We start from the raw sequence: 56,706 nt of genomic DNA on the forward strand, positions 1-56,706 counted from the left end.
GTGCTGGCGGACCGGAACCAGGACCCGCTCACGATCCGGCGTCCGACACTGGGTGCGAGACATCATGCGCCTCCCCGTAGACGCCCCCGCACCCTCAACGCTCAAACAGCCAATTCTGCCGTCCTAGTTTTTTTGTTCGCCGGCCGCCGTTCCGGCCGTCGCCGCGGCCGCAGGCCCTTGCAGCGGGAGCCGTCGCCCCGACATGTGGCGCCATGGATGCTTCCCCCGATCTGCCGCGCCAGGGCCGCGTGCCCGTCTTCAACATGCCGGGGGTGGTCACCGTCTCGATCGGCCTGCTGCTCGCGATCCATGCGGTCCGCGAGATCCTGCTGCCGGACGCCTGGGACATCCGCCTGGTGCTCGACCTGGCGCTGGTGCCGTCCCGCTGGACGACATGGTTCGACCCGGCCCAGGCCGACGCGGTGCTGCGGGCGGCGAGCGAGGCCGGGGACGCGCAGTTCGCCGCCGCGCGCGAGGGCTTCGCCCGCTACGTGCTCAGCGAGCCCGGCGCCTACCCGTGGAGCTTCGCCACCTACGGCCTGCTGCACGGCTCGTGGATGCACGTGATCTTCAACAGCGTCTGGCTCGCGGCCTTCGGCTCACCGGTGGCGCGGCGCTGCGGCGCCTGGCGCTTCGGGCTGATCGCGCTGGCCGGGACGGTCGCGGGCGGGGCACTGCATGTCGCGATCGACCCGCTGAGCTCTTCGCCGCTGATCGGCGCCTCCGCCGGGGTGTCGGCGCTGATGGCGGCCGCCGCGCGCTTCGTGTTCCAGCCGCCGGCGGCGGGCTACGGGACGCAGGCCTGGCAGCTGCCGCCGCACCGGCCGGCCGAGACCGTCCCGGAGCTTTTGCGCAACCGCACCGCGGTGACCTTCCTGGTGATCTGGCTGGCGACGAACCTGCTGTTCGGCCTGATCAGCCTGCCGCTCGGCGCCGAGAACGCGGCGGTCGCGTGGGACGCCCACCTCGGCGGCTTCGTCGTCGGCTTCCTGATGTTCCCGTTCGTGGACCCGCAGGCACGACCGCCGCGGTAGCCGGCCCGAGCCGCTTGGATGACCGGCCGCATGACGGCGGCCGACATTCCCGTTCGACGATGTGGACGCCCTCGGCAGGCGCCGCGCGCCCGGTCTTGCCATGGCGCGGCATCCGCCACACACTCGCATCGATCGCACGGCGCGATCCGGGATCAACCCGGGCACGCCTCCGGTCCCTATGCGCGCCGCGGCTGACGGCGCGGGCGGCGTCACCTCCTGGGAGGGATCTTCATGACCATCGCACGCATCCTCGCCGAGAAAGGCGCGGACATCGTCACCATCACCCCCGAACGGACCCTCGACGAGGCGATCCATCTCCTCGCGGAGAAGCGCATCGGCGCCCTCGTGGTCACCCACGGCGACGGGTCGGTCGCCGGCATCCTGTCCGAGCGCGACATCATGCGAGCGCTGGCCAAGCTCGGCGGCGGCGCCTTCGATGCCCCGGTCTCCGCGCACATGACCGCCGAGGTCGTCACCTGCAAGCGCGCCACGACGGTGGAGGACGTGATGCAGCTGATGACCGAAGGGCGCTTCCGCCACGTTCCGGTCTGCGAGGACGGCCGGCTCGTCGGCCTCATCTCCATCGGCGACGTGGTCAAGCGCCGGATCGCGGCGGTCGAGGCCGAGCACAAGGCGATGCGCGACTACATCACGATGGCCTGACGCCTCCGCTCAAGCCGGAACGGGATCGAGGGTGACGTGCCATAGGTCGGCGTCGGCCGCGTCCTTCAGCGTCACCGTCATCTGCTCCGTCCGCCCGTCGACGGCGACGTGCCCGAAGAACTGGTAGCCTGCCGCCGGCGACAGGTTCACCTGGCCTTCCGGCGGCGCCTTCACGAAACGCAGCTGCGGCCCGAACGTGTCGTCGAGCGTGTTCGGGCCGAAGGTGCCGGCGTGCAGCGGGCCTGAGACGAACTCCCAGAACGGCTCGAACTCCTGGAAGCGGGCCTTGTTGGGGTCGTAGTAGTGCGCGGCGGTGTAGTGCACGTCGGCCGTGAACCACACCGTGTTGCGGATGTTCGCAGCCTTGATGAAGCGCAGCAGGTCGGCGATCTCCAGCTCGCGCCCCAGGGGCGGGCCGTCGCCCTGCGCAACCGCTTCGGAGCCGAAGTTCCGGTCGCCGTCGTAGGTGACGACGAGGCCGAGCGGCATGTCGGCGGCGATCACCTTCCAGGTCGCGCGCGACTCCATCAGCGCCCGCTTGAGCCAGGCGAGCTGCACCGGCCCGAGGAAGTACGCGTCCGGGCCGTAGGCGGTCTGGCGGTTCTCGCCGTTCGGCCCGCGATACGAGCGCATGTCGAGCATGAACACGTCGACGAGGGGGCCGTAGGCGATCTTGCGGTAGACGCGGCCGGGCTCGGCCGGGTCGAAGCGCATCGGCATGTATTCGTGGAAGGCGCGGGACGCCCGCACCTCGAGCGCCCGCACGTTCGGGTCGGCGTACGTCTTCCTTAGGTGCTCGGCCCGGGTCAGCGGCTCGCCGGGCCACCAGTTGTTGGTGACCTCGTGGTCGTCCCATTGCGCCAGGATCGGCACGGCGGCGTTCATCGCCAGCACGTTCGCGTCCGTCAGGTTGTATTGGTAGCGGCCGCGGAACTCGGCGAGCGTCTCGGCGGGCTTCGACACCGCCTCGGTGACGCGGTTGCGCCAGAGCGTGCCGTCAGGCAGTCGTACCTCGGCCGTGATCGGCCCGTCGGCGTAGATCGTGTCGCCGGAATGCAGGAAGAAGTCCGGGCGGTTGGCCAGCATCGCCTTGTAGATGGTCATGCCGCCGCGGGCCTCGTCGATGCCCCAGCCCTGGCCCGCCGTGTCGCCCGACCAGCAGAACGAGACCGAACGGCGGTCGGCCGGCGCGGTGCGGAAGCGCCCGACCTGCGCCGGGCCGCGGATCGTCGGCGCCGCGAGGTCTTCGAGCCGGATCCGGTAGACGATGTCCTGCCCCGGCGGCAGGCCGGTGAGCGCAACCTTCACGGTGCCGTCCGCCTCCGGCAGGGCGTCGGCGAAGGTGCCGCCGCGGATCTCGGCGAAGCTGTCGGTGGTGGACCATTCGACGATCGCGCGGCACGGGCGGTCGGCGCGCGCCCAGACGATCGCGGAGTCGGTGCCGACGTCGCCCGATTGCAGGCCGTGCGTGAGGATCGGCCGGTCGGCGGCGCGGCTGAGGCCCGGCCGGGCGATGCCGGACGCGAACCCGACGAGGCCGGCCCCGCCGGCGAACAGGATCTGGCGGCGGCTGGACACCATCGGGGCGGCTCCTCGCGGCGGTCGGGCCGGTCCCGATCCCGCACGAGGGCCGCATCGCAGGCCGATGCGACAGTCGCGTGACGCGGCGCGTCAGGCGCGCGCGGCCGCGGCCTGCACCATCGCCCGGATGCGGGGGACGGCGGCGCGCGTCGCCGCGTGGCCGGCGGCGATCGCCTCGGCCGCCCGGTGGAACTCGAACTGTCCCATCGTGGCGAGGTCCGGCCCGATCGCGCAATCGGGCGGGTCCCGCTCGAGGCGCGCGCGCGAGATTCGGTCCTGCGTGATGTTGAAGGCGTCGAACATCACCCGGCCGATCCCGGGTCCGGACGGCGCGACCCTGCGATTGCGGAGGCCCGCGAGCAGGCTCCAGCGCCGGGCGCCGACCGCGGTGACGACCTGCTCGACGGGATCGGCCGCGCCGGGCTCGATCACGCCGCCCCGCATCCGCGGGTCGCAGGCGAGGTTCACGCCGACGACGAGGTCGGCGCCCATCGCGCGGGCCAGCGTCACCGGCACCGGGTTGACCAGCGTGCCGTCCATCAGGAGACGCCCGTCGCGCTCGACCGGCGCGAACAGGCCGGGCAGGGCGTAGGAGGCGCGCAGAGCCTCGATCAGCGATCCACGCGTGAGCCAGACCTCGTGCCCGGTTCCGAGCTCGGTGGCGACCGAGCCGAAGCCGACCGGCAGGTCGTCGACCAGGCGGTCGCCGAGGTCGCGCACCAGCCGCCGGCGTAGGCGGTCGCCGCCGATCAGCCCCGAGCCCGACAGGCGCGGGTCGAGGAGGCCCAGCACCCGGCGGCGTGTGAGCGAAAGCGCGAACTCGGCGAGGGCGTCGAGCTTGCCCGCGGCGAAGCAGCCGCCGACCACGGCGCCGATCGAGCAGCCGGCGACGACCGAGGGGTGTATGCCGGCCTCGTCGAGGGCGCGGATCACGCCGATATGCGCCCACCCGCGCGCGGCGCCGCCGCCGAGGGCCAGGCCGATCCGCGGCTGCCACGGCGCCGTCTCGCGCGTCGGCTCGACGGTTCCGGGAGCGATCGACGGCGCGGCGTGCCGCAGCAGGGCGTGCGCGCCGCTCATGGGCCGGCGGGGTTCAGCACCGCGCGGCCGTCCGGGTCGAGGGCGACGCTGCGGTAGAAGCAGGCGCGCCGCCCGGTGTGGCAACAGCCGCCGTCGCCGCCGACCGCGACGGTGATCAGCAGCGCGTCCTGGTCGCAATCGGTGCGCATCTCGACGACGCGCTGGACCTGGCCCGAGGTCGCACCCTTGTGCCAGAGTTCCCGGCGCGAGCGCGACCAGTACCAGGCCTCGCCGGTCTCCAGCGTCCGTCGCAGCGATTCGGCGTTCATGTGCGCGAGCATCAGCACGCGGCCGTCCTGCGCGTCGACGGCGATGCAGGCCACGAGCCCGTCGCGGTCGAAGCGGGGCGTGAAGGCCACGCCTTCCTCGACCTCGGTACGGCTACCGGGCGGATCGAATGGGGGGACGGTCATCGAATGACGGTTCCTGCGCAGAGCACTCGGTCCGCGAGCATCCCTCCCCCCTCTGCGGGGGAGGGAAGGGGCGGCGACGCCACATGAATGCGGCTACGCCTTAATGCGGCTACGCCTTGCCGCCGCGGACCAGCGTCAGGAACCGCACCTGCTCGCTGGCGTCCTCGCGGAAGGCGCCGCGGAACTGGGTGGTGATGGTGGAAACGCCGGCCTTCTGGACGCCGCGCATCGCCATGCAGAGATGCTCCGCCTCGACGAGGACGGCGACGCCGCGGGGCTTGAGGATGCTCTCGATCACGTCGGCGATCTGGGCGGTCATCGTCTCCTGCGTCTGCAGCCGGCGGGCGAAGGTGTCGACCACGCGGGCGAGCTTCGACAGGCCGACCACGCCCTTGGTCGGGTAGTAGGCGATGTGGGCCAGGCCCATGAACGGCACCATGTGGTGCTCGCAGTGGGAGTAGAACGGGATGTCGCGCACCAGCACGATGTCGGAATAGCCCTCGACCTCCTCGAACACCCGCTCGAGCAGGGCGTCCGCGTCGACCTCGTAGCCGCCGAAGAGCTGGCCGTAGGCCTTGACCACGCGGGCCGGGGTGTCGAGCAGGCCTTCGCGGTTCGGGTCGTCGCCGGCCCAGCGCAGCAGGGTGCGCACGGCGGCCTCGGCCTCCTCGCGGCTCGGGCGGGCGAGGGCGATGCCGTCGGGCACCCGCGTCGCGGATTCGGGCTTCTTCGCGATGTCCTTGGCGCCGTCCGGCGCGGCCGTCTCGGCACGGCGCTCGGCGAGGCTCGCCACCACGCGGTCGTTGTCGTTGCGCATGACGCTCAAGCTCGGCTCGGCCTCGGGAAGGGGACGGGCGGCGCCGTAGGACAGGGATTTGAGCGCGGCATCCATGGCATCTCCGGCCCGCGCCACACGGGCCTTCATCGTCGTACTGTCCGGCTTGGCGTACATGTCGGTCGAACCGTCTCGGAGCCCGGATGGCTCCGGGCCGGCGCCCCGGTGGTTGCGGTGTCCGTGGCCGTGGGCGCGACCCTGGTCGACGAGCCGCCTCCTCGCGAAACGGCCTGAAGCGGCCTATATCGTCGTTCTTGCACGATCGCGCAATGCACGGCGCGCGGGGCGCAAGGGCGGCCCGCACGGGGCCGACCACGCAGCGACCGACCACGCAGCGACACGGAGCGGAAGGCGCCCATGCTCGACGACATCTACAACCGGCGCATCCTCGAACTCGCCGCCGACATCCCCCGGCTCGGCCGGCTCTCGGCGCCGGACGCCAGCGCGACGGCGCATTCGAAGCTCTGCGGCTCGACCGTGACCGTCGACCTCGTGCTCGGGGCCGACGGGACGGTCGCCGACTTCGCCCACGACGTGAAGGCCTGCGCACTAGGCCAGGCCTCGTCCTCGCTGATGGGGCGGCACGTGGTCGGCTCCAGCCCCGAGGAGCTTCGGAGCTTGCGCGAGACCATGCGCGCGATGCTCAAGGCGAACGGCCCGGCGCCCGAGGGCCGCTGGGCGGACCTTTCCGTGCTCGCGCCGGTGCGCGACTTCAAGGCGCGCCACGCCTCGACCCTGCTCACCTTCGACGCGGTGGTGGAGGCCCTCGAACGGATCGAGGCCGCCAGGCGCGCCGCCGCCTGACGCGATGCTGCGGCGTGCCGCGCGGATCGCGATCCGCGGCTATCAACTCACGCTGTCCGGCCTCGTCGGCCGTCAGTGCCGGCACTGGCCGAGCTGCTCCGACTACGCGGACGCGGCGATCGCCCGGCACGGGCTCTGGCCCGGCGCCTGGATGGGGTTTTCGCGGATCTGCCGCTGCGGGCCCTTCGGCACCCACGGCATCGACCTCGTGCCCGACGCCCTGCCGCCGCGGGCGCGCTGGTTCCTGCCCTGGCGCTACGCGCGCTGGCGGGGGGTCAACGCGCCGCCCAATCCGTTCGTCTGTGAGGCCGTCGGGACGAGGTCCGACGGCTGATCGGGCATATCTCGGCAAACGCTCCTTGGTCGGAGCCGTGCCGTCCGCCGACAGGTCGGGCTCTATCGCTTCAGCAGGTCGTCGACGACGGTGACCGAACGAACGATCCGAGCGAACTCGCCCTCGAGGTTCGCGAGCGTCATCGCGTGGACATCCTCGGCAAGGTGCAGGTCGCCATCCGGTCCGACACGGTCGTAAGCCCATGTCGCGTCTCGAACGAGATAGGTCTCAAAGCCGAGGTTCCCCGCCATCCGGGCCGTCGTCTCGACGCAATGGTTGGTCGTCGCTCCGCAGATGATCAGCGTACCGATCCCTCCCGAACGAAGTCGCGCCTCCAGATCGGTTCCGATGAAGGAGCTATTGACGCGCTTGACGATGACCGGTTCGTCGTCCCGCTCCCGCGCTTCGTCCTTGACTTCGTAGCCGGTCGTGCCGGGCAGGAAAAACGAGTCTTCCTCGGTTCCCTGGTGTCGCACGTGGAAGATCGGCCGGCCCTCGGCTCGAAATGCGGAGAGCAGCGCCGCAATCGATCGAAGCGCCTCGGGATTGTTGCGGCGGCGTCCCGCAGCCTCCCACGCATCGAAGGCCTTTTGAACGTCGATCACGATCAAGGCGATGTCGGCGGATTCGCTCATGACGAAGCCATAGCCGCGGCCGCTCGCTGATCCAATGCGCGTGGCAGGTGTATTCTTGCGTCGTGCTTGCCCTTTCGCCACCCGCCAAACCCTGCGGCGATGCCGGCCTTGCCAGCCGGTCACGAACCGCCGCACACTCCGCGCCCAGAACGACGCCAGCGTCGCCCCCGGCCGCAAGGCCCGACGATCAAGACGGAAACCCCATCGGCATGAGTCAGGGCTCGTCCGCCACCACCCTCGACGACGGCATCGTCGCTACCGCCGAAGCCTGCCTCGCCTCCGTCGGCCAGGCGCGCGAAGCGATCCACGGGGTGATCTTCGGACAGGAGAAGGTCGTCGACCTCGCCCTCGTCACGATCCTGGCCGGCGGCCACGGCCTCCTCGTCGGATTGCCGGGTTTGGCCAAGACCAAGCTCGTCGAGACGCTGGGCACCGTGCTCGGGCTCGACGCCCGGCGGGTGCAGTTCACGCCCGACCTGATGCCCTCCGACATCCTCGGCACCGAAATCCTGGACGAGGATGCCGACCGCCGCCGCTCGTTCCGCTTCGTCAAGGGCCCGGTCTTCACCCAGCTCCTGATGGCCGACGAGATCAACCGCGCGAGCCCGCGCACGCAGTCCGCTCTGCTGCAGGCGATGCAGGAAAACTTCGTCTCGGTCGCCGGCGAGCGCCACGACCTGCCACGCCCGTTCCACGTGCTCGCCACCCAGAACCCGATCGAGCAGGAGGGCACCTATCCGCTGCCCGAGGCGCAGCTCGACCGCTTCCTGCTGGAGATCGACGTCGGCTATCCCGATCGCGCCGCCGAGCGCCGCATCCTGATCGAGACCACCGGCGTCGCCGACCAGGGCGTGAAGGCCGTGATGTCGACCGACGCGCTGCTGACCGCGCAGCGCCTCGTGCGCCGCCTGCCGGTGGGCGAGACCGTGGTCGACGCGATCCTCGACCTCGTCCGCTCGGCCCGCCCCGACGGCGGCGACCCGCTGGTGAAGGGCAAGCTGATGTGGGGCCCCGGCCCCCGCGCCAGCCAGGCGCTGAGCCTGGCGGCTCGCGCCCGCGCGCTGATCGAAGGCCGCGTCGCGCCGTCGGTCGCCGACGTGAAGGCGCTCGCCGAGCCGGTGCTGAAGCACCGCATGGCGCTGAGCTACGCGGCGCGGGCCGACGGCGACACCATCGAAGGGCTGATCGCCAAGCTCGCCGAGAAGCTTTAGCGCGTGGCGGCCGTGCGCGCCCACGACGCGATCCCGCGCGCGCCCGGCCGGCGGGAGAGCGAGGGCGCGGTGGCGCTCGCGTCCCGCATGCCCCGGCTCGTGCTGGAGGCCCGCCGCGTCTCGTCGATGCTGGCGCACGGCCTGCACGGCCGCCGCCGCGCCGGCCCCGGCGAGAGCTTCTGGCAGTTCCGGCCGTTCGTGAACGGCGAGGCGGCCGCGCGGATCGACTGGCGCCGCTCCGCCCGCGACGACCGGCTCTACGTCCGCGAGCGCGAGTGGGAGGCCGCCCACAACATCTGGATCTGGATCGACCGCTCCGCCTCCATGGGCTTCGCCTCCGACCTCGCGCAGGCCGCGAAGGTCGAGCGTGCCCTCGTCCTCGGGCTGGCGCTCGCCGACGCCTTCGTCGACGGCGGCGAGCGGGTCGGTCTGCTCGGGCTGACCCGCGCGACCGCGTCGCGCAAGATCGTCGAGGCCATGGCGCAGGCAATCGTCGCCGACGCCGCCGGCCTGACCCAGGACCTGCCGCCCCGCGCGGCCCCGGCCCGCTTCGACGAGGTGATCCTGATCAGCGACTTCCTCACCCCCCTCGACCGCGTCGCGTCGGCCGTCCAGGAGATCGCCGGGCGCGGCAGCCGTGGGCACCTCGTGGCCGTCGCCGACCCGATCGAGGAGACGTTCCCCTTCTCGGGCCAGGCCGTGCTGCACGACCTCGAATCCGGCCTCTCGCTCGACGTCGGCGACGCCGGCGCCTGGGGCGACGCCTACCGCACCCGCATCCAGGCGCACCGGGCCGGCCTCTCCGAGATCGCCCGCGGCGTCGGCTGGACGCTGACCCTGCACCGCACCGACCGCCCCGCGAGCGAGGCGGCGCTTCGCCTCGCGACCCTGGTCGCCGCCGCGCGCGGAACGGGCTAGGAGGGCGTCGTGCTCGGATTGACCTTCGCCGCGCCCTTCGCGCTCGCCGCCCTGATCGGCCTGCCCGCCCTGTGGCTGCTGCTGCGGGTGACGCCGCCGCGCCCGCGCCGGATCGACTTCCCGCCGCTCAAGCTGGTGGCGGACCTGGTGGCGCGGCGCCAGACGCCGGCGCGGACCCCGCCCTGGCTGCTGATCCTGCGGCTGCTCGCCGCCGCCGCCCTCATCCTCGCCGTCTCCGGGCCGGTCTGGAACCCGAGCGGCGTCGGCGCCGGCGGAGGCCGCAAGGCGCTTCTGGTGATGATCGACAACGGCGTCTCCGCCGCCCACGACTGGCGCGACCGGATGCGGGTCGCCACCGACGCCGTCGAGGGCGCCGCCCGCGACGGACGGCCCGTCGCGGTGGTCGGGCTGGCGGACGCCCCCGCCGCGGTCGAGGCGCGCACGCCGGCAGCCAGCCTCGAACGGCTGCGCGCCTTGGCGCCGCGCCCGCACCTCGCCGACCGGGGCGCGCACCTGGCAGTGCTCACCAACTTCCTCGACCGCAACGCCGGCGCGGGCCTCGTCTGGATCAGCGACGGCGTCGCCGGCATCGAGCCAGGAGACTTCCCCGCACGCCTCGCCGAGGCCGTGGCGTCGTCGGGCGCCGCGCTGACGGTGCTGCGCGCCGACGCGCCGCCGGCCCTGGCGCTGACCGCGTCCGAGGCCGGGGGCAAGCTCACGGCCCGGGTGCTGCGCGCCGCCCGCAACGGCCGCGACGGCGGCCTCGTGCGCGCGCTCGACCAGAAGGGCCTGCCGCTGGCCGAGCACGACTTCGCCCTCGCGCCCGACGCCACTGAGGCCGAGATCGCCTTCGACATGCCGATCGAGCTGCGCAACGGCGTCAGCCGCATCGAGATCGCCGGCGAGCGCTCGGCCGGCGCCGTGACGCTGGTGGACGAGCGCGGCAAGCGCCGCCGCGTCGGCCTCGTCTTCGGCGGCACCAGCGACCAGGCGCAGCCGCTGCTGGCGCCGACCTACTATCTCTCCCGCGCGCTCCAGCCCTTCGCCGACGTGCAGGAGGCCCGCGGCGCCAAGGGCATCGCCGACCAGGTGGCGCAGCTCCTCGACAACCAGGTGACGGTGCTGGTGCTCGCCGACGTCGGCGCGATGGACGACCGCACCGCCACCCGCGTCCAGGCCTTCGTCGAGGGCGGCGGCCTGCTGCTGCGCTTCGCCGGCCCACGACTCGCGGCCGGCAGCGATCCGCTGGTGCCGGTGCGCCTGCGCCGCGGCGGCCGGACGCTCGGCGGCACGCTCTCCTGGGACAGCCCGAAGACGCTGGCGCCCTTCGCCCCCGAGAGCCCGTTCGCCGGCCTGACGCCGCCCGCCGACATCGGCGTGCGCCGCCAGATCCTGGCCGAGCCCGATGGCGACCTGCCCGGCCGCACCTGGGCCTCGTTGCAGGACGGCACGCCGATCGTCACCGCCGAGCATCGCGGACAGGGGCTCGTGGTGCTGTTCCACGTCACCGCCGACACGACCTGGTCGAACCTGCCGTTGTCGGGCCTGTTCATCGACATGCTGCGCCGGGTGGTGGCGCTGGCCGGTTCCTCCGCCGCCCCCACGGAGGGCGGCCCGCGGCCGGCCGCCGCGATCCTCGCCCCGCGCCTGGCGCTCGACGGCTTCGGGGCGCTCGGCACCCCGCCGGCCTTCGCCACCGCCGTGCCGGCCGACTACGCCGACCGCGCCTCGGCGGAGCATCCGCCGGGCTTCTACGGCCCCGCCGACGGCGGCACCGCCGTGAACGCCCTCCGGCCCGACGACCGCCTCAAGGCGCTCGACCTCGCCGCGCTCTCGGGCGCCCGCACCGGCACGCTCGCCGGGGCCGAGACCCTCGACCTGCGCCCGAGCCTGTTCACCCTGGCGCTTCTGCTGCTGGTCCTCGACACGCTGGCGGGCCTCTGGCTCGGCGGCTTCCTCAACCGCGGCTCAGGGAGCCTCGTCGGCCGCCTCCGCGGCCGCCCGGCGATGCTCGCGATGGCGGGCGTGCTCATTCTCGGAGCTTTTGGCGGGCCACCGGCGCGGGCCGAGGAGCCGCCGGCCAACCGCCCGAACGGCATCGAGTCGGCGCTGGTCACGCGCCTCGCCTACGTCGTCACCGGCGACGCGGCGATCGACGAGGCGAGCCGGGCCGGCCTGACCGGTCTGACCCAGATGCTCGCCGCCCGCACCGCCCTGGAGCCGGGAGAGCCCGCCGGCCTCGACCCGGCCAAGGACGAGCTGGCGTTCTATCCGCTGATCTACTGGCCGATCGCGCCGGGCCGGCCGCAGCCCTCGGAGGCCACGATCCGCCGGGTCGACGCGTTCATGCGCAACGGCGGCACCGTCCTGTTCGACACCCGCGACGCGCTCACGGCCCGGGCCGGCGGCCCGCCGACCCCGGAGGCGGCGTACCTGCGCAAGATGCTGGCGACCCTCGAGATCCCGGAGCTGGAGCCGGTGCCCTCCGACCACGTGCTGACCAAGGCGTTCTACCTCGTCGACACCTTTCCCGGGCGCTACGCCACCGGCCAGACCTGGGTGGAGGCGCTGCCGCCGGCCGCCGAGGGCACCGAGCGTCGCCCGGCACGTGCCGGCGACGGCGTCAGCCCGATCGTCATCACCGGCAACGACCTCGCCGCGGCCTGGGCGATCGACCGCCGCGGCGACCCGCTCTACCCGGTGGTCGGCGGCGACCAGCGCCAGCGCGAGATGGCCTTCCGCGGCGGCGTCAACATCGTGATCTACACGCTGACCGGCAACTACAAGGCGGACCAGGTCCACGTGCCGGCCCTGCTGGAGCGGCTGGGGCAGTGACGATCCCGACACATACCGACGCATTGGACGTGGTCGCGGGTCACTTCTCCCAGTGGGAGAAGGACAGGATGAGGGGCGTGACCTCTCCGGTCAGGTCACGCCCCTCACCCCAGCCCTCTCCCCATGGGAGAGGGGGTCACGCGGCGCTTCCCGCGCGCAACCGGATCACGAAGGCTCTCCCGTCATGCTGAGCCTCAGCTTTACGCCGCTGCTGCCCTGGCCGGTGCTGGCGGTCTTCGCCGTGATCGTGGCGCTGTTTTCCGTGCTCGCCTTCCTGGCGCGGGGACGCACCGCCGTCCTGCGGGCGCTGGCGCTCGGGCTGGTGCTTGCGGCGCTCGCGAACCCCGCCCTGGTGCGCGAGGATCGCGAGCCGGTGAAGGACATCGCCGCGGTGATCGTCGATCGATCCGGGTCGCAGGCGCTCGGCGACCGGCCGGCGGCGACCGACCAGGTCAGGGCCGAATTGCAGCGTCGCTTCGGTGCGCTGACGAACATCGAGCCGCGCTTCATCGACGTGCCGGACGCCGCCGGCGACGACGGCACCAAGCTTTTCGCCGCCCTGGGCCAGGCGCTCGCCGACGTGCCGCCGGAGCGTCTGGCCGGCGTGGTGATGCTCACCGACGGCGTCGTGCACGACATCCCGGCCTCGCTCGCGGCCCTCGGGATCAAGGCGCCGCTGCACGTGCTCATCACCGGGCACCCGGACGAGCGCGACCGGCAGATCAAGCTCCTGGAGGCGCCCCGCTTCGGCATCGTCGGCAAGGACCTCACGATCCGCGCCGAGGTGATGGAGCGCGGCGGCACCGGCTCGGCCGTCGTCGCCCTGCGCCGCGACGGCGAGGAGATCGGGCGCCGCACCGTGCCGACGGACAAGCCGTTCGACCTCGCGCTGAAGATCGAGCATGGTGGCCCGAACGTCGTCGAGATCGAGGTCGAGCCGTTGCCGGGCGAGCTGACCACGGTCAACAACCGCGCCGTGCTCCCCATCGAGGGCATCCGCGAGAAGCTGCGGGTGCTGCTGGTCTCCGGCGAGCCGCACCAGGGCGAGCGCACCTGGCGCAACCTGCTGAAATCGGACGCCAACGTCGACCTCGTGCACTTCACCATCCTGCGGCCGCCGGAGAAGCAGGACGGAACGCCGATCTCCGAGCTGTCGCTGATCGCCTTCCCGACGCGCGAGCTGTTCGTCCAGAAGATCAAGGACTTCGACCTGATCATCTTCGACCGCTACGCCAACCAGAGCGTGCTGCCCTCGGCCTATTTCGACAACATCACGCGCTACGTCCGCGAGGGCGGCGCGCTCCTGATCGCCGCCGGCCCGGAATTTGCCGGCCCGGCGAGCCTCGCGCGCACGCGGCTTTCCGGCATCCTGCCGGGCGACCCGAACGGGCGCGTGGTCGAGCAGCCCTACAAGCCGACGGCGACGGCGACAGGCAACCGCCATCCGGTGACGCGGGCGCTGCCCGGCGGAGACGCGACGCCGCCGGCCTGGGGCGACTGGCTCCGCATCGTCGCGGCGCAGACGCGGGCCGGGAACCAGCCGCTGCTGTCGGGCGCCGAGAACCTGCCGCTGCTCGCCCTCTCCCGCGAGGAGAAGGGCCGCGTGGCACTCATGCTGTCCGACCACACCTGGCTGTGGGCGCGTGGCTACCAGGACGGCGGCCCCTATCTCGACCTGCTGCGCCGCCTCGCGCATTGGCTGATGAAGGAGCCGGCGCTGGAAGAGGAGGCTTTGCGCGCGCAGATGACCGGCCGCGGTCGCGAGGTCCGCGTCGAGCGCCAGACCATGGCGGAGGCGACCGATCCGGTCGTCGTCACGAGCCCGACCGGCAAGACCAGCACGCTCGCCCTGAAGCCGTCCGAGCCCGGGCTGTTCGGCGCGACCTTCGAGGCGACCGAGCTCGGCCTGCATACGCTGCGCTCGGGCACGCTCGCCGCCTTCGTCAGCGTCGGCCCGCCGAACCCGCGCGAGCTCGCCGACGTGTTCAGCGACACCGATCGCCTGAAGCCGGTCGCCGACGCCTCCGGCGGCTCGATCCGCCGCGTCGCGGACGCCTCCGGCGCCGTCCAGGTGCCGCGCCTCCAGAGCGTGCGCGGCGGCCGCCTCTCGGGCGCCGACTGGATCGGCTTCCGCCCGAGCGACAGCGCCGTCATCCGCGGCGTCGAGGTCTACCCCCTGGCGCTGGGGCTCGCGGCCCTGGCGCTGCTGGCCGCGGCCGTGCTGGCGATGTGGCTGGTGGAGGGACGCCGCGGGCGGGCGGCGTGACGCTCAGGCCGATTTCCCGGACGCCCGGAGCGCGAGCGGAGGGTGATCCGGGATCCAGCGGAAGAACCGGCCGCGTCGGCGGCTCGTGATCGTCGGCGTCGACGATTCGGCCGCTTCGCGTATCCTTGTGCTGGGGCCCGGATCGGGTTCCGCTGACGCTCCACCCGTCCGGGAAATCGGTGCGTGCGTTTCGGTCAGCGAGAGAAGAACCGCGCGATCTCGGCAGCCGCGGCATCCGGGTTCTCGCGGTGCGGGAAGTGCGCCGCGCCTGGAAACGGCGCAAGGTCGAGGTTGGAAAAGTATTCCGGCAGGCGGTCGGTCCAGGCGTAGGGAAAGAGCGGCGAGGAATCGCCCCAGCGGATGCAGGTCGGCACCGCGATGGGTTTCGGCACAGGCGCCTCGCCGCGGATCATCGCGATCCGGCCCGCGTTCTGGCTGAGATACCAGTCGAACCCGCCCTGCAGGTTGCCGGGCCGGAGGAAGTTGTCGACGAAATCCTCGATCACGTCGTCGAAGGCGTGCGGGTTCGGACCCGACCAGTGCCGCAGGATGCCGCCGACATAGGTCTTGCACGCCTCGCGCGACGAGCCGACGAGGTCGGCCGCGTAGGGCATCAGGTGGAAGGATTGGTACCAGATCTCGCGCAGGTTCTCGGGCGCGCCCAGGCGCGGACCGATGCCGCCATACGGGCAGTCGAAGAAGAACAGGCCCTCCAGCCGCTCGGGCGCGGCGTGCGCCAGCCCCTGCGCGACGTAGGCGCCGACGTCGTGCGAGACCACGCCGACGCGATCGAGTCCGAGGGCGTCGAGGAGGGCGAGCATGTCCTGCACGTGGGCCTTGGGGCCGACCTTGTCGTTGGGGCCGGCATCGGGCTTGCCGGTCCGGCCGAAGCCGCGGAGGTCCGGCGCGATGCAGGTGAAGCGCTCGGAAAGCCGCGTCATCACCGGCTCCCAGGTCAGCCAGAATTCCGGCCAACCGTGAAGCAGCAGCAGCGGCGGCCCGCTGCCCACCTGCGCGACGTGCAGGTCGAGGCCGTTCAACGGGAGGGTGTCGTGGCGGATCGTCGGCATCGGTCTTCCTGTGCTGTCGGCCCCAACGCGCGGCGGGCTGCAGGGTTGTCGCCGGTACGGCGGGGTCTGCGCGGACGCGCCGGGTTGGCGTAGCGGCGCGGTCCGTCCTAAGCAGGCGGGGATGGCCCGGCGACGGGCCGACGGACCGGAGACCGCCCCCTCGTGACAGCGCATCCCGTGATCGGACGTTTCTTCGCCGCCACCTTGGCCGCCGCCCTGACGCTCTCGTGCATCGCAGGCCCCGCGGCCGCCCAGTCCGAGCCGGCGCCTCCGGCGGCCGGCGCCGGCTGGGTCCACGCGGTGACGCTGATGGGCCAGCCGAAATACGGCCCGGACTTCAAGCATTTCGACTACGCCGACCCAGGCGCCCCCAAGGGCGGCCTCGTGCGCCTCGGGGCGCAGGGCGGGTTCGACAACTTCAACCTCGTGGTCTCGGGCCTGAAGGGCGACCTCGAAGGCGGGATCGCGCTGCTCTACGACACGCTCACCACCGAATCGCTCGACGAGCCCTTCACCTCCTACGGCCTGCTGGCCGAGGCGCTTCGGGTCGCGCCCGACCTCGGCTCGGTGACCTACCGCCTGCGCGAGAACGCGAAGTGGCACGACGGCGTCGCGATCACCCCCGAGGACGTGGTCTGGTCGTTCGAGACCTTCAAGGCGAACAGCCCGCGCTACGCCGCCTACTACCAGACCGTGGCGAAGGCGGAAGCCGCCGGCCCGCGCGAGGTGACCTTCACCTTCACCGAGACCGGCAACCGCGAGCTGCCGCAGGTGATCGGGCAGCTCCCCGTGCTGCCCAAGCACTGGTGGACGGGCAAGGACCCACAAGGGCGCCAGCGCAACGTCGCCGAGACGACGCTGGAGCCGCCGCTGGGATCGGGCCCGTACAAGCTGGATAAATTCGATCCCGGCCGCTCGGCGACCTATGTCCGCGTCGCCGACTACTGGGGCAAGGACCTGGCGGTGAATGCCGGGCGCAACAACTTCGGCACCCAGCGCTACGAGTATTTTCGCGACGGGACGGTGCTGGTCGAGGCGCTGAAGGGCGACCTCTACGACTTCCGCGCCGAGAACATCGCCCGCAACTGGGCCACCGCCTACGACGACTTCCCCGCGGTGAAGGACGGCCGCCTGATCAAGGAGGCCTTCCGCGACCGCGGCAACGGCAACATGCAGGCGTTCATCTTCAACACCCGCAAGGACAAGTTCAAGGACCCGCGCGTGCGGCGCGCCTTCAACCTTGCGATGAACTTCGAGGAGATGAACCGGGCGCTGTTCTACGGCTTGTATAAGCGCATCGACTCGTACTTCTACGGCTCCGAGCTCGCCGCCTCCGGCCTGCCCGAGGGCGAGGAGAAGGCGCTGCTCGACACGGTGAAGGACAAGGTGCCGCCGTCCGTCTTCACCACGCCCTACAAGAACCCCGTGAGCGAGACGCCGGAGGCCGTGCGCACGAACCTGCGCGAGGCCGTGCGCCTGCTGCGCGAGGCCGGCTACGAGCAGCGCGACGGGCGCATGGTGAACAAGGCGACGGGCGAGCCGCTCACCGTCGAATTCCTGGAGTTCCAGAACACCTTCGAGCGGGTGATCCTGCCGTTCTCGGCGCAGCTCAAGCTCATCGGCGTCGGCACCTCGCTGCGGGTGATCGACCAGGCGCAGTACCAGAACCGGCTGCGCAACTTCGACTACGACGTCACCACCGGCTCCTGGCCGGAATCGCTCTCGCCGGGCAACGAGCAGCGCGAGTACTGGGGCTCGGCATCTGCCGACAAGCCCGGCTCGCGCAACCTCATCGGCATCAAGGATCCCGCGATCGACGCGCTGATCGAGAAGGTGATCTTTGCCAAAGACAGGCCCGGCGTGCTGGCGGCGACCCATGCACTGGACCGATTGCTGCTGTCCCACGACTTCGTCGTGCCGCAATGGGCCTCGAACGTCTCGCGGACCCTGCGCTGGAACCGCTTCGCGCACCCGGCCGTCCTGCCGCTCTACGGCTCTTCCGGCTTCCCGACGACGTGGTGGTACGACGAGGCGGCGGCCGCCAAGACCGGTGCGCCGCGTTGAGCCGGGTCTCCCGCCGTTCGCTCGTCCTCGGGGCGGGCGCGCTCGGCGTCGCCGCGGCTCTGCCGCGCGGCGCGGTCGCCCAAACCGCGGCATCGCACGGGATGTCGAGCTTCGGCGAGCTGAAGTACCCGAAGGACTTCCAGCGCTTCGACTACGTGAACCCGATGGCGCCCCGCGGCGGGCGGTTCTCGTCGCAGCTGAGCCAGACCTTCGGCAACCAGGCGGCCGACACCTTCAACACCCTGAACGCCTACGTGCTGCAGGGGGAGGGGGCCGCCGGCATGAACCTCACCTTCGACAGCCTGATGGTGCGGGCGCTGGACGAGCCGGACGCGCTCTACGGCCTCGTCGCGCGGTCGGTGGCGGTGTCCGACGACGGGCTGACCTACACCTTCACCCTGCGGCCGCAGGCGCGCTTCCACGACGGCTCGAAGCTGACGGCGAAGGACGTGGCATTCAGCCTCAAGCTGCTGCGCGAGAAGGGCCACCCCGAGATTTCCGAGGTGATCCGCGACATGCGCGATGCGACGGCGCCCGACGACGCGACGGTGGTGATCACCTTCGCACCCGGCCGCGCCCGCGACCTCCCGCTCACGATCGCGCAACTGCCGATCTTCTCCGCGGCCTACTACGGAAAACGCGACTTCTCGGCCTCCACCCTGGAGCCGCCGCTCGGCTCCGGCCCGTATCAGGTGGGGCGCGTCGACGTCGGGCGATCGATCGAGTTCGAGCGGGTCCGCGACTATTGGGCCGCGGAGCTGCCGGCGATGGTCGGGCAGAACAACTTCGACGCGATCCGCTACGAGTATTTCCGCGACCGCAACGTCGCCTTCGAGGCGTTCAAGGGTGGCGCCTTCACCTTCCGCGAGGAGTTTACCGCGCGGGTCTGGGCCACCGGCTACGACTTCCCGGCAGTGAACGAAGGCCGGGTCGTGCGCACCACCGTGCCGGATGCCCGGCCCTCGGGCACGCAGGGCTGGTGGATGAACACGCGGCGGCCGGCCTTCCGCGATCCGCGGGTGCGCGAGGCGATCGGCCTGTGCTTCGACTTCGAATGGACGAACAAGAACATCATGTTCGGCGCCTACGTGCGCACGGCCTCGTTCTTCGAGAACTCGATCCTGAAGGCCGTCGGCACGCCCTCGCCCGAAGAGCTGGCGTTGCTCGGGTCCCTGCGGAACGACCTGCCGGCGGAGGTGTTCGGCGAGCCGTGGACGCCGCCGACCTCGGACGGGTCGGGGCAGGACCGGGCGCTGCTCAAGCGCGCCGACGCGCTGCTGCGCGAGGCCGGCTGCACCCGCGACGGCGGCCTGCTCACGCTGCCCGGCGGCAAGCCGTTCACGATCGAGTTCCTCGATTCGAGCCCGGCGCTGGAGCCGCACACCCACCCCTTCATCCGCAACCTCGGCCTGCTCGGCATCCGGGCGACGATCCGCACCGTCGACGCCTCGCAGTACCAGTCGCGCCTCAAGGACTTCGACTTCGACATCACCTCGCGGCGCTACGCCAGCGGCATGACCCTGGGCGCGGAGCTGCGCGAGACCTACGGGTCGCGCTCGGCCGCGACGCCCGGCTCCAACAACCTGTCGGGCATCGCCGACCCGGCGATCGACGTGCTGCTCACCGCGATCGCCGACGCGACATCGCGCGAGGCGCTGGACGCCGCCTGCCGGGCGCTCGACCGCGTGTTGCGCGCCGGGCGCTACTGGGTGCCGATGTGGTATGCCGGCACGCACCGGCTCGCGCTATGGGACGTCTACGGCCACCCCGCGGAGGGGCCGAAATACGATCTCGGCGCGCCGGCGGTGTGGTGGTTCGACGCCGACAAGGCCCGGCGCATCGGCCGGGACTGAACCGAGGCGCCAGACCGTCGAGGCCCGGCCTTCGGCGACACAGGAGAACCCTTCCTTGCTCGGCTATGTCCTGCGCCGCATCGGCCTGATGATCCCGACCCTGTTCGGGATCATGCTGATCACCTTCACCATCGTGCAGTTCGCCCCCGGCGGGCCGGTGGAGCGGGTGCTCGCGCAGATGCAGGGGCAGGGCGACGGCACGCTCTCGCGGGTCACCGGCGGCACCGGCGACCTCGGCGGCGCGAGCCGGCCGGCCTCCGGCGGCGAGGCGAGCTCGCGCTACCGCGGCGCGCAGGGGCTGAGCCCCGACTTCATCGCCAAGCTCGAGAAGCAGTTCGGCTTCGACAAGCCGGCGCCCGAGCGCTTCGCCAAGATGCTCTGGGACTACGTCCGCTTCGATTTCGGGCGCAGCTACTTTCGCGACGTCACCGTCATCGAGCTGATCAAGGAGCGGTTGCCGGTCTCGATCTCGCTGGGGCTGTGGATGACGCTGCTGTCCTACGCGATCTCGATCCCGCTCGGCATCCGCAAGGCGGTCTCGGACGGGGCGCGCTTCGACCGCTGGACCTCGTTCGTCGTGATCGTCGGCTACTCGGTGCCCGGGTTCATGTTCGGGCTGATGCTGATCATCCTGTTCTCCGGCGGGTCGTTCTTCCAGTGGTTCCCCTTGCGCGGCCTGACCAGCGAAGGCTGGGAGACGTTCACGACCTGGCACAAGGTGACCGACTACGCCTGGCACATGGTGCTGCCGCTGACCGCGCTGGTGATCGGCGCCTTCGCGACCTCGACCCTGCTCACCAAGAACTCGTTCCTCGACGAGATCCGCAAGCAATACGTGCTGACCGCGCGGATGAAGGGCAATTCCGAGCGACGCGTGCTCTACGGCCACGTCTTCCGCAACGCGATGCTGATCGTGATCGCGGGCTTTCCCGGCGCCTTCATCTCGGCCTTCTTCACCGGCTCGCTGCTGATCGAGACGATCTTTTCGCTCGACGGCCTCGGCGAGCTCTCGTTCCGGGCGATCGTCGGGCGCGACTACCCGGTGGTGTTCGCGACCCTGTACATCTTCTCGCTGCTCGGGCTCGCGGTGAACCTGCTCTCCGACCTGATCTACGTCTGGATCGACCCGCGCATCGACTTTTCCGCCCGCGCCACCTGAGCGGTCCTCACGTCAGCGGCGACCAAGCCTCGGGCAGCCCGATGCTGGAGACGGCCTCGGCGATGTGGTCGGGGCCGCCCTTCGGCGGCCAGTGCCCGGAGCCCTGCGCCGCCCGGCGAAGGGACGCCCGCTCCTCCAGGCTGGGGAAGCCCCAGACGTGGGTGATCCGCGGCGCACCGTCGAGGGCGTACATGTTGATCACGAGGTGGTCCGTGTAGGGCTTGGCCGGCGGGACCGCGGCCTCCCAGGCGTCCAGCGTGGGCGGCAGGCCGCCGGGCTTCAGACGGTAGGTGCGGAACTCGTAGACGGCGCCGCGCGCCCCGGTCCGCACCGGCGGCAGGAACGGGAAGGCCGCATAGCTGTCCATCTCCAAGGCGGTGACGACGGCGCCGGCATGGAACGGGTTCGCGCTCGTCAGGGCGCGGCGGCGCTCGGCGCTCATGTCCTCGGGCGCCTCGAAGCCGCGCAGGATCAGGATCCGGCCGAGCATCCCGATCTCCGTGCGCCAGCTCCCGAGCAGCGTGCCGCCGGCCTCGGGCGCGCCGACCCAGGCGGCCGCCCCCTCGGAGGCTCGATCGAGCGCGTTCAGGGGGCACGAGAGCGCGGCGAGTTCGTAGAGCATCTTCAAGCCTCCGGTCGATCAGACGGAATCATGGGGCCGCGGGCCGTCCGCGCCCAGCACCCGGCCCACCGTCGCGCGCAGGGCGTGGCGGCTGCGATACCCCACCGCCGCCGCCACGTGCCCGGCCGGGCGGCCGTCGGCGGCGAGCGCCAGCGCGCGGATCACCCGCGCCCGCGCCCGCCAGTCGCCGAAACTGAGGCCGGTCTCGCGGCGGAAGCCGCGGGTCAGCGTGCGCCGGCTCGCCCCGGCCCGCTCCGCCCAGGCGTCGAGGTCTTCGGCGCAGGCCGGGTCGGCGATCAGCCCGAGGCAGACCCGGCGCAGGCGCGGGTCGCGCGGGAGCGGCAGGGCCAGCGGCGTCTCGGGCGCGTGGCCGACCTCGTCGAGCACCAGGGCGGCGAGATGCCCGCCGCGGCCCGCCTCGTCGTACAGCACCGGCTCCTCGGCCAGCGCCGCCAAAGCCGCGGCCAGCAGCGGCGAGACCGTGATCACCCGGCAGCGTTCCGGGACGGCGGCGAAGGCGTGCGGATCGAGGTAGGCCGAGCACATCGCCACCGCCCCGTGCATCGCCACCGCATGCGGCAGGCGCGGCGGGATCAGCAGCGCGTGCCCCTCCGGCACGACCCAGGTGCCGTCGTCGGCCGACGCCATCATCAGCCCGGCGGTGGCGTAGAGCAGCTGCGCACGCGGGTGGAAGTGCCGGTCGGTCCGACTCGCCGCGGCGAAGGTTTTCGGCATCACCGCGACCGCGCGAGGCACGGTCTGGTAGTCGGCGGCGTCGATCGATCGCAACGGCACGGCGCACCCTCGCAGAATGGCCCGGTAGCGTACATCTGCGGCCCGACGCCGTCCATCGGGTCAGGCTATCGAGCAACGATCCCGAAGGACATGCCGCGATGAGCCCGGAAGACCTCTCCAGCCGCACCCTGCGCTTCGTCAACGTCGCGCACGCCCTCGACCACTTCGTGCTGCTGATCTACCCGACCGCGGTGATCGCCATCGCGAGCCAGACGGGCCTCGGCTACGGCGAGCTGATCGGGCTCGCCACCGGCGCCTTCGTCGCCTTCGGCCTGTGCTCGCTGCCGATGGGCTCGCTCGCCGACCGCTTCGGCCGGCGCAACATGCTCGCCGTGTTCTTCTTCGCCTACGGCCTGTCATGCCTCGGGGTCGCGAGCGCAACGAGCACCACCGCCTTCGCGGTCTGGCTCTGCGTGCTCGGCCTCGCCTCGGCGATCTACCACCCGGTCGGCTCCAGCATGCTCGTGACCCATGCAAGGCGGCTCGGGCGCGACCTCGGCATCAACGGGGTCTGGGGCAATTTCGGCGCGGCGTCGGCCTCAGGGGCGACCGCGCTGCTCGCGACGACGCTGGGCTGGCAGGCCGCCTTCGTGGTGCCGGGCCTCGTGTGCCTCGCCTGCGGCGCGGCCTTCGTCGCGATGGTGCCGGGCGACGGCGACGGCGAGGCGCGCAAGGCCGGCGCGGCGGGCGTCATCCCGGTGACGCGCCCGATGGCCCTGCTGGCGATGTTCGGCGTGGCGATCTTCGCCGGCGGCATCACCTTCAACGTCACCACGATCTCGCTGCCGAAGGTGATCGACGAGGGCGTCGGGCAGGCCCTGTCGCTCACCTCGATCGGCTCGATCGCCACCGCCGTGTTCGTGTTCGGCGCGATGACCCAGCTGCTGATGGGCCGCCTCGTCGACCGCTTCGGCCTGCCGAGCCTGTTCCTCGGCCTCTCGGTGCTGCAGCCGGTCGGCCTCGGGATCGCTGCGGCGACCACGGGTCCGCTGCTGCTGCTCGGACTGGTGCTGGCGATCGCCGCGATCTACGGGCAGGTCGTCATCAACGACGCGATGATCGCCCGCTACGTCCCGGCGCACCAGCGCGCGAAGGCCTACAGCCTGCGCTACTTCGTGGGCTTCACCGCGAGCGGCTTCGTGGTCCCGGTCATCGCCCTCCTGCACGATCGCGGCGGCTTCCCCCTCGTGCTCGGGATGGCGGCGGCCTTCGGCGCGCTGATCTGGGTCGCCGCCTTCGGCTTCTACCGGCTGGTGCGGGGCGACGCGCGGCCGGTCCTCGCCGCCGCCGAGTAGCGGCTGCGGCGCGGCGCGAAACCTGTTACGGCGGAGACCGTGCAAGCCCTCTCCCTCGTCATCCGCCCCGAGACGCCCGACGATCACCACGCGATCGAGCGGCTGCACGCCCGCGCGTTCGGGCCGGGGCGCTACGCGCGCACCGCCTTCCGGCTCCGCGAGGGCGCGACGCATCGGGCCGACCTCAGCGTCACGGCGTCCGTCGGCAGCTTCCTCGTCGGCTCGGTGCGGATGGCGCCGGTGACGGCCGGCGGCGGCGGCTTCCTGGCGCTCGGGCCGCTGGCCGTCGACCCGAGCTTCTCGGGCCGCGGCGTCGGCACGTCGCTGATGCGGGCGAGCCTGACTGCGGCGGCGGAGGCCGGCGAGGGCCTCGTGATCCTCGTCGGCGACGCGCCGTTCTACGCCCGCTTCGGCTTCCGCCCCGTGCCGGCCGGGCAGCTGGTCCTCCCGGGCCCGGTCGACCCGGCCCGCTTCCTCGCCCTGGAACTGAAGCCCGATTTCCTCGCCACCGCGCAGGGGCCGGTCGCGGCGGACCGTAGGAGCTGACAGGCGGGAAGAGCTGACGGGCCGAGCGCGCCGAAGGTCGGCTCAGAGCCGCGCGATGTAGGCGGCGAGGTCGGCGATCTCGTCGTCCTTCAGCGTCTGCGCGACCTCGTTCATCGCCGGATCGTAGCCGGGTCGTGCGTTCGAGCGATACGCCGCGAGCGCCGCCTTGAGATAGTCCTCGCGCTGGCCGCGGATGCGCGGGAGCGCGTCGCGTCCGGCGAGGTCGGCCCCGTGGCAGGAGTTGCACTGGTGCTTGGACACGAGCGCCTGCGCCCGCGCGGCGAGCGCCGGATCGGGCGGCCCGCCCGCGGCGACCGGTGCGGGCAAAGCGGCCAGGGCATCGGCGAAGGCGCGCAGGTCGTCGTCGGTGAGACCGGCGGCCATCTCGTTCATCGGCGCCGCCTCGCGCTGCCGCTCCCGGAACTGGAACAACTGCGTGACGACGTAGTCGGCCTGCTGGCCCCCGAGGGAGGGCACGCCCTCGGTCTCGGAGGTGCCCTGCGCCCCGTGGCAGGCGAGGCAGGGTGCGAGGCGTTCGCCCAACGGAGCGGACGAGGCCGCCCCGAGGAGGAGCGTCGCGAGGGCGAGCGCGGGGGTGAGCGATCGGATCATTTCGCGGCGCTGACCCGGTAGATCGCGCCGTTGTAGTCGTCCGAGACCAGGAGCGCGCCGTCCTGGGCGACCAGCACGTCGACCGGGCGGCCGACATACGTGTTGTCCTGCAGGAAGCCGGTAAGGAACGGCTCGACGGAGGCGACCTTGCCGTCGGGTCCGAGCCGCGCCACCACCACGTCGCCGCCGAGCTTGCGCGTACGGTTCCACGAGCCGTGCCGGGCGATGAACATCGCGTTCTTGTAGTCCGCCGGGAACATCGCGCCGGTGTAGAAGCGCAGGCCGAGCGAGGCGGTGTGCGGGCCGAGCAGGGCCGCCGGCGCCGTGAACTCGGCGCAGGAATGGCCCCAGCCGTATTCCGGGTCGGTGAAGGTGCCCTGGTGGCAGTACGGGAAGCCGAAATGCTGCTTGCCGGGCTCGGTCAGCACGTTCAGCTCGTCGTTCGGGATGTCCTCCGAGACCCAGTCGCGGCCGTTGTCGGTGAACCAGAGCTGCTTCGTCGTGGGGTTCCAGTCGAAGCCGACGGTGTTGCGCACGCCGCGGGCGACCACCTCGACGTTCTTGCCGTCGAGGTCCATCCGCCGGATCTGGGCATGGGTGTCGGGCGGCATCGTGATGTTGCCGGGCGATCCCACCGGCACGTAGAGCTTGTCGTCGGGGCCGATGGCGATGAACTTCCAGCCGTGCGCTTCGTCCTTGGGCAGGTCGTCGTAGACCAGCACCGGCTTCGGCACGTCGTCGAGGCGGGCCTCGATGCCGTCGTAGCGCCAGATCTTCGAGAGCTCGGCCACGAACAGCGACCCTTCGTGGAACGCGAGCCCGTTCGGCCGGTGCAGGCCGGTGGCGATGGTCTTGACCTCGCGCTTCCCGTCCGGCCCGACCTTCGCCGGGATCGCGTAGACCTTGCCGACCGCGCGGGTGCCGACGAACAGCGTCCCGTCCGGGCTCTGGCGCATCGAGCGGGCGTTGGCGAGGCCGCTGGCGTAGACCTCGACCTTGAAGCCCTCGGGCACGATCAGCTTGTCGAGGGGAAGCTTGGCCAGGGCGGTGGCGAGCGGCGGCGCGGCGATCGGCGCAAGCTTGGCGGCGTCCCCGCCCTCGGGCCGGCCGAAGAGCGCCGAGCCCTTGTCGACGGGGGGCGCGGCGGGGACGGGGCTCGCCGGCTGCTGCGCCGCGGCGCCCTGCAGGGCGAGGCAGGTCATCGCCAGGGCGGCGAGGCTTCGGCTCAGGACGGGTGTCACGCGGCGTCTCCCAGGCTGGGCAGGATGCAGGTTCGGCGGATGCAGGTTCGGCGGATGCAGGTTCGGCAGGATGCAAGCTCGGCGGGATGAAGGCGCGCCGCGCCGGCTCCCGTTCGCAATCGCATACGTTATTCACAACATGCGCCGCCAAAGCGAGGGCCGGCGCCGCGACCGGGAAACAGCAGCCCCGCCCCGTCACCCGCCGGCGCGGATACCCTGACGAACGCACCCGCGCGCGGCAGGCCGGCCCGGCGCAATCTTGCCTTTTCGCATCCGATCCCCGAGAAACCGGCTGATCCGGAAGCGTGAGCGCGGCATCGAGCCGGCGCTCGGCGAAACCGGAACGATCGAACCGCGTCGAGGAACCCGTCTCCATGCTCGATTACGCGCAGGCCCGACGCCTGATGGTCGACTGCCAGCTCCGGACCTTCGACGTGAACGACATCACGGTGCTCGACGCGTTCGACGCGGTGCCGCGCGAGGATTTCGTGCCGCCGGGGGCGGAGCCCTTCGCCTACATCGACCAGAATCTGAAGCTCGGCGGCAGCGAGGGCGACGTCCGCTACATGCCGGCCTCGATGCTGCTCGCCCGGATGATCCAGGCGCTGCGCGTCGGCAACGGCACGCGGGTGCTCGATGTCGGCACCGGATACGGCTACGCCGCCGCCCTGATGGCGCGCCTCGGCGGCCGGGTCACGGCGCTCGAAGCCGATCCCGCCCTGGCCGAGGCGGCGCGGGCGCGGCTCGCCGGGACGCAGGTCGAGGTGGCGGAAGGACCGCTCACCGAGGGCCAGCCCAAGGCCGGCCCCTACGACGCGATCCTAATCAACGGCCGCGTCGAGGTCCGCCCGCAGGCGCTCCTCGACCAGCTCAAGGACGAGGGCCGCCTCGTCTGCGTGCTCGGACGCGACAAGTCGGCGAAGGCGACCCTGTTCGTGCGCGCCGGCGATGCCTTCGGCGCCCGCCCGCTGTTCGACGCCGCCTTGCCGGGCCTCGCGGCGTTCCGCGAAGAGGCCGGCTTCGCGTTCTGAGCGGCGCGTCGGTGCACCCCGGTCGCGCGCCGGGGGTGTCGCTTTTATGCGCCACGTCGGAACGATTTGGGGGCGGGCCGCCCGTTGGCCTGGGCCAGGTCTTAACGAATAGGCTAAGGTTCGCCCCAGGGCGGGCGTGACCGGGCCGGCGTGCAAGCGCGGCATCCGTCGCAAGACGGACGAGATGGTCTTCGAGAAACCGCAAGGGCTGATCGACGTGACACAACGCAAACCTGCGACGCGCCCCGCGCTTCGGCTGGCCGGCTTCGCCGTCGCAGCCGGGCTGGCGGCTGGTCCAGCGGCGTCCGAGACGCTCGAATCGGCGCTCGCGAAGGCCTATGGCGGCAACCCGCAGCTCAATTCCAGCCGCGCGAACGTCCGCGCCACCGACGAAGGCGTCGCGATTGCGAAGTCCGGCTACCGGCCGACCGCGAGCATCAGCGCCGACATCGGCCAGCAGTACCTCGAAGGCCGGGTCTCGGGCCAGACGCTCGCTCAGACCACGACGCCAGGTGGCGCCGGGCTCACGGTCAACCAGACGCTGTTCAACGGGTTCCAGACCGACAACAACACCCGCCGCGCCGAGTCGAACGTCTACAGCCAGCGCGAGAGCCTGCGCTCCACCGAGATGACGGTGCTGTACAGCGGCGTCACCTCCTACATGAACGTGCTCAGCAACACCGCGACCCTGGAGCTGAACCGCAACAACGTCGAGGTGCTCGAGGAGCAGCTCCGCCAGACCCGCGACCGCTTCAACGTCGGCGAGGTGACCCGAACCGACGTCGCCCAGGCCGAGGCGCGCCTCGCCGGCGCCCGCTCGCAGGTCAGCGTCGCGGAATCGAACCTGCGCACCAGCATCGGCACCTATCGCCAGAACATCGGCGTCGAGCCGCGTCAGCTCGCCCCCGGCCGCCCCCTCGACCGCTACGTCCCGGCCAGCCTGGATGCGGCGATCGCCATCGGCCTGCAGGAGCACCCGCAGATCCTGTCGGCGCTGCATGCGGTCGACGCGGCCGAGGCGCAGGTCAAGGTCCTCGAAGGCGCCCTCTACCCGACGGTCGGCCTGCAGGGCAGCGTCCAGCAGCGCTACGACCAGACTTTCCCCGGCGACAACTTCTTGTCCGCGTCGATCGTCGGCCGCGTGACGATCCCGCTCTACCAGGGCGGACAGGAATACGCGCAGATCCGCCAGCAGAAGGAGGTCGTCGGCCAGACCCGCATCCAGGCCGACCTCGTCCGCGACCAGGTCCGCGCCCAGGTTGTGGACTTCTGGGGCCGCCTGGAGGCGGCCAAGGCTCAGGTGATCGCGGCCCAGGCCCAGGTTCAGGCCAACGAGGTCGCCCTCAACGGCGTGCGCGAGGAGGCCCGCGTCGGGCAGCGCACGACCCTCGACGTGTTGAACGCGCAGCAGGAACTGCTCAACGCCCGGGTGAACCTCATCACCGCCCAGCGCGACCGGGTGATCTACTCGTACGGCGTGGTCCAGGCGATCGGCCGCCTGACGGTGCGCTACACCGCGGTGCCGGTGGCCGCCTACAGCGCCAAGGTCCATTACGACCAGGTCAAGGACCTCTGGTACGGCGTGCGCTCGCCGGACGGCCGCTGAGGCGACGCGAACCGCGCGGGTTCCCCTGCGGGGAGCCCGGCAGGCCCGGCCGACCGGAATGCGGCGACCGGGACGTGATTTCCCGAGGACTGTGCTTCCGCTGCGCTTGTCGTGCGAGCGCAGCGTGGAATACTCCATCGGATAGGTGTTTTCCGTTCCTCTCACGTTTTCGAGCGCCGTCCGGATGAGTGCAGCGAGCCCCAAGATCCAGGACAAGGCGACGGAGAAGGCGCACGAGCCTTCCATGGAGGAGATCCTGGCCTCGATCCGCCGGATCATCGCCGACGACCAGGCCGTGAAGCCGCCGGAGCCGGCCGCCGTCCGGCCGCCCACGCACGAGAACGACGACGTGCTCGACCTCGCCGACATGGACGAGCCGGCACCACCGCCGCGCCCGGCCGCGAAGCCCGCTCCGCTCGAGCTCGAGGCCTTGGACTTCGACGCGATCGACTTCGACGCGCTGGAGGTGGAACCCGAGCCCGAGCCGGCCCCCGCGCCGCGTGCAGCCGCGCCCCAGCCCGCACGCCGCCCGGAGCCTGCATATGAACCCGAACCTGAGGCGGAGACCGCGCCGCTGATCTCCTCGGCGGCCGGCGCCAGCGTGAACCAGGCCTTCAACCTGCTCGCCAACACCGTGTCGAGCCAGAACGCGCGCAGCCTGGAGGACCTCGTCCAGGACATGCTGAAGCCGATGCTCAAGGCTTGGCTCGACGACAACCTGCCGGTGATGGTCGAGCGGCTGGTGCGCGTCGAGATCGAGCGGGTCGCCCGCGGCCGTTGACGGCACCTCCGTTACGGGCCGTGTTGACGGGAGGCCCGTGACGGGTTGAAAGCGGGCTCGAAATTCCGAGACGGACCCGCGATCACCCGCCCATGATGGACAAGACCTTCGACCCGGCCGGCGCCGAGGCGCGCGCGAGCGCCGCGTGGACGGACGCCGACGCCTTCCGCGCCGGGCGCCCGGACCGGGCCGGCGCCGAGCCCTACTGCATCGTCATCCCGCCGCCGAACGTGACGGGCTCGCTGCATATCGGCCACGCGCTGAACAACACCCTGCAGGACATCCTCGCCCGCTTCGAGCGGATGCGCGGCCGCGACGTGCTGTGGCAGCCGGGCATGGACCATGCCGGCATCGCCACGCAGATGGTGGTCGAGCGCCGGATGGCGGAGGCGCAGGAGCCCGGCCGCCGCGAGATCGGCCGCGCGGCCTTCCTCGACAAGGTCTGGGCCTGGAAGGCGGAATCGGGCGGCGCCATCGTCTCGCAGCTCAAGCGGCTCGGCGCCTCCTGCGACTGGTCGCGCGAGCGCTTCACCATGGGCGAGCGCGGGGCGCCGGACGAGCAGATGGTCCGCGCAGTCACGAAGGTCTTCGTCGACCTGCATGCCCAGGGGCTGATCTACCGCGACAAGCGCCTCGTGAACTGGGACCCGAAGTTCCAGACCGCGATCTCGGACCTCGAGGTCCAGCAGGTCGAGGTGAAGGGCCACCTCTGGCACTTCGACTATCCGGTGGTGGACGAGGCCGGCGCCGAGACCGGGGCGATCATCACCGTCGCGACGACGCGCCCCGAGACGATGCTCGGCGACACGGCGGTGGCGGTCCACCCGGAGGACGAGCGCTACACCGCGCTCGTCGGCAGCTACGTGCGCCTGCCGCTGGTCGGCCGCCTGATCCCGATCGTCGCCGACGACTACTCGGACCCGGAGAAGGGCACCGGCGCGGTCAAGATCACGCCCGCGCACGACTTCAACGACTTCGAGGTCGGCCGCCGCCACGGCTGCCGCCCGATCAACATCCTGGACAGCGAGGCGCGGATCGCGCTCGACGGCAACGCCGACTTCCTGGCCGACGCGAACCCGGATGCGGAGGCGCTGGCCCTCCACGGCCTCGACCGGTTCGCGGCCCGCAAGGCCGTGGTCGCGCTGATGGAAGCGGCAGGGCGCCTTCGGGAGATCGAGGCCAACACCCATGCCGTCCCACACGGCGACCGCTCGGGGGTGGTGATCGAGCCCTACCTCACCGACCAGTGGTACGTGAACGTGAAGCCGCTGGCCGAGCGCGCGCTGCAGGCGGTGCGCGACGGGCGCACCCGCTTCGTGCCGGAGAATTCGGAGAAGACGTTCTTCCAGTGGCTCGAGAACATCGAGCCGTGGTGCATCTCGCGCCAGCTCTGGTGGGGGCACCAGATCCCGGTCTGGTACGATGCGGATGGCGGCGTCTACGTCGCCGGCACCGAGGCCGAGGCGCAGGCACAGGCCGCGGAGAAGCAGGGCCGCGCGGTCGATCTCGTCCGCGACGAGGACGTCCTCGACACCTGGTTCTCCTCCGCCCTGTGGCCGTTCTCGACGCTCGGCTGGCCGGAGAAGACCGCGGAACTCGCGCGCTACTACCCGACCAACACGCTCGTCACCGGCAAGGACATCCTGTTCTTCTGGGTCGCGCGGATGATGATGCTCGGCCTGCACGTCACCGACGACGTGCCGTTCGACACGGTCTACCTGCACACGCTGGTGCGCGACGCCTCCGGTGCCAAGATGTCGAAGTCGAAGGGTAACGTCGTCGATCCGCTCGGGCTGATCGACCAGTACGGCGCCGACGCCTTGCGGTTCACCCTGACGGCGCTCGCCGCGCAGGGGCGGGACATCAAGCTCAGCCCGGCCCGCGTCGAGGGCTACCGCAACTTCGCGACCAAGCTCTGGAACGCCGCGCGCTTCGCCGAGATGAACGGCTGCGCCCTCGATCCCGCCTTCAACCCGAAAGCGGTGCGGGAGCCGCTGAACCGCTGGGCGCTCGGCGAGGCGGCGCGCGCGGTCGCCGAGGTCACGGCAGCCCTGGAGGCCTACCGCTTCAACGACGCGGCGGCCGCGGCCTACCGCTTCGTCTGGAACATTTTCTGCGACTGGACGATCGAACTCGCCAAGCCCGTGCTTCAGGGCGAGGGCGTCGAGGCCGGGCTGAAGGCGGAGACGCAAGCCACCATCGCCTTCATCATCGACCAGATCGCCAAGCTCCTGCATCCGTTCATGCCGTTCCTCACCGAGGAGCTGTGGGCGATCAAGGGCGAGGCGATCGCCAACCGCGGCCTGCTCACGCTCCAGTCCTGGCCCGACCTGTCGGGGCTGGCGGATGCCGAGGCCGAGGCCGAGATCGGCTTCGTCGTCGACCTCGTCTCCGAGGTGCGCTCGGCCCGCTCCGAGACCGGGGTGCCCGCGGGCGCCCAGGTCCCGCTGGTGATCGTCGGCGCCGACGCAGGCGTGCGGGCGCGCGTCGGCGCCTGGCACGACACGCTGGCGCGGCTCGCCCGCCTGTCCGAGATCGGCTTCGCCGACGCCGCCCCGCGGAACGCGGTGCAGCTCCTCGTGCGCGGCAGCGTGGCGGCACTGCCGCTGGAAGGGATCGTCGACCTCGGCGCCGAGGTGGCGCGCCTGAAGAAGGAGGCCGCCAAGGCCGAGGGCGAGATCCGGAAGCTCGACGGCAAGCTCGGCAACGCCGACTTCGTGGCGCGCGCCCCCGAAGAGGTCATCGAGGAGAGCCGCGAGCGGCGCGAGGCCGAGGCCGAGCGGCTGGCCAAGCTCCAGGAGGCGCTGGCGCGGTTGAGCGACCAAGCCGCTTGATCCTGCGCCGGCTGGCGAAGGGGCTCGCCGGCGCCGTCGGATCGCTCGTCGCCCTGCTCGTCCTCGCCGTGATCCTCACGGCGCGGCCGGGCGACCGAGCGCTGTATCCGCCAAAGGCGGCGGCGCAGGTGATTTACGTGGTCAGCCACGGTTGGCACAGCGGCGTCGCGCTGCCGACCGCGGCGCTGACCGGGCCCGGCGCCGGCCCGGCCTTGCGCGACATCGCCGTGCGGTTCCGCGCCTATCCCACCCTCGAATTCGGCTGGGGCGAGGCCCGGTTCTACGCCGCGACGCCGACGCTCGCGCAGTTCGATTGGCGGCTGGCGCTCGATGCGCTTTTCACGCCCGGCGGCAGCGACGGGGTGATCCAGGTGGTCGGCCTCGATGCGGACCCGCGCATCAGCTTTCCCCGCGCCGACATCCTGGCGGTGCCGGTCTCGGCCGCCGGCCTGGAGCGGCTCGTCGCGCGGCTCGAGGCGAGCTTCGCCCGCGTCGACGGCCATCCGGTCGACGTCGGCCCCGGCCTCTACGGGCCGAGCCTGTTCTACAGGGGCGCGGGCCGCTTCTCCTGGACGAACGTCTGCAACCACTGGACCGCCGGGCTCGTCAACGCCGCCGGGCTGCCGGTGGCGCCGGTGATCGCGACGCTGCCGGGCGGGCTCATCCTCGACCTCGAATGGCGCTCCGGGGCGACGGCGGTTCCGTGATGCCGGCGGCCGCCGAGGGTGGACCGGCGAACCTGTCGAAACGGTAATGCGCCGGTCACGGGCGGGTGAGGCGCCGGTCTCTAGAACGAACGCATCGCCCGCTGACGCCGGCGGCGCAGACGATTTCTCCTGGAGACCTATCGCATGTCCGTTCCCCAGACCCGCACCTCCGCCCGATACAGCCGCCGGGCCCTGGCCTCGGTCGCGACCGCCGCCCTCATCGCCGGCGGCGCCGTCGGCAGCGGCTACCTGCCCGCCGCCACCCCGGCCTTCGCCCAGGCGCTGCCGCAGACGCCGATCGCCGCGCCGGAGCACCCGCCGGGCTCGTTCGCCAACATCGTCGACAAGGTGAAGCCGGGCGTCGTGTCGGTGAAGGTGAAGCTCGACGACGCCGTCTCCAGCGACGACGAGGAAGGCCCGGGCAACCAGCAGGGCCAGAACCTGCAGAACGTCCCGCCGCAGCTGCGCGAGTTCTTCAAGCGCTTCGGCCAGAACGGCCAGAACGGCGGCCTGCCCGGCATGCAGCCGCAGCGCCAGGGCCCGCGCGGGGCGGTCGGCTCCGGCTTCATCATCTCGGCCGACGGGTACGTCGTCACCAACAATCACGTCGTCGACCACGCCAAGACCGTGCAGGTGACCCTCGACGACGGCCGGACGCTCGACGCCAAGGTGATCGGCAAGGATTCCAAGACCGACATCGCGCTCCTGAAGATCAAGGATTCCGGCAGCTACCCCTACGTCCAGTTCGGCAAGGCGGCCCCGCGGGTCGGCGATTGGGTGGTGGCGATCGGCAACCCGTTCGGCCTCGGCGGCACGGTGACCGCGGGCATAGTCTCGGCCCGCGGCCGTGACATCGGCGCCGGCCCCTACGACGACTTCCTGCAGATCGACGCGCCGATCAACAAGGGCAATTCCGGCGGCCCGACCTTCAACGTCAACGGCGAGGTCGTGGGCGTGAACACCGCCATCGCCTCGCCGTCGGGCGGCAGCGTCGGCCTCGCCTTCGCCATCCCGTCCGAGACCGTGCAGGCGGTGGTCGACCAGCTCAAGACCGACGGCAAGGTCGCCCGCGGCTATCTCGGCGTGCAGGTCCAGCCGGTGACGCAGGACATCGCCGAGGGTCTCGGCATGGCCAAGCCGAAGGGCGCCCTGATCGACCACGCCGAGGACGGGACCCCTGCGGCCAAGGCCGGCCTCAAGTCCGGCGACGTGATCGAGTCGGTCAACGGCAACCCGATCAACGACGCGAAGGAGCTGTCCCGCAAGATCGCCGGCCTGAAGCCCGGCGCGAAGGTCGAGATCGCCTACCTGCGCGGCGGCAAGTCGGACAACGCGACGATCACGCTCGGCGCGCTCCCGACCGACGGGTCGAAGGTGGCCTCGTTGGACACCGGGATGTCCGGCGGCCAGCCGCGGCTCGGCCTCGGCTTGGCGCCGGCCTCCGAGGTCGGCCTGTCCGACAGCGGCGTCGCGGTGGTGCAGGTCGACCCGGACGGGCCGGCGGCCGCCAAGGGCATCGAGCAGGGCGACGTCATCCTCGACGTCGCGGGCAAGAGCGTGACGCGCCCCTCCGACGTCGCCGAGCAGATCCGCACGGCCGAGGCGAGCGGACGCAAGGCGGTGCTGATGCGGGTGAAGAGCAGCAAGGGCGTGACCCGCTTCGTGGCGATCTCGCTCACCAAGAACGACGGCTGATCAGCCCTCGGTAGGTCCTGACGACAGGACGACGCAGGCATCGGCACACCGCCGGTGCCTGCGTCGTCGCCGTTTCCACGTCGTCACGAGAGACATCTCGGCTCGCCCGCCCCGGCGGCGCGCGATATGCTTGGTTCCTCGCCTGCGCACGAGCGCCGGGACCAGCACCGGATTGTCGCGAGATGGCCGATTTCCGGAGCCTCGAGGTCTTCTACTGGGTCGCGACGCTGTCCAGCTTCCGCCGGGCGAGCGAGCAGGTGAACACGACCCAGCCCGCCGTGTCGCAGCGCATCGCCGCGCTGGAGCACGAATACGGCACGCTGTTCGAGCGCCGCAGCCGCGACGTCGCGCTGACGGAGCGCGGGCGGGTGCTGTTCGGGTTCGCCGAGCGGTTCCTGTCGCTCCAGGCGGAGATGGGGGCGGCCCTGGCGGAAACCGACCGCACGATGGGGACGCTGCGGCTCGGCGTCTCCGAAACGATCGTCCACCTCTGGCTGTCGCGGTTCATCGAGCGGATGCGGGCGGCCCTGCCGGGGATCAGCGTCGACATCGCCGTCGACATCTCGCCGAACATGCAGGCGGCGCTCGCCGCCAACGAGATCGACCTCGCCTTCCTCGTCGGGCCGATCACCCTGCCGAGCCTCGCCAACCGGCCGCTCTTCAGCATCCCGGTCGCCTGGATCGCCGCACCGGGGCTGGTGCCGGAGGATGGGGCCCTGAGCCTCGGGGCGCTGATCCGCCATCCCCTGATCACCTACCCCCGGAACACCGGCCCCTACGTCGAGCTGCGCGACCTCGTGCTTCGGGCGAACCTGCTGCCCAGCCAGATCCACACCAGCGCGTCGCTGGCGACGATCGTGAAGATGGGGATCGAGCGGCTGGGGATCTGCGTGATTCCGCCGGCCGTCGTCCGGGACGAGCTGGCGGCCGGGGCGCTGCGGATCCTGCCCGCCGAGCAATCCCTTTCGGACCTGAACTTCACCGCCACCTTCGCCAAGCGCCCCGACGCGCACTTCGTCGCCGACGCCGCGCGCATCGCGCAGGAGGTCGCCGCGGATTGGGCCGCGGGCCGACAAGCGGATCGGGCCGCGGGCCGATAAGGCGAGGTTATCGCGCCTCATTCGCAATGACGATTGGCGCGGAAAGAAGCGCGGTGCGAACCTGCCTATCGAGACGGCACAGGCCCGATCGGGTCGAGGCCCGCGCCCCCGGGGCGTCGAGACCAGGAGGCGTGCGGTGACCCTGCATTTCCACCCTTCCCCCGCCGCCTATGCGGATGCGCGCGCGGCCCGGCGCGCCATCCGAAACGGGGAATGGCGCGGGCACACGTCCGGCCTCGCTCCGGCCCACGTCCAGGGCAACCTGATGATCCTGCCGCAGGCGCTGGCGCAGGACTTCCAGACCTTCTGCCAGCAGAACCCGAAGCCCTGCCCGGTGCTCGGCGTCTCCCGGCCCGGCGCCCGCGACCTCCCCGCGCTCGGCGCCGACCTGGACCTCGCTACCGACGTGCCGGGCTACGTCGTCTACGAGCACGGCGAGAAGGTCGCCGAGGTGGGCGACCTGCCGCCCCTGTGGCGCGACGACTTCGTGACCTTCGTCCTCGGGTGCTCGTTCTCGTTCGAGTCGGCGCTGATCGAAGCCGGCATCCCCCTTCGCCACGTCGCGCAAGGGCGCAACGTCGCGATGTACAAGACGTCGATCCCGACCCAGCCCGCCGGCCCGTTCCACGGACCGCTCGTGGTCTCGATGCGGCCGATGCGGGCGGCCGACGCGATCAAGGCGGTGCAGGTGACGGCGCGGGTGCCCGCCGTGCACGGCGCCCCCGTCCACCTCGGCGATCCGAGCCTGATCGGCATCGCCGACATCGCCAAGCCAGATTTCGGCGACGCGATCGACATCGCGCCCGACGAGATCCCGGTCTTCTGGGCCTGCGGGGTGACGCCCCAGGCGGTGGCGATGGCCGCGCGCCTGCCGCTTTGCATCACCCACGCCCCCGGCCTGATGCTGATCACCGACCTTTTGAACCGGGACCTGCCGTACCGCTGAGGCCAAACCCGGCTTCGCGGAAGCCGCCGCATGCTTCGGCGAGCCGGCGCGCCGACACGCACCATGAAGACATGACCCGATCCCACCCGAGAACGTGAGCAATGCCATGTGGTTGAAAGACACGAGCCCGCCGGAAAGACGCGTCCTGGCCGCCGCCTTCGCCGGATACGGCATCGATGCCTTCGACTACATGATCTACACCTTCCTCATACCGACGCTGGTGATCGTGTGGGGGCTGACGACGGTCCAGGCCGGCAACATCGCCACCGCCGCGCTCGTCACCTCGGCGGTGGGCGGCTGGGCCGCGGGCATCCTCGCCGACCGGTACGGGCGGGTCGTCGTGCTGCAGGGGACCGTGCTGTGGTTCACCGTTTTCACGGTGCTGTCCGGGTTCACGCATTCCTACGAGCAATTGCTGTTCACCCGCGCCATGCAGGGCTTCGGCTTCGGCGGCGAATGGTCGGTCGGCTCGGTGCTGATCGCCGAGACGATCCAGGCGCGCTACCGCGGCAAGGCGGTCGGCCTCGTCCAGTCGAGCTGGGCGGTGGGCTGGGCCGTCGCGGCCATCGCCTTCTGGGCGGTCTTCGCCCTGGTCGAGCCGGCGTCCGGCTGGCGCATCCTGTTCTGGATCGGGGCGGTGCCCTCGGTGCTGATCTTCTGGATCCGCCGCAACATCGAGGATCCGGAGGTCTACCGGCAGACCCGCTCGGCCATGCACGCGGTCGGCGACCGCGGCAACTTCCTGGAGATCTTCTCCCGAGACCTCATCGGCCGGACGGCGCTCGCGAGCCTCCTCGCCACCGGGATGCAGGGCGGCTACTATGCCGTCACGACCTGGCTGCCGACCTATCTCAAGACCGAGCGCAACCTCTCGGTGCTCAACACCAGTGGCTACCTGCTGATGCTGATCTTCGGCTCCTTCCTCGGCTACCTGACGAGCGCCTACCTCTCCGACCGGATCGGCCGCCGCAAGGGCTTCATCCTGTTCGGGTTCTGCGCCGGCCTGCTCGTGCTCGGCTACACCCTGGCGCCGATCACCGACACGGCGATGCTGTTCCTGGGCTTTCCGCTCGGCTTCTTCCTGTCCGGCGTCTTCTCCGGCATGGGCGCCTACCTCAGCGAGCTGTTCCCGAGCCGCGTCAGGGGGTCGGCGCAGGGGTTCTGCTACAATTTCGGCCGGGCGACCGGGGCGGCCTGCCCGGCGCTGGTCGCGCATCTGTCCGGATCGCTGACGCTGGGCATCGCCATCGGGGTCGTGGCGGCCAGCGCCTATTGCCTCGTGATCCTGGCGGCCCTCCTGCTCCCCGAGACCGCCGGCCGCGAGCTCGACGCAGACGGGGCGATCCCGGCCGTGACAATGCCGGCGGCGGCGTGACCAGCGACGGGACGGGAGCAGCGGACATGGCGAGCGTCGACCTGAACTCCGACCTCGGCGAGGGCTTCGGCGCCTACGCCTGCGGTGACGACGCGGCGATGCTCGGCATCGTCACCTCGGCCAACGTCGCCTGCGGGATGCATGCGGGCGACCCCGAGATCATGGCCGAAACCTTCGCGCGCGCGAAAGCGAACGGCGTCGCGGTGGGAGCCCATCCGGGCTTCCCCGACCTCTGGGGCTTCGGGCGGCGGCGGATGCCGTTCACCCCGCCCGAGATCGAGCGCCTCGTCGCCTACCAGGTCGGGGCCGCGCAGGCGCTCGCGACTTACGCCGGCCACCGCGTCACCTACGTGAAGGCGCACGGGGCGCTCGCCAACCTCGCCGCCGCCGAGCGCGCGGTCGCCGACGCCATCGCCCGGGCGGTGCGGGCCGTCGACCGCGACCTCGCGCTGCTCGCCATCGCGCTCACCGCGCAGGTGCCGGCCGGCGAGGCGGCGGGCCTCCAGATCCACCAGGAGATCTTCGCCGACCGCGGCTACACCGAGGACGGGCAGCTCATCGCCCGCGGCCAACCCGGCGCAATGATCGAGAGCGCGGAGGAGGCGGCGAGCCGCGTCCTCGCGATGGTGGAATCCGGCGCGATCGTGACGGCGCAGGGCTCCCGCCTGCCGACGCCGATCCGCTCGGTCTGCGTCCACGGCGATTCCGCCCACGCGGTCGCCACCGCCCGCGCCGTGCGGGAAAAGCTCGAAGGCGCCGGCATCCGCCTCGCCTCGTTCCGGGCCTGAGGCGGTGGAGCAGACCCTACGCCTGCTCGATGCCGGGGAGGCGGCCCTCGTCGCCGAGTTCGGAAGCACCGTCGACCCGGCGATCAACGACCGGGTCCTGGCGCTCGACGCGGCGTTGCGCGCCGACCCGCCCGAGGGCGTCCGCGAGACCGTGCCGACCTACCGCTCGCTGATGATCCACTACGACCCGCTGGTGCTGAGCCGCGAGGCACTGGCTGGGCGCGTCATGGCGCTCGCCGACGGCGCGAACGCGAGCCGGGCAGCGCCGACCCTGTGGACGCTGCCCTGCTGCTACGCCGAGACCAGCGACGGCGAACCCTGCGGCGAGGACGTCGCCGCCATCGCCGAACTCGCCGGCCTCTCGCCGGAGCGGGTGGCCGAGCTTCATGCAGGCGCCACCTACCGGGTCTACATGTACGGGTTCGCGCCGGGCTTCGCCTATCTCGGCGGCCTGCCGAAGGCGCTCGCGGTGCCGCGCCGAGCCAAGCCCCGGCCGCCGCATCCGGCCAACGCCCTGCTGGTCGGCGGCGGCCTGGCCGCGGTCGGGACCGTGCCGATGCCGACCGGCTGGTACGTGATCGCGCGGACGCCCGCCCGCCTCTACGCGCCGGAGCGCGACGAGACCTTCCCGGTCGCGGCCGGCGACCGCATCCGCTTCGAGCCGGTCGACGCCGCGACCTATGCCGCCCTGGAACGACGCGCCGCCGCGGGCGAGGTCGTGGCCCGGCGCGAGGCCTTCGCCGAGGAGGCCACGCCGTGAGCCCGCACCTCGCGATCCTCGCCGCCGGCCCGAGCGTCACGCTCCAGGATGCCGGCCGCCACGGATACCTGCGCTACGGCATCACCGCCGCCGGGCCGATGGACCCGCTCGCCTTCGCCACCGCCAACCGCGCCGCCGGCAACCCGGAAGGCGCGACCGCGATCGAGGTCTCGGCCGGCGGCATCACCGTCGCGGCGGAGGGCGGCCCGCTCGGTCTCGTCCTGGCGAGCACGGGCTTTCGCGTCGCCCTCGACGGCCAGGCGCTGCCGGCGTCCGTCGCGCTGACCTTGGAGCCGGGCCGGACGCTCGCCGTGCGGGCGGGCACGGCCGGCGCCTGGTGCTACCTCGCCTTATGCGGCCGGGTCGCCGTCGCGCCGACGCTCGGCTCCACCGCGACGCACACCCGGTCCGGCCTCGGCGGGCTCGACGGGCGCGCGCTCGCGGCCGGCGACAGGCTCGCCGTCGAGGAGGCCCGCGCCGGCGCCGGCGATCCGCAGACCCTGGTCGCGCCCTGGCTCGACCGGCCGGCGGAGGTGATCCGCGTGGTGCTCGGACCGCAGGACGACGCCTTCGCGCCGGACCAGATCGCAGCCTTCCTCGCCGGCCCGTGGACGGTCGGCGGGCGCGGCGACCGCATGGCCTGCTTCCTCGACGGCCCGCGCCTGACCCATGCGCGCGGCCACGACATCGTCTCGGACGGCATCTCCATGGGCGCGATCCAGGTACCGGGCGAGGGCCTGCCGATCGTGCTGATGGCCGACCGCCAGTCGACCGGCGGCTACCCGAAGATCGCGACCGTGATCGGCCCCGACCTCGGGCGGCTGGCGCAGGCCCAGGCCGGCGCGCGGCTGCGCTTCTCCGCCGTCTCGGTCGCCGAGGCCGTCGCCGCCCGCCGGGCGGAGGCCGCCTGCCTCGTCCCCGACATCCGGACGGAGCCGGTGATCCGCACCGCGTTCCCGTCCGAGCTGCTGCTCGGCCTCAATCTCGTGGGCGGCGTGATCGACGCGAAGGGGTGATGGTGCGACGCCAGCCGCGCAAGCGGTTGGACGAAGACTTGCTTGGGCACGGCGACATGGATCTCGACACGATCACCTCCGTCCTGACGCCGCGGGAGCCCGGTGCACTGCCGGGCTGGCGCTTGGGCGACGCATGGCTCGCCGGCGGCACCTGGCTGTTCTCTGAGCCGCAGCCGCATCTAGCCCGGCTGATCGACCTCACCGGCCTGGCGCTGCCGCCGAGCGCGGCGACCGAGGCCGCTTTGAGCCTGTCGGCCACCTGCACCATCGCCGCCCTCGACCGCATCGAGTTGCCGCGGGCCTGGATCGCCGCGCCGCTGGTCGGGCAGTGCTGCCGGGCGCTGCTCGGCTCGTTCAAGATCTGGAACCGGGCCACGGTCGGCGGCAACCTCTGCCTCGCCTTGCCTGCCGGGCCGATCATCGCACTCGGCGTGGCGCTGGACGGCGTCTGCACCATCCGCACCGGCGCGGGCGGCGAGCGCCGCATGGCGGTGGCCGACTTCGTGCTCGGGCCGCAGACGACCGCGCTCGCCCCGGACGAAGTCCTGCTGCGCCTCGACATGCCGGCGGCGGCCCTACGGCGGCGCACGGCCTTCCGCCGGATCTCGCTCAGCCCGAACGGCCGCTCCGGCGCCCTCCTGATCGGGACGCGGGACGCCGACGGCACGTTCGCCCTCACCGTCACGGCCGCCACCCGCCGCCCGGTGCGCCTCGCCTTCCCGAGATCGCCGGGCGCGGACGACCTCGCCGACGCCATCGCCGCGGGAATCGACGACGCGCTCTGGTACGACGACGTGCACGGCGCGCCGGACTGGCGGCACCACGTCACCGGCCTGCTCGCCGAGGAGATCCGAGCCGAACTCGGGGACGCCGCATGAGGATCGTCGTCAACGGCCACGCCGAGGAGGTCGCCCCGCGCCCCGGCCAGTGCCTGCGCACCCTGCTGCGCGAGCGCGGCTGGTTCGGCGTCAAGAAGGGGTGCGACGCCGGCGATTGCGGCGCCTGCACGGTCCACCTCGACGGCGAGCCGATCCACAGCTGCCTCCTGCCGGCGTTCCGGGCCGGAGGGCGCGAGGTCACCACCATCGAGGGCCTGTCCGGCCCGTGCCGGCCGGGGCAGGGGGCAGCGGATCGGGCGCCCGACGCCCTGCACCCGATGCAGGCGGCCTTCGTCGCGGCGCAGGGCTTCCAGTGCGGGTTCTGCACGCCGGGCATGATCATGACGGCGGCGGCCCTCGACCAGGGCCAGAAGCGCGACCTCGGCACGGCGCTGAAGGGCAACCTCTGCCGCTGCACCGGCTACCGCGCCATCCGCGACGCCATCGCCGGCATCGCCGCCGCCGAGGCGGCGAGCTTGCGCGACCCGATCGGCCGCAGCGTGCCCGCGCCCGCCGCGCCTGACGTGGTCTCGGGGCGCGCCGCCTACACCTTCGACCTGGCGATACCGGGCCTGCTGCACATGAAGGTGCTGCGCTCCGAGCACCCGCACGCGCGGATCGTCGCGATCGACCGCGAGGCCGCCCTGGCGCTACCGGGAATCGTCGCGATCTTCACCCATGCGGACGTGCCGGAGGCGCGCTTCTCCACCGGCCGCCACGAGAACCCGGCCGACGACGCGCCCGACACCCGCGTGCTCGACGACGTGGTGCGCTTCGTCGGCCAGCGCGTCGCCGCGGTGGTCGCCGAGACCGAAGCCGCGGCCGAGGCCGGCGTGCGGGCGCTCAAGGTCGACTATGCGCCGTTGCCGGCGGTGTTCGACCCGGATGAGGCGATGCGGCCCGACGCGCCGCGCGTCCACGCCGCCGTCCCGGCGGGCGCGGACGCGCCGCCGCTAGAAGCCCGCGCGAACCTCGCGGCCGAGGCGCACGGCCTCGTCGGCGATGTCGAGGCCGGGTTCGCCGAGGCGGATCGCGTCTACGAGGGCACCTACCGCTCGCAGCGGGTGCAGCACGCCCACCTCGAGACCCACGGCGCGATCGGCTGGCGCGATCCCGACGGCCGCCTCGTGATCCGCTCCTCGACGCAGGTGCCGTTCCTGACCCGCGACGCGCTCTGCACCCTGTTCGGCCTCGACCGGTCGCAGGTGCGGGTGGTGGCGGGCCGGGTCGGCGGCGGATTCGGCGGCAAGCAGGAGATGCTCACCGAGGACCTGGTCGCGCTGGCGGTGCTCCGCACCGGGCGCCCAGTGAAGTGGGAGTTCACCCGCCAGGAACAGTTCGTCGCCACCACCACCCGCCACCCGATGCGCGTCCGGGTGAAGCTCGGCGCGAAGGCCGACGGTACGCTGACCGCGATCCAGCTCGACGTGGTCTCGAACACCGGCGCCTACGGCAACCATGCCGGCGGCGTGCTCCACCACGGCACCAACGAGGTGATCGGTGCCTACCGCTGCCCGAACAAGCGCGTCGACGGCTACGCCGTCTACACCCACACCCTGCCGGCCGGGGCCTTCCGCGGCTACGGCCTCAGCCAGACGATCTTCGCCGTCGAATCGGCGCTGGACGAGCTCGCCCGCGACCTCGGCCTCGACCCCTACGCGATGCGCCGCCGCAACGCGGTGCGGCCCGGCGATCCCATGGTCTCGACGAGCCTCGAACCGCACGACGTCGAATACGGCAGCTACGGCCTCGACCAGTGCCTCGACCTCGCCGAGCGGGCGATGGCAGCGCCTTTCGGCGACCCGGCCCCGGAGGGCTGGCGCGTCGGCGAGGGCATGGCGATGGCGATGATCGACACGATCCCGCCGCGCGGGCATTTTTCGGACGCGCGGATCGGGCTAGGCGGGGACGCAAGCGATCGCGGGTCCCCTCTCCCAGGGGGAGAGGGACGGGGTGAGGGGCGTGACCTCTCCGGCATGGTCTCATCCCTCACCCCAACCCTCTCCCGCACGGGAGAGGGGGTCCGTCGCGGTGATGGCGCCCCTTCCGGCGGCGCCATCTACGACCTCTCCGTCGGCACCGCCGAGTTCGGCAACGGCACCACCACCGTGCATGCGCAGATCGCAGCCGCGGCGCTCGGCACCACGCCGGACCGCATCCGCATCCGCGCCTCCGACACCGACGCGGTCGGCCACGATACGGGCGCCTACGGCAGCACCGGCATCGTCGTGGCGGGGCGCGCGACGCTGAACGCCGCGGAGGCGCTGGCCCGCGCGATCCTGACCCGGGCCGCGGCGAAGGCGGGCGTCGCGCCCGCCGACTGCCGTTTGGAGGCCGACCACGTGGCCGTTCCGGGCGGTCGCGTCGCGTTGGCCGACCTGATCGCGGAAGGTCCGCTCGAAGCGGAGGGGCGGGCCGACGGCTCGCCGCGCTCGGTCGCCTTCAACGTCCAGGCGTTCCGGGTAGCGGTGCATCCGGGCACCGGCGAGGTCCGCATCCTGCGCAGCGTCCACGCGGCCGACGCGGGGCGGGTGATCAACCCGATGCAGTGCCGCGGGCAGGTCGAGGGCGGCGTCGCGCAGGCGCTCGGCGCGGCGCTCTACGAGGACTTGCGCCTCGACGCGGAAGGCCGCGTGACCACGCAGACCTTCCGCAACTACCACATCCCCGCCTGCGCCGACGTGCCGGCGACGGAGGTGCTGTTCGCCGACACCCACGACAGCGTCGGCCCGCTCGGCGCGAAATCGATGAGCGAGAGCCCGTTCAACCCGGTCGCCCCGGCGCTCGCCAACGCGATCCGCGACGCCACCGGCGCGCGGCTGACCGAGACCCCGTTCGCACCGGACCGGATCTTTCGGAGCGTCGGCACGCGTTGAGCCTCAGGCCGGCGCGACGCTCCGGTCGAGGACGCGGCCCTGGCCCGGCTCGGACAGCACCCGGCCATCCTCGGCGATCACCCGCCCGCGGGCGATCGTCATCACCGGCCAGCCGGTGACCTGGAACCCTTCCCAGGGCGTGTAGTCGGCGCCGTGATGGAGGGCGGCCTGGCGGATCGTCTCGCGGCGGTTCGGGTCCCACAGGGTCAGGTCGGCGTCGAAGCCGGGGCCGATCGAGCCTTTGCGCGGATACAGGCCGTAGAGCTTGGCGTGGTTCGTGGCGGTGAGCGCGGCGAACTGGTTCAGTGTGATCCGCCCCTTCGACACGCCCTCCGAGAACAGCACCGGCAACCGGGTCTCGATGCCGGGGATGCCGTTCGGGATCCAGCGGAAGGAGGTTTTTCCGCGCGGGTTCAACTTGCCGGCGGGGTCGTCGTAGCGGAACGGGCAATGGTCGGAGGAGACCACGTCGAACACCCCGCGCTGCAGGCCGGACCAGATCGCCGCTTGGCTCGCGGCGTCCCGCGGGGGCGGCGAGCAGACGTACTTCGCGCCCGACATCGGGTCGTCGCCGATCCCCTTCATGTCGTCGGCCGTGAGCGTCAGGTATTGCGGGCAGGTCTCGGCGTGGATCTTGAGGCCGCGCCCCTGCGCCCACGCGATCTGCTCCATCGCCTGCTCGCCCGAGACGTGGACGATGACGATGTCGAGATCGACGAGCTCGGCGTGGCTGATCGCCCGGTGCGCCGCCTCGCGCTCGACCAGTTGCGGCCGCGACAGCGCATGACCGAACGGCCGGGTCTCGCCGGCCTTCTCCAGGCGTTCGCTGAGGTAGCGGATCGCGTCGTAGCCCTCGGCGTGGACCATCACGCGGGCGCCCTCGCGCCGGGCCACGTCGAACACGTCGAGGATCTGGCGGTCGTTCAGGACGAGGTCGTCGTAGGTCATGAACACCTTGAACGAGGTGTAGCCGGCGGCGATCAGCGCCGGCAGCTCCTGGCCGAGCACCGCCTCGGTCGGGTCCGAGACGATCAGGTGGATCGCCACGTCGACGTGGCACTGCCCCTCGGCCAGCGCGCGATAGGCCTCGGCCGCCTCGCGCAGGGACACGCCCCGCGGCTGCAACGCGAACGGCATCACGCAGGTGTTGCCGCCGGCCGCGGCGGCGCGGGTCGCCGAGGCGAAGTCGTCGGCCATGACGATGCCGGGGCCGGAGGGCTGCGCGATGTGGACGTGGCTGTCGATGCCGCCCGGCAGCACCAAGAGGCCGGACGCGTCGACGGTGCGGGCGGCGTCCGCCACCCGCTCGGCGACAGTGACGATGCGGCCGTCGCGGATGCCGATCTCGGCGCGGAGCGTGTCGGCGGCGGTGACGACGGTGCCGCCGCGGATCGCGAGGTCGAATTCAGGCATTGTCCTTCGTAGCCTCGTCCGTGGACCCTGATGAGGCGGGCCGGTCCGCAAGGCCCTGGCACGATGCGTGCCCCGGTAGCCCGCATCCGCCGAAGACCGATCCGGGAGCCCCGATGTCCCAAAGCCCGCTGAACCGCTTCTCCGTCGCGCCGCTGGCGACGATGACGCGCCGCCTGGCCGACGTGGCGTCGGGCCGGGCCGAGCCCGATCTGGTGATCGCAGGCGCGCGGGTACTCTCGACCTATTCCGACCGCATCCTGCCCGAGCGCGAGATCTGGGTCGCGGGCGGCCGCATCGCGGCGGTGAAGCCCGCCGGCAGCCATCGCGGCGGCGCAGCGCGGTTCGATGCGGGCGGCGGCCTGATCGCGCCGGGCCTCGTCGACCCGCACCTGCACATCGAGAGCAGCATGGTCACCGCCTGCGCCTACGCGGAGGCCGCGTTGCTCAACGGCACGACGACGATCGTCTGCGACAGCCACGAGATCGGCAACGTGCTTGATGCCGACGGCGTCGCCTGGATGCTGGAGGATGCCCGCGAGGCCCCGCTCAACATCTACCTCACGGTGCCGAGCACGGTGCCGGCGACGAGGCCGGAGCTGGAGACCGCGGGCGGCGACCTCACCGCCGAGAAGATCGCCGCCCTGTTCGACGCCTGGCCCGAGGCCGTGGGCTTGGGCGAGAAGATGGACTTCGTCGCGGTGGCGGAGGGCGACCCGCGCGCGCACGCGATCATCGCAGCATCGCTCTCGCGCGGGCGCCCGGTCTCGGGCCACATCTACGGCCGGGACTTCGTCGCGGCCTACGCCGCGTCCGGCGTCACCGACACCCACGAGGCGATCGACCGCGACATCGCCGACGACCTGCTCGACGCCGGCGTCTGGATTTTCCTGCGCGGCGGGCCGCCCACCACCCCGTGGCACTCGCTGCCGAAGGCGATCGGTACGGTCATCGACTACGGTGCCGCAGGCAAGCGGGTCTGCTGCTGCACCGACGACCGCGACGCGGAAGACCTCCTCGCCTACGGGCTCGACTGGGTGGTGCGGGAGGCGGTGCGGATGGGCATCCCGAAGCCCGCGGCCTGGTCGATGGGCTCGCTGCACCCCGCGACCCGCTACGGCCTCGACGGCGAGATCGGAGGCCTCGGCGGCGGCCGCCGGGCCGACCTCGTTCTGCTGGACGACGACCTCGTGCCGCGATCGACCTGGTACGGCGGCGAGCTGGTGGTCGAGAACCGCACGGTCACACCCCGCCTCGACGCGGTCCTGTCGCGTCCTTACCGCTATCCGGCCCGGGCCTACGCCACCGTCCATCTGCCCGACCCGGTGCCGGCGCTGGTCCCGGCGCTGCCTTCGGCGCCCTGCACCGTCAACGCGATCCGCACGACCCTGCCGGGCATCGAGCTCATGCACGAGCGCGTGGCCCTGAACCCCGCTGGGGACTGGGCGGCGACGCTCGCGGGACACGACCTGTGCCACGTCGCCGTGGTGGAGCGGCACGGACTCGGCGGCCACGCGGCGCACGGGCTGCTGCGGGCCTTCGGGCTGAAGCGGGGCGCGGTGGCGAGCAGCGTCGGCCACGATTCGCACAACCTGATTGTCGCCGGGCTGAACGAGACCGACATGCGCGTCGCGGTCGAGGCCGTCGCGGTGCATCAGGGCGGGGTCTGCGTCGTCGAGGACGGCGCGGTCGTCGCGATGGTGCCGCTGCCGGTGGCCGGCCTTCTCTCCGACAAGCGCGTCGGCGCCGTCGCCGAGGAGGTCCGTGCCCTCAAGGTCGCCTGGGAGCGGGCCGGCTGCACCATCCCCTATATGGGCTTCAACCTGATTCCGCTCTCGGTGATCCCTCAGATCCGCATCACCGACAAGGGGTTGGTGCTGGTGCCGGAGATGCGTCAGGTGCCGCTGTTCGAGCCGGCCTGAGTGGGCGTCGAGCCCACGCCCTTCGCCGGCACGCCGTTTTCCCGGACGCCTGGAGCGTCAGCGGAAGGCGATCCGGGAACCAGCAGGAGGAAGGGCCGCGCCAGCGGCTCGATACGAACGGCGCAAGGCTGACGAACGGCGCAAGGGTTTCCGACGCTTCGCGACCCTTGTCCGCTGGGTCCCGGATCGGGTTCCGCTGACGCTTCACCCGTCCGGGAAAACGGGTGCGGCCGTCATCGAAGATCGGACATCGCGGTGACCCGCACTCGACCCAGGAAGGCGAGCAGCGTCCGGTTGAACGCTTCGGCGCGCGTGACGCTGTGGGCGTGGCCGCCCTCCGGCACGAGGTCGAGGCGGGCGTTGGCGAGGCCGGCGGCGAGGCGTTCGGAGGCGGTGTAGGGCACCAGCACGTCGTCGCGGGCCGCCATCACCAGGGTCTCGTGCGGGATCGCGCCGAGCCGGCCTTCGAGCGTGAAGCGCTCCAGCGCGGCGATCCGCGCGAGCACCGTCTCGGGGCCGGGGAAATGCGCCAGCGCATGCGCCTCGTCCGACGCGACCCGCGCGGCGTTCTCGGAGAGCCACGGGGCCGGATAGAGGAAGATCGCCTGCGCCCGGACGAAGGCCTCCGGGCCGGCCTGGTTCAGGAGCGCCTTGCGGGCGGAAAAGCACCGCAGCGTCGCGGAATCGATCGCGTCCCAGCCGTTGACGACGACGACGCGCCCGACGCGGGTGGGGTGGGTCAGCGCCAGCTGCAGGGCGATCAGCCCGCCGAGCGCGTGCCCGACCACGTCCGCGGTCTCGGTGCCGGTGGCGTCGAGGACGGCCAGCGCGTCATCGGCCATCGCCGCGATGTCGTGGCCGGGCTCGAGCGCGCCCTTCGAGCGGCCGGTGCCGCGGTGGTCGTAGGTCAGGACCCGGAAGTGCGGGACCAAAGCGGGCATCTGCGGCGCGAAGTAGCCCGCCATCCCGCCGAGCCCCGGGGAGAGCAGGACGGTGCGCGCGCCGGAGCCCGCGACATCGTGGTGGACCGGCATCAGACCGAGGTGTCGACGGCGAGCGCGCCGACCGGGTGGCCGACATGCGCCACCGAGGCGATCTCCACCAGGGCGTCCGGCTTCACCAGCCCGCACTGGATGCAGTAGCGCGCCGGCTTCTCGCCGGGGAAGTACTCGGCGTAGACCGCGTTGATCGCGGCGTAGTCGGCCCAGTCCTTGAGGAAGACGTGGTTGAAGGTCACGTCGTCCAAGGTGCCGCCGGCGGCCGTCACGACGCCCTTGATGGTCTCCAGCACGTGGCGCGTCTGGGCGGCGGCGTCGCCCACGTGGACGACGTTGGCGTCGGCGTCGAGCGGCAGGGTGCCGGAGACGTAGAGTACGCCGTCCGCGAGCGTTCCGGGGACGTAGGGCGCCAGCGGCTTGCCGGTGCCGGGCGGGATCACGATGGTCTTGGGCATTTTTTTGGGACTCTGTGCTCGGGTCTATTCGGCGGCAATGGCGTCCCTGGCCGACAGGGCGGTCTCGAAGGCGGCCACGTCAGAGACCCAGCCGAAGAAGGTCTCGATGTTGAGGAGCGCGCCCTCCTGCAGGCTCGGCGGGCCGGCCTGGTGGGTGGCGTCGGCGAGCACGATGCCGAAATATTCGAGGAAGAACCCGTCGCGCAGGGTCGATTCCACGCAGACGTTGGTGGCGATGCCGGTGAAGACCAGCGTGCGGATGCCCCGCGCCCGCAGGGTGCTGTCGAGCGCGGTGTTGTAGAAGCCGCTGTAGCGGGGCTTGCCCATGACGATGTCGCCGGGCTGCGGCTTGAGCGCGTCGACCAGATCGTAATCCCAGGTGCCGCGGGTGAGCAGCCGGCTGTTCAGCCCCGGCTGCCGCCGCATCGTCTTCAGCGCGTTGGACTTGTGCCAGTTCGGCGAGCCCGGCCCCCCGGCCTCGACGTAGTCCGCGTCCCATCCGTTCTGGAACCACAGCACGACGATGCCGGCCGCCCGCGCGGCGGCGACCGCGGCGGCGATGCGGCCGATCACCGGACCGGTCTGCGAGACGTCGAAGCCGGCCAGATCCAGGTAGCCGCCCTTGGTCGCGTAGGCGTTCTGCATGTCCACGACGATGAGCGCGGTCGCCTCGGGCGCGAAGGCGATCGGCTCGGGGCGCGCCGGCAGCGTCACGCCGCCGAAGCGGCCGGCCGGGTCGCGATATCCGGCAGGCGCCTCCATCACGCGACCTCGGACAGGGGCGCCGCCGAAGCGACGTGCCGGCGGGTCCGCATCAGCGGCTGGATCTTCTGCCCGAAATCGTCGAGCCCTTTCAGGAAGTCGTCGAACACCAGCAGCACCCCGCCGGTGCCGGGCACGGTCATCACGTCGTCGAGCATCCGCGCCACGCTCTCGAACGAGCCGACGAGGGTGCCCATGTTGATGTTCACCGCCGAGGTCGGGTCGGCCATCTGGCGCACGTTGGTGTCGGCGCCCGACTTGGTGTCGGCCGCGCCCTGCACGCCGAGCCAGGCGATGGCCTCCTGGTCCGCCCCCGCCTTGTAGTGCTCCCACTTGGCGTGGGCGGCGGCGTCGGTCTCGTCCGAGATCACCATGAACAGAACGTAGGAGGACACGTCGCGACCGGTCTTCGCCTTGGCGGCCTCAAGGCGCGCGACGGTCGGCGCGAAGGCGGTGGGGGTGTTCACACCCTTGCCGAAGCAGAAGTTGTAGTCGGCGTAGGTGGCGGTGAAGGCCATGCCGGCCTCGCTCTGGCCGGCGCAGATCAGCTTCATCGGCGCCTGCGGTCGCGGGCTCAGGCGGCAATCGTCCATCTGGAAGTACGTGCCCTTGAGGTCGCTGCGCCCTGTCTCCCAGAGCTCGCGCAGGATTTGCGCGTATTCGGAGAGGTACCGGTACCGGTCGGCGAAGAACGCGTCGCCGGGCCAGAGGCCCATCTGCGAATATTCCGGCTTCTGCCAGCCGGTGATCAGGTTGAGGCCGAAGCGCCCGCCGGAGATCGAGTCGATGGTGGCGGCCATCCGCGCGGTGATCGCGGGCGGGAAGCACAGGGTCGGCGCCGTGGCGTAGAGCTTGATCTTGGAGGTGACGGCGGCGAGCCCGGCCATCAGCGTGAACGATTCGAGGTTGTGGTCCCAGAACTCGGTCTTGCCGCCGAAGCCGCGCAGCTTGATCATCGACAGGGCGAAGTCGAGCCCGTAGCCCTCGGCCTTCAGCGTGACCGCCTTGTTGAGGGCGAAGCTCGGCTTGTATTGCGGCGCGTTCTCCGAGATCAGCCAGCCGTTGTTGCCGATCGGGATGAAGACCCCGACGTTCATCGCCGCGGCGGGTTCGTTCATCGGCCACCTCTCCGAACGCGAGCCGCGCCGCCCGCGGCGGGCCGGAAGACGGGAACGGTAGCGGCTCGAATCGGCCCGTCAAACCGCCGACGGGCCTCTGCACAAAATCTCCGCGGGTTGCCCAGGCGATGCGCGCGATCCGCCCAGCCGGGAAGCGAAATCGCAGCGGATCGGGCCGGCGAAACGCGGTCTTCGATCTGGTAGACCGGGCTCCGGATCTCTTCCGCGAGGGACGACGCGATGCGCGAGACGCTTGCCCCGAACGCCAGCCCGCCGCGCGAGGCCGCCGGCTCCCGCGCCGCCTACCCGCGCCACGTGCCGATCACCACGCGCTGGGCCGACAACGACGTCTACGGGCACGTCAACAACGTGGTCTACTACGCCTTCTTCGACACGGCGGTGAACGGCCTGCTGGTCGAGGCCGGCGCCCTCGACATCGCACGATCCCCGGTGATCGGCCTCGTGGTCGAGACCGGCTGCCGCTACCACGCGCCGCTCGCCTTCCCCGATCGCGTGACCGCAGGGGTGCGCGTGGCGCGGATCGGAAGGTCGAGCGTGCGCTACGAGATCGGCCTGTTCCGCGGCGACGCGGATGCGGCGTCGGCGGAAGGCTTCTTCGTCCACGTCTACGTCGACCGCGCCACCCGCCGCCCGGTGCCGCTGCCGGAGCCGTTGCGCAGCGTCCTCGAAGGCTGGACGCGGCCCGCTTCGCCGTGACACCTCCGCCGTGACACCTCCGCCCCCCCTTGCTATGGCGCGGAGATGAGGCGCCGCCGGCCCGTCCGGCCGTCGGCGCGAGCGGGTTGACCACGATCATGAACATCTTCGCCCTGTTCGAGGCGCGCGTGCGTGAGGCCGTCGAGGCGCTGGTCCGCGGCGGGACGCTTCCCGAGGGCCTCGACCTTGCCCGGGTCGTGGTCGAGCCGCCGCGCGACGCGAGCCACGGCGACCTCGCGACGAACGCCGCCCTGGTGCTCGCCAAGGAGGCCAAGACCAACCCGAAGGCGCTCGGCGAGGCGCTGGCCGCCGAGCTGCGCCAGGACCCGCGCGTGGTCGAGGCCGCGGTCGCCGGCCCCGGCTTCATCAACCTGCGGCTGGCGCCGGCCGTCTTCCACGACGTGCTGCGCGGCGTGCTGGCCGATCCCGCCGGCTACGGGCGCGGGCACATGGCCGGCGGGCCGGTCAACATCGAGTACGTCTCGGCCAACCCCACCGGCCCGATGCATGTCGGGCACGGGCGCGGGGCGGTGTTCGGCGACGCGCTGGCGAACCTCCTGGTCGCCGCCGGCCGGCAGGTGACGCGCGAGTACTACATCAACGACGCGGGCGCGCAGGTCGACGTGCTTGCCCGCTCCGCCTACCTGCGCTACCGCGAGGCGCTGGGCGAAACGGTCGGCGCGATCCCCGAGGGTCTCTATCCCGGCGACTACCTCGTGCCGGTCGGGCAGGCGCTGGCCGAGACCCACGGCCGCGCGCTGCTCGAAAAGCCGGACTCCGAATGGCTGCCGGTGGTGCGCGAGACCGCCATCGCCGAGATGATGGAGATGATCCGCGGGGACCTCGCCGCGATCGGCATCCACCACGACGTGTTCTTCTCCGAGCGCACCCTGCAGGGGGAGGGCGGCGGCGCCGTCGCAACGCTGCTCGCGGAGCTGCGCGAGAAGGGGCTCGTCTACGAGGGCCGCCTGCCGCCGCCCAAGGGCCAGGTGCCAGAGGATTGGGAGGACCGCGAGCAGACCCTGTTCCGCACGAAGGACTTCGGCGACGACACCGACCGGCCGCTGCTGAAGTCGGACGGCTCCTACACCTACTTCGCCTCCGACATCGCCTACCACCAGGCCAAGTACCTCGCCGGCGCCACCGAGCTGATCGACGTGCTCGGCGCCGACCACGGCGGCTACGTCAAGCGCATGCAGGCGGCGGTGAAGGCCGTCACCGACGGCAAGGCGAGCCTCGACGTGAAGCTGTGCCAGCTGGTGCGGCTGTTGCGCGCGGGCGAGCCGGTGAAGATGAGCAAGCGCTCGGGCGAGTTCGTGACGCTCCGCGAGGTCATCGACGAGGTCGGCCGCGACGCGATCCGCTTCATGATGCTCTACCGCAAGAACGACGCGACCCTCGACTTCGACCTCGCCAAGGTGGTCGAGCAGTCCAAGGACAACCCGGTCTTCTACGTCCAGTACGCCCACGCCCGCATCCGCTCGGTGCAGCGGCAGGCGCGCGAGGCGTTTTCGGACTTCGACCCCGGGGACGCTGCCGGGCTTGCGGACGCGGACTTCGCGCTGCTGTCGGATGCGGGCGAGGCCGAGATGCTGCGGCTGATCGCGCAGTACCCGCGGGTGCTGGAGGCGGCCGCCGCAGCGCACGAGCCGCACCGGATCGCCTTCCATCTCTACGAGACGGCGAGTAGCCTTCATAGTTTCTGGAACAAGGGCAAAGACTTGCCGCAATTACGGTTTGTTAATCCAACCGACCGAAAGTCAACTCGGGCGAGGCTAGCGCTGATCGAGGCGCTGCGAGGCGTCTTGGCATCCGGTCTCGCCGTCCTCGGCGTGAGCGCTCCGGACGCGATGCGGTGAGTGCGCCCCCGTAAAAGTCGGCGTAGGATGAGGATGCTGCCATGACGAACGCTTCGCGCGCGCCTGTCGACTTCGACGCCTTCGCGCGCGATCTGCAGCAGCCCTCGCCGGCCCCGCGCGGGGCCGAGCCGGCCGCGCAGAAGCCCGACCCGCTGGCGGAACTCGCCCGCATCGTCGGGCAGGACGACCCCTTCCGCGCGCTGCTCGCCGCCCGCGACGACCGGCGCGAGCCGGCGGCGCAGACGCAGGGCGCCGCCCAACGCGGCCGCCAGGAGCCGAGCTTCGCGCCCGCGGCCGCCGCCTACGCCGAGCCGCAGCGCAACGCCCCGGCCGACGCCTTCGACCAGTACCTCGCCTCCGTCGATCACGGGTCCGAGCAGCAGGCGCGCTACGCCGAAGCCGAGGCCTACCAGAACGAGGCGGGCGACGCCGAGGCCTACGACCAGCGCAGCCTCAAGCGGGTGAAGCCGCGCAACCGCCTGGTCAAGGTCGGCGCGGGCGTCGCCGTCGTCCTCGTCGCCGTCACCGGCGCGGTGACCTACAAGACCCTGCGGCACGGCGGCGGCGGCGGCGGCGGCGGCGTCCCGGTGGTCCAGGCCGACACCTCGCCGGTGAAGGTCGCGCCGAAGGTCGCCGACGGCGTCGAGATCCCGGACCAGAACCGCCAGATCTACGAGCCCAAGGCCAAGGACAGCCAGATCCGCATCGTCAACCGCGAGGAGCAGCCCCTCGACGTGGCCCAGGCCGCCCGCGCGGCGCAGGGTCAGGAGCGCTCGGCACAGGATCGCGGCGAGACCGCCAACGTCACCCCGGGCTCGGCCTCGTTCGACGCGTTCGGCCAGCCCCGCAAGGTCCGCACCGTCGTGGTGCGGCCGGACACGCCGCCCCCGGCGGCCCAGCGCGAGGCGCAAGCCGAGGCGGCCCCGGTCTCGCCGGTCCCGACCATGACGCTGCCGGGCGACGACGCGCCGGCCGCCCGCGCCAAGCCCGGCCGGATGGCGGCGGGGGCGACGCCGCAGATGCCGACCCAGACCGTGACCCAGCAGCCGCCGCCCGCCGCCGTGCAGGCGCCGGCCGCCGAGCGCACGCCCGCTGCGGTCGTGCCGCAGCCGGCCAAACCGAAGGCGCCCCAGCGCGTCGCCGCCGTCGCACCGGAGGCCTCCGCCCCCGTCGAGGCTCCGGCGACGACCGCGACCGTTAGCACCGCCGCCGTCGGCGGGTTCTCGGTCCAGCTCGGCGTGCGCACCAGCGCCAAGGATGCGCAGGCCGCGTTCCGCGAGATGCAGGGCAAGTACGGCCAGCTCGCCGGCAAGCCGGAGCTGATCCGCCAGGCCGAGGTCAACGGCAAGACGATCTTCCGCGTCCGGGTCGGACCCCTCGCCAAGGCCGAGGCCACCAGCCTCTGCACCGAGCTCCAGGGCGCCGGCGGCCAGTGCTTCGTCGCCAAGAACTGATCTGACCTGAAACGCGCCTCGAACCACAGCCCTGGGCCGCCGACCCGTCGGCGGCCCGCCTGAGTTGCCGTCGCAACACTTCTCCGCCGTCCGGCCCCGCCGCCGGCCGAGGCCACGGTTCGGGCTTGCGGCGCGGGGCGGTCCCGTCGGACGCTTCCCGGCGGATTCGCCCGCTCACGGACCCTGACAACTTCACCCCCCTTCCGGGAAGACCGTCGCCGATGACCTCCCGTGCCCTCATCCTCGGCTGCGCCGGCAAGACCCTGTCGGCGGAGGAGACCGCGTTCTTCCGGGACGTGCGCCCCTGGGGCTTCATCCTGTTCAAGCGCAACATCGGCACGCCGGACGAGGTCCGCGCGCTGACCGCGTCGCTGCGGGCGACGATCGGCCGGGACGACGCGCCGATCCTGATCGACCAGGAGGGCGGCCGGGTGCAGCGCATGGGGCCGCCGCACTGGCCGGCCTATCCGGCGGGCGGACGCTTCCGCCGCCTCGATGGGGCGGCGACCGCGATGGCGCGGCTCGGGGCGCGCCTGATGGCGCACGACCTTTCCGAGGTCGGCATCAACGTCGACTGCGCGCCCGTCCTCGACGTGCCGGAGCCCGGGGCGCACGACATCATCGGCGACCGCGCCTACGCCACGACGCCGAGCCAAGTGGCCGAGATCGGCCGGGCGGTGGCCGAGGGCCTGATGGCCGGCGGCGTGCTCCCGGTGATGAAGCACATCCCCGGGCACGGCCGCGCCGCCTGCGACAGCCATCACGGCCTTCCGGTCGTCGAGGCCAGCCTGGAATCCCTGGCCGCCCAGGACTTCGGGCCCTTCCGCACGCTCGCCGACCTGCCGATGGCGATGAGCGCCCACGTGGTGTTCACGCAGATCGACCCCGACCGGCCCGCCACCCAGTCGCGGACCGTGATCGCCGACGTGATCCGCGGCATGATCGGCTTCGACGGCCTGCTGATGACCGACGACCTCTCGATGCACGCGCTGACCGGTCCGTTCAGGGCGCGGGCGGAGGCGGCCTTCGCGGCCGGCGTCGACGTGGCGCTCCATTGCAACGGCGACGCGGACGAGATGCGCGCCGTCGCCGAGGGGACGCCGGCGCTGGAAGGCGACGCCCTGCGCCGCGCCGAGGCCGCGCTCGCCCGGCTCGACCACGGCCGCGACGGCTTCGACCTCCAGCTCGCCCGCGCGCAATTCGCCGCGGCCCTGGCGCAGGCCGCCTGACCGTTGCCGGCCGCGCATGGGTTCGCCCCTCCCGCGCGGGATTGACCGCTTGTGTTAACCCGGCGCGGTCCCTAGGTTCCGGCTGAAATTCCACCGCGGACATGGGCCGTCGCGGACACGTCTCGTAACGATGCGTGGCTCGTGGCGCAGGAGGTTGCCATGGGCAGCATGAGTATCTGGCACTGGGTCGTCGTCGCCGTCATCGTCATGCTGCTGTTCGGACGCGGCAAGGTGTCGGACCTGATGGGCGACGTCGCCAAGGGCATCAAGGCCTTCAAGAAGGGCATGGCCGAGGACGAGACGCCGACGCAGGCCGCGACGCCGCCGGTGGTCCCGTCCGAGCCCGTCCGCACAATCCCGCATGCGGCCGAGACCAGCCCCGGCACCGCGATCCCCGCGAGCCACCTGCCGCAGGGCGAGCGCAAGCCCGTCTGAGGAGGCCCGCACCCGAGAGGGTGCACGGCTCATTTCCCGAGTCCCGTCGGCGCCGTGGCGACGGGTCCGAGGCTGCAGGACCGTCGAC

48 protein-coding genes are annotated in these 56,706 nt (G+C 72.1%); 33 read left to right on the top strand and 15 right to left on the bottom strand.

Going from position 1 to position 56,706, the window contains the following annotated elements:
• Positions 1–212 precede the first annotated feature (212 nt).
• Complete coding sequence (locus FV234_RS08280; RefSeq protein WP_147754379.1) at positions 213–1,034, top strand: rhomboid family intramembrane serine protease; 822 nt, start codon at positions 213–215, stop codon at positions 1,032–1,034.
• 231 nt (positions 1,035–1,265) lie between these two features.
• The gene (locus FV234_RS08285) at positions 1,266–1,697 is read left to right on the top strand and encodes a CBS domain-containing protein (protein WP_147762364.1); all 432 of its coding nucleotides are present in this window, start codon (positions 1,266–1,268) and stop codon (positions 1,695–1,697) included.
• Positions 1,698–1,706: 9 nt separating this feature from the next.
• Here the strand turns inward: FV234_RS08285 and FV234_RS08290 are convergent, their stop codons facing one another.
• From FV234_RS08290 to folE, 4 genes are all read right to left on the bottom strand, one after another.
• Entirely contained in the window at positions 1,707–3,278 is a 1,572-nt protein-coding gene (locus FV234_RS08290) for an alkaline phosphatase D family protein (protein ID WP_147828693.1), read from the bottom strand.
• Positions 3,279–3,368: 90 nt separating this feature from the next.
• Entirely contained in the window at positions 3,369–4,358 is a 990-nt protein-coding gene (locus tag FV234_RS08295; RefSeq protein WP_147762366.1) for a patatin-like phospholipase family protein, read from the bottom strand.
• Positions 4,355–4,771 carry a phosphoribosyl-AMP cyclohydrolase gene (gene hisI / locus FV234_RS08300; RefSeq protein WP_147762367.1) on the bottom strand — a complete coding sequence of 139 codons (417 nt, stop codon included), beginning with the start codon at positions 4,769–4,771 and terminating at the stop codon, positions 4,355–4,357. Before hisI ends, FV234_RS08295 begins: the two co-directional genes overlap by 4 nt.
• Positions 4,772–4,880: 109 nt before the next feature.
• Positions 4,881–5,723, bottom strand: coding sequence for a GTP cyclohydrolase I FolE (gene folE / locus FV234_RS08305; protein ID WP_147828694.1), 843 nt, complete (start codon positions 5,721–5,723; stop codon positions 4,881–4,883).
• A gap of 240 nt (positions 5,724–5,963) precedes the next feature.
• Here folE and FV234_RS08310 point away from each other — a divergent pair, with 240 nt between their 5' ends.
• The gene (locus FV234_RS08310; protein ID WP_147828695.1) at positions 5,964–6,410 is read left to right on the top strand and encodes an iron-sulfur cluster assembly scaffold protein; all 447 of its coding nucleotides are present in this window, start codon (positions 5,964–5,966) and stop codon (positions 6,408–6,410) included.
• Between the two features lie 4 nt (positions 6,411–6,414).
• Positions 6,415–6,744: a membrane protein insertion efficiency factor YidD gene (yidD, locus tag FV234_RS08315; RefSeq protein WP_147754511.1), complete on the top strand. Its 330-nt coding sequence runs from the start codon at positions 6,415–6,417 to the stop codon at positions 6,742–6,744.
• Positions 6,745–6,806: 62 nt separating this feature from the next.
• On the opposite strand, the gene FV234_RS08320 is transcribed toward yidD, so the two are convergent.
• Positions 6,807–7,379, bottom strand: coding sequence for a cysteine hydrolase family protein (locus FV234_RS08320; protein WP_147828696.1), 573 nt, complete (start codon positions 7,377–7,379; stop codon positions 6,807–6,809).
• Between the two features lie 209 nt (positions 7,380–7,588).
• Between FV234_RS08320 and FV234_RS08325 the strand changes: the two genes are divergently transcribed.
• From FV234_RS08325 to FV234_RS08340, 4 genes are all read left to right on the top strand, one after another.
• Positions 7,589–8,590: a MoxR family ATPase gene (locus FV234_RS08325; RefSeq protein WP_147828697.1), complete on the top strand. Its 1,002-nt coding sequence runs from the start codon at positions 7,589–7,591 to the stop codon at positions 8,588–8,590.
• A gap of 3 nt (positions 8,591–8,593) precedes the next feature.
• A complete protein-coding gene (locus tag FV234_RS08330) occupies positions 8,594–9,508 on the top strand; it encodes a DUF58 domain-containing protein (RefSeq protein WP_147828698.1) in 915 nt (304 codons plus the stop codon).
• A gap of 9 nt (positions 9,509–9,517) precedes the next feature.
• Positions 9,518–12,343, top strand: a complete 2,826-nt coding sequence (locus tag FV234_RS08335; RefSeq protein WP_147828699.1) for a DUF4159 domain-containing protein — start codon at positions 9,518–9,520, stop codon at positions 12,341–12,343.
• 184 nt (positions 12,344–12,527) lie between these two features.
• Complete coding sequence (locus tag FV234_RS08340; RefSeq protein ID WP_147828700.1) at positions 12,528–14,609, top strand: hypothetical protein; 2,082 nt, start codon at positions 12,528–12,530, stop codon at positions 14,607–14,609.
• A 194-nt stretch (positions 14,610–14,803) separates the two neighbouring features.
• Here the strand turns inward: FV234_RS08340 and FV234_RS08345 are convergent, their stop codons facing one another.
• Positions 14,804–15,679 (bottom strand): alpha/beta hydrolase, encoded by an 876-nt coding sequence (locus tag FV234_RS08345; RefSeq protein ID WP_147828701.1) that lies wholly within the window; start codon positions 15,677–15,679, stop codon positions 14,804–14,806.
• A gap of 162 nt (positions 15,680–15,841) precedes the next feature.
• On the opposite strand from FV234_RS08345, the gene FV234_RS08350 reads away from it, so the two are divergent.
• Genes FV234_RS08350 through FV234_RS08360 form a run of 3 tightly spaced genes read left to right on the top strand, consistent with a single transcriptional unit; the run spans position 15,842 to position 20,755 of the window.
• The gene (locus tag FV234_RS08350) at positions 15,842–17,743 is read left to right on the top strand and encodes an extracellular solute-binding protein (RefSeq protein WP_147828702.1); all 1,902 of its coding nucleotides are present in this window, start codon (positions 15,842–15,844) and stop codon (positions 17,741–17,743) included.
• Positions 17,740–19,596, top strand: coding sequence for an extracellular solute-binding protein (locus tag FV234_RS08355; protein ID WP_187273618.1), 1,857 nt, complete (start codon positions 17,740–17,742; stop codon positions 19,594–19,596). The genes FV234_RS08350 and FV234_RS08355 overlap by 4 nt, the downstream gene beginning before the upstream one ends.
• 55 nt (positions 19,597–19,651) lie before the next feature.
• Positions 19,652–20,755, top strand: a complete 1,104-nt coding sequence (locus FV234_RS08360) for a microcin C ABC transporter permease YejB (protein ID WP_147762377.1) — start codon at positions 19,652–19,654, stop codon at positions 20,753–20,755.
• Between the two features lie 7 nt (positions 20,756–20,762).
• Here FV234_RS08360 and FV234_RS08365 read toward each other — a convergent pair whose 3' ends face one another.
• On the bottom strand, positions 20,763–21,377 hold the full coding sequence (locus FV234_RS08365; protein WP_147828703.1) for an NIPSNAP family protein: 615 nt from the start codon (positions 21,375–21,377) through the stop codon (positions 20,763–20,765).
• 18 nt (positions 21,378–21,395) lie between these two features.
• Positions 21,396–22,172, bottom strand: coding sequence for a helix-turn-helix transcriptional regulator (locus FV234_RS08370; RefSeq protein WP_246686139.1), 777 nt, complete (start codon positions 22,170–22,172; stop codon positions 21,396–21,398).
• 98 nt (positions 22,173–22,270) lie between these two features.
• On the opposite strand from FV234_RS08370, the gene FV234_RS08375 reads away from it, so the two are divergent.
• Both FV234_RS08375 and FV234_RS08380 read left to right on the top strand, forming a co-directional pair.
• Positions 22,271–23,467: an MFS transporter gene (locus FV234_RS08375; protein WP_147828704.1), complete on the top strand. Its 1,197-nt coding sequence runs from the start codon at positions 22,271–22,273 to the stop codon at positions 23,465–23,467.
• Between the two features lie 39 nt (positions 23,468–23,506).
• Positions 23,507–24,013 carry an N-acetyltransferase gene (locus tag FV234_RS08380; protein WP_147828705.1) on the top strand — a complete coding sequence of 169 codons (507 nt, stop codon included), beginning with the start codon at positions 23,507–23,509 and terminating at the stop codon, positions 24,011–24,013.
• A 42-nt stretch (positions 24,014–24,055) separates the two neighbouring features.
• On the opposite strand, the gene FV234_RS08385 is transcribed toward FV234_RS08380, so the two are convergent.
• Positions 24,056–24,625 carry a c-type cytochrome gene (locus FV234_RS08385; RefSeq protein ID WP_147828706.1) on the bottom strand — a complete coding sequence of 190 codons (570 nt, stop codon included), beginning with the start codon at positions 24,623–24,625 and terminating at the stop codon, positions 24,056–24,058.
• Positions 24,622–25,827, bottom strand: coding sequence for a sorbosone dehydrogenase family protein (locus tag FV234_RS08390; RefSeq protein ID WP_147828745.1), 1,206 nt, complete (start codon positions 25,825–25,827; stop codon positions 24,622–24,624). The genes FV234_RS08385 and FV234_RS08390 overlap by 4 nt, the downstream gene beginning before the upstream one ends.
• A 413-nt stretch (positions 25,828–26,240) precedes the next feature.
• Here FV234_RS08390 and FV234_RS08395 point away from each other — a divergent pair, with 413 nt between their 5' ends.
• The 14 genes from FV234_RS08395 (at position 26,241) to FV234_RS08460 (ending at position 44,259) form a co-directional block, all read left to right on the top strand.
• A complete protein-coding gene (locus FV234_RS08395) occupies positions 26,241–26,897 on the top strand; it encodes a protein-L-isoaspartate O-methyltransferase (protein ID WP_147752306.1) in 657 nt (218 codons plus the stop codon).
• Positions 26,898–27,081: 184 nt separating this feature from the next.
• Positions 27,082–28,503 (top strand): TolC family outer membrane protein, encoded by a 1,422-nt coding sequence (locus FV234_RS08400; protein WP_147828707.1) that lies wholly within the window; start codon positions 27,082–27,084, stop codon positions 28,501–28,503.
• 184 nt (positions 28,504–28,687) lie between these two features.
• Positions 28,688–29,284 (top strand): DUF2497 domain-containing protein, encoded by a 597-nt coding sequence (locus FV234_RS08405; protein ID WP_187273619.1) that lies wholly within the window; start codon positions 28,688–28,690, stop codon positions 29,282–29,284.
• 92 nt (positions 29,285–29,376) lie between these two features.
• Positions 29,377–32,118 carry a valine--tRNA ligase gene (locus tag FV234_RS08410; RefSeq protein WP_147828708.1) on the top strand — a complete coding sequence of 914 codons (2,742 nt, stop codon included), beginning with the start codon at positions 29,377–29,379 and terminating at the stop codon, positions 32,116–32,118.
• Complete coding sequence (locus tag FV234_RS08415; RefSeq protein WP_147828709.1) at positions 32,115–32,825, top strand: DUF2459 domain-containing protein; 711 nt, start codon at positions 32,115–32,117, stop codon at positions 32,823–32,825. The genes FV234_RS08410 and FV234_RS08415 overlap by 4 nt, the downstream gene beginning before the upstream one ends.
• Before the next feature lie 144 nt (positions 32,826–32,969).
• A complete protein-coding gene (locus FV234_RS08420; protein WP_147828710.1) occupies positions 32,970–34,520 on the top strand; it encodes a trypsin-like peptidase domain-containing protein in 1,551 nt (516 codons plus the stop codon).
• 182 nt (positions 34,521–34,702) lie between these two features.
• Positions 34,703–35,620, top strand: coding sequence for a LysR family transcriptional regulator (locus FV234_RS08425; protein ID WP_147828711.1), 918 nt, complete (start codon positions 34,703–34,705; stop codon positions 35,618–35,620).
• A 136-nt stretch (positions 35,621–35,756) separates the two neighbouring features.
• The gene (locus FV234_RS08430) at positions 35,757–36,566 is read left to right on the top strand and encodes a putative hydro-lyase (RefSeq protein WP_147828712.1); all 810 of its coding nucleotides are present in this window, start codon (positions 35,757–35,759) and stop codon (positions 36,564–36,566) included.
• Positions 36,567–36,672: 106 nt separating this feature from the next.
• Positions 36,673–37,941, top strand: coding sequence for an MFS transporter (locus FV234_RS08435; RefSeq protein WP_147828713.1), 1,269 nt, complete (start codon positions 36,673–36,675; stop codon positions 37,939–37,941).
• A 26-nt stretch (positions 37,942–37,967) separates the two neighbouring features.
• Complete coding sequence (locus FV234_RS08440; protein WP_147828714.1) at positions 37,968–38,729, top strand: 5-oxoprolinase subunit PxpA; 762 nt, start codon at positions 37,968–37,970, stop codon at positions 38,727–38,729.
• Between the two features lie 4 nt (positions 38,730–38,733).
• Complete coding sequence (locus FV234_RS08445) at positions 38,734–39,489, top strand: allophanate hydrolase subunit 1 (protein ID WP_147828715.1); 756 nt, start codon at positions 38,734–38,736, stop codon at positions 39,487–39,489.
• The gene (locus FV234_RS08450) at positions 39,486–40,505 is read left to right on the top strand and encodes a biotin-dependent carboxyltransferase family protein (RefSeq protein WP_147828716.1); all 1,020 of its coding nucleotides are present in this window, start codon (positions 39,486–39,488) and stop codon (positions 40,503–40,505) included. Before FV234_RS08445 ends, FV234_RS08450 begins: the two co-directional genes overlap by 4 nt.
• 56 nt (positions 40,506–40,561) lie before the next feature.
• Complete coding sequence (locus FV234_RS08455) at positions 40,562–41,383, top strand: FAD binding domain-containing protein (RefSeq protein WP_147828747.1); 822 nt, start codon at positions 40,562–40,564, stop codon at positions 41,381–41,383.
• On the top strand, positions 41,380–44,259 hold the full coding sequence (locus FV234_RS08460; RefSeq protein ID WP_147828717.1) for a molybdopterin-dependent oxidoreductase: 2,880 nt from the start codon (positions 41,380–41,382) through the stop codon (positions 44,257–44,259). The genes FV234_RS08455 and FV234_RS08460 overlap by 4 nt, the downstream gene beginning before the upstream one ends.
• A 3-nt stretch (positions 44,260–44,262) precedes the next feature.
• Here FV234_RS08460 and hydA read toward each other — a convergent pair whose 3' ends face one another.
• Complete coding sequence (gene hydA, locus FV234_RS08465; protein WP_147828718.1) at positions 44,263–45,672, bottom strand: dihydropyrimidinase; 1,410 nt, start codon at positions 45,670–45,672, stop codon at positions 44,263–44,265.
• Positions 45,673–45,785: 113 nt separating this feature from the next.
• Between hydA and FV234_RS08470 the strand changes: the two genes are divergently transcribed.
• On the top strand, positions 45,786–47,591 hold the full coding sequence (locus FV234_RS08470) for an adenine deaminase C-terminal domain-containing protein (RefSeq protein WP_147828719.1): 1,806 nt from the start codon (positions 45,786–45,788) through the stop codon (positions 47,589–47,591).
• Positions 47,592–47,824: 233 nt separating this feature from the next.
• Here FV234_RS08470 and rutD read toward each other — a convergent pair whose 3' ends face one another.
• Genes rutD through rutA form a run of 4 tightly spaced genes read right to left on the bottom strand, consistent with a single transcriptional unit; the run spans position 47,825 to position 50,903 of the window.
• The gene (rutD, locus tag FV234_RS08475; RefSeq protein WP_147828720.1) at positions 47,825–48,625 is read right to left on the bottom strand and encodes a pyrimidine utilization protein D; all 801 of its coding nucleotides are present in this window, start codon (positions 48,623–48,625) and stop codon (positions 47,825–47,827) included.
• Positions 48,625–49,044 carry a pyrimidine utilization protein C gene (rutC, locus tag FV234_RS08480; RefSeq protein WP_147828721.1) on the bottom strand — a complete coding sequence of 140 codons (420 nt, stop codon included), beginning with the start codon at positions 49,042–49,044 and terminating at the stop codon, positions 48,625–48,627. Before rutC ends, rutD begins: the two co-directional genes overlap by 1 nt.
• 24 nt (positions 49,045–49,068) lie before the next feature.
• The gene (gene rutB, locus FV234_RS08485; protein ID WP_147828722.1) at positions 49,069–49,806 is read right to left on the bottom strand and encodes a pyrimidine utilization protein B; all 738 of its coding nucleotides are present in this window, start codon (positions 49,804–49,806) and stop codon (positions 49,069–49,071) included.
• Positions 49,806–50,903, bottom strand: coding sequence for a pyrimidine utilization protein A (gene rutA / locus FV234_RS08490; RefSeq protein WP_147815824.1), 1,098 nt, complete (start codon positions 50,901–50,903; stop codon positions 49,806–49,808). The genes rutB and rutA overlap by 1 nt, the downstream gene beginning before the upstream one ends.
• A gap of 261 nt (positions 50,904–51,164) precedes the next feature.
• Between rutA and FV234_RS08495 the strand changes: the two genes are divergently transcribed.
• The 5 genes from FV234_RS08495 (at position 51,165) to FV234_RS08515 (ending at position 56,618) form a co-directional block, all read left to right on the top strand.
• Positions 51,165–51,641: a thioesterase family protein gene (locus FV234_RS08495; RefSeq protein WP_147815822.1), complete on the top strand. Its 477-nt coding sequence runs from the start codon at positions 51,165–51,167 to the stop codon at positions 51,639–51,641.
• A gap of 98 nt (positions 51,642–51,739) precedes the next feature.
• A complete protein-coding gene (gene argS / locus FV234_RS08500; RefSeq protein ID WP_147828723.1) occupies positions 51,740–53,500 on the top strand; it encodes an arginine--tRNA ligase in 1,761 nt (586 codons plus the stop codon).
• Positions 53,501–53,541: 41 nt separating this feature from the next.
• Positions 53,542–54,954: an SPOR domain-containing protein gene (locus FV234_RS08505; RefSeq protein ID WP_147828724.1), complete on the top strand. Its 1,413-nt coding sequence runs from the start codon at positions 53,542–53,544 to the stop codon at positions 54,952–54,954.
• Positions 54,955–55,175: 221 nt separating this feature from the next.
• Positions 55,176–56,183 carry a beta-N-acetylhexosaminidase gene (gene nagZ / locus FV234_RS08510; protein ID WP_147828725.1) on the top strand — a complete coding sequence of 336 codons (1,008 nt, stop codon included), beginning with the start codon at positions 55,176–55,178 and terminating at the stop codon, positions 56,181–56,183.
• Positions 56,184–56,342: 159 nt separating this feature from the next.
• Positions 56,343–56,618: a twin-arginine translocase TatA/TatE family subunit gene (locus FV234_RS08515; protein ID WP_147828726.1), complete on the top strand. Its 276-nt coding sequence runs from the start codon at positions 56,343–56,345 to the stop codon at positions 56,616–56,618.
• The last annotated feature ends 88 nt before the right edge of the window (positions 56,619–56,706 follow it).

The sequence above is a fragment of the Methylobacterium sp. WL8 genome (assembly GCF_008040045.1).
GTDB classification, from domain to species: Bacteria; Pseudomonadota; Alphaproteobacteria; order Rhizobiales; family Beijerinckiaceae; genus Methylobacterium; species Methylobacterium cerastii.

What these genes read in the sequence shown, in the direction of transcription:
- FV234_RS08375 (WP_147828704.1), top strand. Translation starts at nt 22,271, where the DNA reads ATGAGCCCGGAAGACCTCTCCAGCCGCACCCTGCGCTTCGTCAACGTC.
- FV234_RS08395 (WP_147752306.1), top strand. Translation starts at nt 26,241, where the DNA reads ATGCTCGATTACGCGCAGGCCCGACGCCTGATGGTCGACTGCCAGCTC.
- FV234_RS08495 (WP_147815822.1), top strand. Translation starts at nt 51,165, where the DNA reads ATGCGCGAGACGCTTGCCCCGAACGCCAGCCCGCCGCGCGAGGCCGCC.
- FV234_RS08285 (WP_147762364.1), top strand. Translation starts at nt 1,266, where the DNA reads ATGACCATCGCACGCATCCTCGCCGAGAAAGGCGCGGACATCGTCACC.
- nagZ (WP_147828725.1), top strand. Translation starts at nt 55,176, where the DNA reads ATGACCTCCCGTGCCCTCATCCTCGGCTGCGCCGGCAAGACCCTGTCG.
- FV234_RS08420 (WP_147828710.1), top strand. Translation starts at nt 32,970, where the DNA reads ATGTCCGTTCCCCAGACCCGCACCTCCGCCCGATACAGCCGCCGGGCC.
- rutD (WP_147828720.1), bottom strand. Translation starts at nt 48,625, where the DNA reads ATGCCGGTCCACCACGATGTCGCGGGCTCCGGCGCGCGCACCGTCCTG.
- FV234_RS08295 (WP_147762366.1), bottom strand. Translation starts at nt 4,358, where the DNA reads ATGAGCGGCGCGCACGCCCTGCTGCGGCACGCCGCGCCGTCGATCGCT.
- FV234_RS08385 (WP_147828706.1), bottom strand. Translation starts at nt 24,625, where the DNA reads ATGATCCGATCGCTCACCCCCGCGCTCGCCCTCGCGACGCTCCTCCTC.
- rutC (WP_147828721.1), bottom strand. Translation starts at nt 49,044, where the DNA reads ATGCCCAAGACCATCGTGATCCCGCCCGGCACCGGCAAGCCGCTGGCG.
- FV234_RS08320 (WP_147828696.1), bottom strand. Translation starts at nt 7,379, where the DNA reads ATGAGCGAATCCGCCGACATCGCCTTGATCGTGATCGACGTTCAAAAG.
- FV234_RS08410 (WP_147828708.1), top strand. Translation starts at nt 29,377, where the DNA reads ATGATGGACAAGACCTTCGACCCGGCCGGCGCCGAGGCGCGCGCGAGC.
- rutB (WP_147828722.1), bottom strand. Translation starts at nt 49,806, where the DNA reads ATGGAGGCGCCTGCCGGATATCGCGACCCGGCCGGCCGCTTCGGCGGC.
- rutA (WP_147815824.1), bottom strand. Translation starts at nt 50,903, where the DNA reads ATGAACGTCGGGGTCTTCATCCCGATCGGCAACAACGGCTGGCTGATC.
- FV234_RS08400 (WP_147828707.1), top strand. Translation starts at nt 27,082, where the DNA reads ATGGTCTTCGAGAAACCGCAAGGGCTGATCGACGTGACACAACGCAAA.
- FV234_RS08455 (WP_147828747.1), top strand. Translation starts at nt 40,562, where the DNA reads ATGGATCTCGACACGATCACCTCCGTCCTGACGCCGCGGGAGCCCGGT.
- hisI (WP_147762367.1), bottom strand. Translation starts at nt 4,771, where the DNA reads ATGACCGTCCCCCCATTCGATCCGCCCGGTAGCCGTACCGAGGTCGAG.
- FV234_RS08325 (WP_147828697.1), top strand. Translation starts at nt 7,589, where the DNA reads ATGAGTCAGGGCTCGTCCGCCACCACCCTCGACGACGGCATCGTCGCT.
- FV234_RS08470 (WP_147828719.1), top strand. Translation starts at nt 45,786, where the DNA reads ATGTCCCAAAGCCCGCTGAACCGCTTCTCCGTCGCGCCGCTGGCGACG.
- FV234_RS08280 (WP_147754379.1), top strand. Translation starts at nt 213, where the DNA reads ATGGATGCTTCCCCCGATCTGCCGCGCCAGGGCCGCGTGCCCGTCTTC.
- FV234_RS08440 (WP_147828714.1), top strand. Translation starts at nt 37,968, where the DNA reads ATGGCGAGCGTCGACCTGAACTCCGACCTCGGCGAGGGCTTCGGCGCC.
- FV234_RS08310 (WP_147828695.1), top strand. Translation starts at nt 5,964, where the DNA reads ATGCTCGACGACATCTACAACCGGCGCATCCTCGAACTCGCCGCCGAC.
- FV234_RS08425 (WP_147828711.1), top strand. Translation starts at nt 34,703, where the DNA reads ATGGCCGATTTCCGGAGCCTCGAGGTCTTCTACTGGGTCGCGACGCTG.
- FV234_RS08345 (WP_147828701.1), bottom strand. Translation starts at nt 15,679, where the DNA reads ATGCCGACGATCCGCCACGACACCCTCCCGTTGAACGGCCTCGACCTG.
- argS (WP_147828723.1), top strand. Translation starts at nt 51,740, where the DNA reads ATGAACATCTTCGCCCTGTTCGAGGCGCGCGTGCGTGAGGCCGTCGAG.
- FV234_RS08365 (WP_147828703.1), bottom strand. Translation starts at nt 21,377, where the DNA reads ATGCTCTACGAACTCGCCGCGCTCTCGTGCCCCCTGAACGCGCTCGAT.
- FV234_RS08505 (WP_147828724.1), top strand. Translation starts at nt 53,542, where the DNA reads ATGACGAACGCTTCGCGCGCGCCTGTCGACTTCGACGCCTTCGCGCGC.
- yidD (WP_147754511.1), top strand. Translation starts at nt 6,415, where the DNA reads ATGCTGCGGCGTGCCGCGCGGATCGCGATCCGCGGCTATCAACTCACG.
- folE (WP_147828694.1), bottom strand. Translation starts at nt 5,723, where the DNA reads ATGTACGCCAAGCCGGACAGTACGACGATGAAGGCCCGTGTGGCGCGG.
- FV234_RS08340 (WP_147828700.1), top strand. Translation starts at nt 12,528, where the DNA reads ATGCTGAGCCTCAGCTTTACGCCGCTGCTGCCCTGGCCGGTGCTGGCG.
- hydA (WP_147828718.1), bottom strand. Translation starts at nt 45,672, where the DNA reads ATGCCTGAATTCGACCTCGCGATCCGCGGCGGCACCGTCGTCACCGCC.
- FV234_RS08515 (WP_147828726.1), top strand. Translation starts at nt 56,343, where the DNA reads ATGGGCAGCATGAGTATCTGGCACTGGGTCGTCGTCGCCGTCATCGTC.
- FV234_RS08435 (WP_147828713.1), top strand. Translation starts at nt 36,673, where the DNA reads ATGTGGTTGAAAGACACGAGCCCGCCGGAAAGACGCGTCCTGGCCGCC.
- FV234_RS08290 (WP_147828693.1), bottom strand. Translation starts at nt 3,278, where the DNA reads ATGGTGTCCAGCCGCCGCCAGATCCTGTTCGCCGGCGGGGCCGGCCTC.
- FV234_RS08390 (WP_147828745.1), bottom strand. Translation starts at nt 25,827, where the DNA reads ATGACCTGCCTCGCCCTGCAGGGCGCCGCGGCGCAGCAGCCGGCGAGC.
- FV234_RS08405 (WP_187273619.1), top strand. Translation starts at nt 28,688, where the DNA reads ATGAGTGCAGCGAGCCCCAAGATCCAGGACAAGGCGACGGAGAAGGCG.
- FV234_RS08460 (WP_147828717.1), top strand. Translation starts at nt 41,380, where the DNA reads ATGAGGATCGTCGTCAACGGCCACGCCGAGGAGGTCGCCCCGCGCCCC.